Source organism: Streptomyces himalayensis subsp. himalayensis (assembly GCF_013778455.1).
Lineage (GTDB): Bacteria > Actinomycetota > Actinomycetes > Streptomycetales > Streptomycetaceae > Streptomyces > Streptomyces himalayensis.
Map to the genome: position 1 here is coordinate 343,477 of NZ_JACEHE010000004.1, position 56,193 is coordinate 399,669.

At 70.3% G+C, this 56,193-nt stretch carries 52 protein-coding genes (2 of these 52 cut by a window edge); 29 read left to right on the forward strand and 23 right to left on the reverse strand.

Annotated elements, in window-relative coordinates:
• On the forward strand, positions 1 to 114 hold the 3' portion of the coding sequence (locus H1D24_RS09795) for an immune inhibitor A (protein ID WP_181657024.1). It extends 1,362 nt beyond the left edge of the window; the window shows 114 of its 1,476 coding nt (coding positions 1,363–1,476); its start codon lies off the left edge, out of view; the stop codon is at positions 112 to 114.
• Between the two features lie 53 nt (positions 115 to 167).
• Here the strand turns inward: H1D24_RS09795 and pgm are convergent, their stop codons facing one another.
• On the reverse strand, positions 168 to 1,808 hold the full coding sequence (gene pgm, locus H1D24_RS09800; RefSeq protein WP_181657025.1) for a phosphoglucomutase (alpha-D-glucose-1,6-bisphosphate-dependent): 1,641 nt from the start codon (positions 1,806 to 1,808) through the stop codon (positions 168 to 170).
• Positions 1,809 to 2,023: 215 nt separating this feature from the next.
• Between pgm and H1D24_RS09805 the strand changes: the two genes are divergently transcribed.
• From H1D24_RS09805 to H1D24_RS09835, 7 genes are all read left to right on the forward strand, one after another.
• On the forward strand, positions 2,024 to 2,758 hold the full coding sequence (locus H1D24_RS09805) for a FadR/GntR family transcriptional regulator (protein WP_181657026.1): 735 nt from the start codon (positions 2,024 to 2,026) through the stop codon (positions 2,756 to 2,758).
• A complete protein-coding gene (locus H1D24_RS09810) occupies positions 2,755 to 4,248 on the forward strand; it encodes an amino acid permease (RefSeq protein ID WP_374064196.1) in 1,494 nt (497 codons plus the stop codon). Before H1D24_RS09805 ends, H1D24_RS09810 begins: the two co-directional genes overlap by 4 nt.
• Positions 4,249 to 4,259: 11 nt before the next feature.
• Complete coding sequence (locus H1D24_RS09815) at positions 4,260 to 5,294, forward strand: asparaginase (RefSeq protein ID WP_181657103.1); 1,035 nt, start codon at positions 4,260 to 4,262, stop codon at positions 5,292 to 5,294.
• An 85-nt stretch (positions 5,295 to 5,379) separates the two neighbouring features.
• Positions 5,380 to 6,807 (forward strand): aspartate ammonia-lyase, encoded by a 1,428-nt coding sequence (aspA, locus tag H1D24_RS09820; protein WP_181657027.1) that lies wholly within the window; start codon positions 5,380 to 5,382, stop codon positions 6,805 to 6,807.
• Positions 6,808 to 6,976: 169 nt separating this feature from the next.
• Positions 6,977 to 7,912 (forward strand): glutaminase, encoded by a 936-nt coding sequence (locus tag H1D24_RS09825; RefSeq protein WP_258563978.1) that lies wholly within the window; start codon positions 6,977 to 6,979, stop codon positions 7,910 to 7,912.
• Between the two features lie 329 nt (positions 7,913 to 8,241).
• Entirely contained in the window at positions 8,242 to 8,940 is a 699-nt protein-coding gene (locus H1D24_RS09830; RefSeq protein ID WP_181657029.1) for an NADPH-dependent F420 reductase, read from the forward strand.
• Between the two features lie 287 nt (positions 8,941 to 9,227).
• Positions 9,228 to 9,863: a class I SAM-dependent methyltransferase gene (locus tag H1D24_RS09835; RefSeq protein ID WP_181657030.1), complete on the forward strand. Its 636-nt coding sequence runs from the start codon at positions 9,228 to 9,230 to the stop codon at positions 9,861 to 9,863.
• 122 nt (positions 9,864 to 9,985) lie between these two features.
• Here the strand turns inward: H1D24_RS09835 and H1D24_RS09840 are convergent, their stop codons facing one another.
• Positions 9,986 to 10,795 (reverse strand): HAD-IIA family hydrolase, encoded by an 810-nt coding sequence (locus H1D24_RS09840; RefSeq protein WP_181657031.1) that lies wholly within the window; start codon positions 10,793 to 10,795, stop codon positions 9,986 to 9,988.
• A gap of 274 nt (positions 10,796 to 11,069) precedes the next feature.
• Here H1D24_RS09840 and H1D24_RS09845 point away from each other — a divergent pair, with 274 nt between their 5' ends.
• Complete coding sequence (locus tag H1D24_RS09845; protein WP_181657032.1) at positions 11,070 to 12,524, forward strand: basic amino acid/polyamine antiporter; 1,455 nt, start codon at positions 11,070 to 11,072, stop codon at positions 12,522 to 12,524.
• Positions 12,525 to 12,627: 103 nt separating this feature from the next.
• Positions 12,628 to 13,896: an arginine deiminase gene (locus H1D24_RS09850; protein WP_181657033.1), complete on the forward strand. Its 1,269-nt coding sequence runs from the start codon at positions 12,628 to 12,630 to the stop codon at positions 13,894 to 13,896.
• Positions 13,897 to 13,941: 45 nt separating this feature from the next.
• On the opposite strand, the gene H1D24_RS09855 is transcribed toward H1D24_RS09850, so the two are convergent.
• The 3 genes from H1D24_RS09855 to H1D24_RS09865 all read right to left on the reverse strand — a co-directional run bounded on the left by H1D24_RS09855 (position 13,942) and on the right by H1D24_RS09865 (position 20,048).
• The gene (locus H1D24_RS09855) at positions 13,942 to 15,216 is read right to left on the reverse strand and encodes a YncE family protein (protein ID WP_181657034.1); all 1,275 of its coding nucleotides are present in this window, start codon (positions 15,214 to 15,216) and stop codon (positions 13,942 to 13,944) included.
• Between the two features lie 210 nt (positions 15,217 to 15,426).
• A complete protein-coding gene (locus H1D24_RS09860) occupies positions 15,427 to 17,061 on the reverse strand; it encodes a serine hydrolase (RefSeq protein ID WP_181657035.1) in 1,635 nt (544 codons plus the stop codon).
• A 371-nt stretch (positions 17,062 to 17,432) separates the two neighbouring features.
• Entirely contained in the window at positions 17,433 to 20,048 is a 2,616-nt protein-coding gene (locus H1D24_RS09865; RefSeq protein ID WP_181657036.1) for an AMP-binding protein, read from the reverse strand.
• Between the two features lie 261 nt (positions 20,049 to 20,309).
• Between H1D24_RS09865 and H1D24_RS09870 the strand changes: the two genes are divergently transcribed.
• The 3 genes from H1D24_RS09870 to H1D24_RS09880 are packed head-to-tail and all read left to right on the forward strand — an operon-like array spanning position 20,310 to position 23,945.
• Positions 20,310 to 21,329: an iron ABC transporter substrate-binding protein gene (locus H1D24_RS09870; protein WP_181657037.1), complete on the forward strand. Its 1,020-nt coding sequence runs from the start codon at positions 20,310 to 20,312 to the stop codon at positions 21,327 to 21,329.
• A gap of 13 nt (positions 21,330 to 21,342) precedes the next feature.
• Positions 21,343 to 22,911 (forward strand): ABC transporter permease, encoded by a 1,569-nt coding sequence (locus H1D24_RS09875; RefSeq protein WP_181657038.1) that lies wholly within the window; start codon positions 21,343 to 21,345, stop codon positions 22,909 to 22,911.
• Positions 22,908 to 23,945 (forward strand): ABC transporter ATP-binding protein, encoded by a 1,038-nt coding sequence (locus tag H1D24_RS09880; RefSeq protein WP_181657039.1) that lies wholly within the window; start codon positions 22,908 to 22,910, stop codon positions 23,943 to 23,945. The genes H1D24_RS09875 and H1D24_RS09880 overlap by 4 nt, the downstream gene beginning before the upstream one ends.
• 258 nt (positions 23,946 to 24,203) lie before the next feature.
• On the opposite strand, the gene H1D24_RS09885 is transcribed toward H1D24_RS09880, so the two are convergent.
• Complete coding sequence (locus H1D24_RS09885; RefSeq protein ID WP_181657040.1) at positions 24,204 to 24,758, reverse strand: DUF6886 family protein; 555 nt, start codon at positions 24,756 to 24,758, stop codon at positions 24,204 to 24,206.
• A gap of 181 nt (positions 24,759 to 24,939) precedes the next feature.
• Between H1D24_RS09885 and H1D24_RS09890 the strand changes: the two genes are divergently transcribed.
• Together H1D24_RS09890 and H1D24_RS09895 are read left to right on the forward strand one after the other, a co-directional pair.
• Positions 24,940 to 26,124, forward strand: a complete 1,185-nt coding sequence (locus H1D24_RS09890; RefSeq protein WP_181657041.1) for a MalY/PatB family protein — start codon at positions 24,940 to 24,942, stop codon at positions 26,122 to 26,124.
• A gap of 282 nt (positions 26,125 to 26,406) precedes the next feature.
• Positions 26,407 to 27,078 (forward strand): LAVTG motif-containing sortase-dependent surface protein, encoded by a 672-nt coding sequence (locus tag H1D24_RS09895; protein ID WP_181657042.1) that lies wholly within the window; start codon positions 26,407 to 26,409, stop codon positions 27,076 to 27,078.
• Between the two features lie 128 nt (positions 27,079 to 27,206).
• Here H1D24_RS09895 and H1D24_RS09900 read toward each other — a convergent pair whose 3' ends face one another.
• Positions 27,207 to 28,040, reverse strand: coding sequence for a phytanoyl-CoA dioxygenase family protein (locus H1D24_RS09900; RefSeq protein ID WP_181657043.1), 834 nt, complete (start codon positions 28,038 to 28,040; stop codon positions 27,207 to 27,209).
• Between the two features lie 211 nt (positions 28,041 to 28,251).
• Here H1D24_RS09900 and H1D24_RS09905 point away from each other — a divergent pair, with 211 nt between their 5' ends.
• Positions 28,252 to 29,124, forward strand: a complete 873-nt coding sequence (locus H1D24_RS09905; protein WP_181657044.1) for a helix-turn-helix domain-containing protein — start codon at positions 28,252 to 28,254, stop codon at positions 29,122 to 29,124.
• 170 nt (positions 29,125 to 29,294) lie between these two features.
• Complete coding sequence (locus tag H1D24_RS09910) at positions 29,295 to 30,272, forward strand: phosphotransferase family protein (protein ID WP_181657045.1); 978 nt, start codon at positions 29,295 to 29,297, stop codon at positions 30,270 to 30,272.
• Between the two features lie 71 nt (positions 30,273 to 30,343).
• On the opposite strand, the gene H1D24_RS09915 is transcribed toward H1D24_RS09910, so the two are convergent.
• Complete coding sequence (locus tag H1D24_RS09915) at positions 30,344 to 31,006, reverse strand: nucleoside/nucleotide kinase family protein (protein ID WP_181657046.1); 663 nt, start codon at positions 31,004 to 31,006, stop codon at positions 30,344 to 30,346.
• A gap of 279 nt (positions 31,007 to 31,285) precedes the next feature.
• Here H1D24_RS09915 and H1D24_RS09920 point away from each other — a divergent pair, with 279 nt between their 5' ends.
• The gene (locus tag H1D24_RS09920) at positions 31,286 to 31,849 is read left to right on the forward strand and encodes a hypothetical protein (protein WP_181657047.1); all 564 of its coding nucleotides are present in this window, start codon (positions 31,286 to 31,288) and stop codon (positions 31,847 to 31,849) included.
• 147 nt (positions 31,850 to 31,996) lie between these two features.
• On the opposite strand, the gene H1D24_RS09925 is transcribed toward H1D24_RS09920, so the two are convergent.
• Entirely contained in the window at positions 31,997 to 32,956 is a 960-nt protein-coding gene (locus H1D24_RS09925) for a D-2-hydroxyacid dehydrogenase family protein (protein ID WP_181657048.1), read from the reverse strand.
• Between the two features lie 194 nt (positions 32,957 to 33,150).
• Positions 33,151 to 34,065, reverse strand: a complete 915-nt coding sequence (locus H1D24_RS09930; RefSeq protein ID WP_181657049.1) for an oxidoreductase — start codon at positions 34,063 to 34,065, stop codon at positions 33,151 to 33,153.
• Between the two features lie 96 nt (positions 34,066 to 34,161).
• On the opposite strand from H1D24_RS09930, the gene H1D24_RS09935 reads away from it, so the two are divergent.
• Positions 34,162 to 34,974: a DUF72 domain-containing protein gene (locus H1D24_RS09935; protein ID WP_181657050.1), complete on the forward strand. Its 813-nt coding sequence runs from the start codon at positions 34,162 to 34,164 to the stop codon at positions 34,972 to 34,974.
• On the opposite strand, the gene H1D24_RS09940 is transcribed toward H1D24_RS09935, so the two are convergent.
• The gene (locus tag H1D24_RS09940; protein WP_374064197.1) at positions 34,975 to 37,593 is read right to left on the reverse strand and encodes a SpoIIE family protein phosphatase; all 2,619 of its coding nucleotides are present in this window, start codon (positions 37,591 to 37,593) and stop codon (positions 34,975 to 34,977) included.
• A gap of 423 nt (positions 37,594 to 38,016) precedes the next feature.
• Positions 38,017 to 38,436, reverse strand: coding sequence for an arsenate reductase ArsC (locus H1D24_RS09945; protein ID WP_181657052.1), 420 nt, complete (start codon positions 38,434 to 38,436; stop codon positions 38,017 to 38,019).
• A 95-nt stretch (positions 38,437 to 38,531) separates the two neighbouring features.
• Here H1D24_RS09945 and H1D24_RS09950 point away from each other — a divergent pair, with 95 nt between their 5' ends.
• Together H1D24_RS09950 and H1D24_RS09955 are read left to right on the forward strand one after the other, a co-directional pair.
• Positions 38,532 to 38,846, forward strand: a complete 315-nt coding sequence (locus H1D24_RS09950) for an ArsR/SmtB family transcription factor (RefSeq protein ID WP_181657053.1) — start codon at positions 38,532 to 38,534, stop codon at positions 38,844 to 38,846.
• Between the two features lie 93 nt (positions 38,847 to 38,939).
• Positions 38,940 to 39,737 (forward strand): aquaporin, encoded by a 798-nt coding sequence (locus tag H1D24_RS09955; RefSeq protein ID WP_181657054.1) that lies wholly within the window; start codon positions 38,940 to 38,942, stop codon positions 39,735 to 39,737.
• Positions 39,738 to 39,939: 202 nt separating this feature from the next.
• On the opposite strand, the gene H1D24_RS09960 is transcribed toward H1D24_RS09955, so the two are convergent.
• The 3 genes from H1D24_RS09960 to H1D24_RS09970 all read right to left on the reverse strand — a co-directional run bounded on the left by H1D24_RS09960 (position 39,940) and on the right by H1D24_RS09970 (position 42,032).
• Positions 39,940 to 40,317, reverse strand: a complete 378-nt coding sequence (locus tag H1D24_RS09960) for an ArsR/SmtB family transcription factor (RefSeq protein WP_181657055.1) — start codon at positions 40,315 to 40,317, stop codon at positions 39,940 to 39,942.
• 76 nt (positions 40,318 to 40,393) lie between these two features.
• Complete coding sequence (locus H1D24_RS09965; RefSeq protein ID WP_181657056.1) at positions 40,394 to 40,882, reverse strand: MarR family winged helix-turn-helix transcriptional regulator; 489 nt, start codon at positions 40,880 to 40,882, stop codon at positions 40,394 to 40,396.
• 118 nt (positions 40,883 to 41,000) lie between these two features.
• Complete coding sequence (locus H1D24_RS09970; RefSeq protein WP_258563960.1) at positions 41,001 to 42,032, reverse strand: ATP-dependent DNA ligase; 1,032 nt, start codon at positions 42,030 to 42,032, stop codon at positions 41,001 to 41,003.
• A gap of 97 nt (positions 42,033 to 42,129) precedes the next feature.
• Between H1D24_RS09970 and H1D24_RS09975 the strand changes: the two genes are divergently transcribed.
• Positions 42,130 to 43,065, forward strand: a complete 936-nt coding sequence (locus tag H1D24_RS09975; RefSeq protein ID WP_181657057.1) for a hypothetical protein — start codon at positions 42,130 to 42,132, stop codon at positions 43,063 to 43,065.
• Positions 43,066 to 43,106: 41 nt separating this feature from the next.
• On the opposite strand, the gene H1D24_RS09980 is transcribed toward H1D24_RS09975, so the two are convergent.
• The 4 genes from H1D24_RS09980 to H1D24_RS09995 all read right to left on the reverse strand — a co-directional run bounded on the left by H1D24_RS09980 (position 43,107) and on the right by H1D24_RS09995 (position 46,805).
• Positions 43,107 to 43,592, reverse strand: a complete 486-nt coding sequence (locus H1D24_RS09980; RefSeq protein ID WP_181657058.1) for a GNAT family N-acetyltransferase — start codon at positions 43,590 to 43,592, stop codon at positions 43,107 to 43,109.
• A 63-nt stretch (positions 43,593 to 43,655) separates the two neighbouring features.
• Entirely contained in the window at positions 43,656 to 44,660 is a 1,005-nt protein-coding gene (locus H1D24_RS09985; protein WP_181657059.1) for a Gfo/Idh/MocA family protein, read from the reverse strand.
• 173 nt (positions 44,661 to 44,833) lie between these two features.
• On the reverse strand, positions 44,834 to 45,610 hold the full coding sequence (locus H1D24_RS09990; RefSeq protein ID WP_181657060.1) for an SDR family oxidoreductase: 777 nt from the start codon (positions 45,608 to 45,610) through the stop codon (positions 44,834 to 44,836).
• A gap of 16 nt (positions 45,611 to 45,626) precedes the next feature.
• The gene (locus H1D24_RS09995) at positions 45,627 to 46,805 is read right to left on the reverse strand and encodes a phytanoyl-CoA dioxygenase family protein (RefSeq protein WP_181657061.1); all 1,179 of its coding nucleotides are present in this window, start codon (positions 46,803 to 46,805) and stop codon (positions 45,627 to 45,629) included.
• A 124-nt stretch (positions 46,806 to 46,929) separates the two neighbouring features.
• Here H1D24_RS09995 and H1D24_RS10000 point away from each other — a divergent pair, with 124 nt between their 5' ends.
• On the forward strand, positions 46,930 to 47,976 hold the full coding sequence (locus H1D24_RS10000) for a LacI family DNA-binding transcriptional regulator (protein ID WP_181657062.1): 1,047 nt from the start codon (positions 46,930 to 46,932) through the stop codon (positions 47,974 to 47,976).
• 180 nt (positions 47,977 to 48,156) lie between these two features.
• Here the strand turns inward: H1D24_RS10000 and H1D24_RS10005 are convergent, their stop codons facing one another.
• Positions 48,157 to 48,429: a DUF1876 domain-containing protein gene (locus tag H1D24_RS10005; protein WP_181657063.1), complete on the reverse strand. Its 273-nt coding sequence runs from the start codon at positions 48,427 to 48,429 to the stop codon at positions 48,157 to 48,159.
• A 305-nt stretch (positions 48,430 to 48,734) separates the two neighbouring features.
• Here H1D24_RS10005 and H1D24_RS10010 point away from each other — a divergent pair, with 305 nt between their 5' ends.
• Positions 48,735 to 49,961 (forward strand): cysteine desulfurase-like protein, encoded by a 1,227-nt coding sequence (locus tag H1D24_RS10010; RefSeq protein ID WP_181657064.1) that lies wholly within the window; start codon positions 48,735 to 48,737, stop codon positions 49,959 to 49,961.
• A gap of 9 nt (positions 49,962 to 49,970) precedes the next feature.
• Here the strand turns inward: H1D24_RS10010 and H1D24_RS10015 are convergent, their stop codons facing one another.
• From H1D24_RS10015 to H1D24_RS10025, 3 genes are all read right to left on the reverse strand, one after another.
• Positions 49,971 to 50,285, reverse strand: a complete 315-nt coding sequence (locus tag H1D24_RS10015) for a hypothetical protein (RefSeq protein ID WP_181657065.1) — start codon at positions 50,283 to 50,285, stop codon at positions 49,971 to 49,973.
• A gap of 10 nt (positions 50,286 to 50,295) precedes the next feature.
• A complete protein-coding gene (locus H1D24_RS10020; RefSeq protein ID WP_181657066.1) occupies positions 50,296 to 51,297 on the reverse strand; it encodes a hypothetical protein in 1,002 nt (333 codons plus the stop codon).
• 257 nt (positions 51,298 to 51,554) lie between these two features.
• On the reverse strand, positions 51,555 to 51,782 hold the full coding sequence (locus H1D24_RS10025; RefSeq protein WP_181657067.1) for a DUF5133 domain-containing protein: 228 nt from the start codon (positions 51,780 to 51,782) through the stop codon (positions 51,555 to 51,557).
• A gap of 238 nt (positions 51,783 to 52,020) precedes the next feature.
• Here H1D24_RS10025 and H1D24_RS10030 point away from each other — a divergent pair, with 238 nt between their 5' ends.
• The 5 genes from H1D24_RS10030 to H1D24_RS10050 all read left to right on the forward strand — a co-directional run.
• Complete coding sequence (locus H1D24_RS10030; protein WP_181657068.1) at positions 52,021 to 52,737, forward strand: SDR family oxidoreductase; 717 nt, start codon at positions 52,021 to 52,023, stop codon at positions 52,735 to 52,737.
• Positions 52,738 to 52,762: 25 nt separating this feature from the next.
• On the forward strand, positions 52,763 to 53,032 hold the full coding sequence (locus H1D24_RS10035; protein ID WP_258563961.1) for a YrdB family protein: 270 nt from the start codon (positions 52,763 to 52,765) through the stop codon (positions 53,030 to 53,032).
• A 17-nt stretch (positions 53,033 to 53,049) separates the two neighbouring features.
• Positions 53,050 to 54,369, forward strand: coding sequence for a PQQ-like beta-propeller repeat protein (locus tag H1D24_RS10040; RefSeq protein ID WP_374064199.1), 1,320 nt, complete (start codon positions 53,050 to 53,052; stop codon positions 54,367 to 54,369).
• Positions 54,370 to 54,510: 141 nt separating this feature from the next.
• Positions 54,511 to 55,599 carry a sugar ABC transporter substrate-binding protein gene (locus tag H1D24_RS10045; protein ID WP_181657069.1) on the forward strand — a complete coding sequence of 363 codons (1,089 nt, stop codon included), beginning with the start codon at positions 54,511 to 54,513 and terminating at the stop codon, positions 55,597 to 55,599.
• 369 nt (positions 55,600 to 55,968) lie between these two features.
• On the forward strand, positions 55,969 to 56,193 hold the beginning of the coding sequence (locus H1D24_RS10050; RefSeq protein WP_258563962.1) for an alkaline phosphatase family protein. It continues 1,563 nt past the right edge of the window; only the first 225 of its 1,788 coding nucleotides appear in the window; it begins with the start codon at positions 55,969 to 55,971; the stop codon falls past the right edge of the window.

The following is a 56,193-nucleotide window of genomic DNA, read 5'->3' on the forward strand; positions in this document are numbered from 1 at the left end:
TTCGACCTCAGCGCCTACGCCGGCCAGACGGTCACGCTGAAGTTCACCGGCACCGAAGGCTCCGTCCTGCAGACGTCCTTCGTCATCGACGACACGGCCCTCGACGTGAGCTGACAAGTCGTCACGCAGGTGGGGGCCGGGATTGCAGGACCCGGCCCCCTTTCGCGTCAGCTGCCCAGCGCCGCCGAGACCACGCCCTTCGCCTCCTCCTGCACCTGCGCGAGGTGCTCGGATCCCAGGAACGACTCGGCATAGATCTTGTAGACGTCCTCGGTGCCCGACGGGCGGGCCGCAAACCAGGCGTTGGGGGTGGTCACCTTGATGCCGCCGATGGACGCTCCGTTGCCGGGCGCCTCGGTGAGCACGGCGGTGACCGGCTCCCCGGCGAGCGTGTCCGCGGTGACCTGCTCCGGCGAGAGCTTGGCGAGGACGGCCTTCTCCTCGCGGGACGCGGGCGCGTCGATACGGGCGTACGCGGGCTCGCCGAAGCTCTCGGCCAGCATGGCATAGTGCTCCGATGGCGTCTTCTCGGTGACCGCCAGGATCTCGGAGGCGAGCAGGGCCAGGATGATGCCGTCCTTGTCGGTGGTCCACACGGAGCCGTCGCGGCGCAGGAACGACGCACCGGCCGACTCCTCGCCGCCGAAGCCGATGGAGCCTCCGACCAGCCCGTCCACGAACCACTTGAAGCCGACGGGAACCTCGACCAGGTCACGGCCCAGGTCGGAGGCCACCCGGTCGATCATGCTCGACGACACCAGCGTCTTGCCGATGCCGGCGTCGGCGGGCCACTGGTCGCGGTGGGTGTAGAGGTAGGCGATGGCCGCGGCGAGATAGTGATTGGGGTTCATCAGACCGCCGTCCGGCGTGACGATGCCGTGCCGGTCGGCATCGGCGTCGTTGCCGGTGGAGATCTGGAAGCGGTCGCGCTGCTGGATGAGCGAGGCCATCGCGTAAGGCGACGAGCAGTCCATACGGATCTTGCCGTCCCAGTCCAGCGTCATGAACCGCCAGGCGGGGTCCGTCAGCGGGTTGACCACTGTCAGATCCAGCCGGTGCTGCTCGGCGATCCGGCCCCAGTACGCGACCGACGCCCCGCCCAGCGGGTCGGCGCCGATGCGCACGCCCGCCGCGCGCACCGCATCCAGGTCCAGCACGCTCGGCAGGTCCTCGACATAGGCGCCGAGGAAGTCGTACCGCCTGGTGGTGGGCGCCGCCAGGGCCTGAGTGTAGGGAAGCCGCCGGACCTCCTTCAGGCCGCCGGCGATGATCTCGTTGGCGCGGTCCTGGATCCAGGACGTGGCCTCGGAACCGGCCGGGCCGCCGTTCGGCGGGTTGTACTTGAAGCCGCCGTCGGAGGGCGGGTTGTGCGAGGGGGTGACCACGACGCCGTCCGCGAGGCCCGCTCTGCGGGCGCGGTTGTGGGTGAGGATGGCGTGCGACACGGCCGGGGTGGGCGTGTAGCCGTCGGCGGTGTCGATGAGCACCGTCACGCCGTTCGCGGCGAACACCTCGATGGCCGTGACCTTGGCCGGTTCGGACAGCGCATGGGTGTCGGCGCCGAGGAACAGCGGCCCGTCGGTGCCCTGACGGGCCCGGTACTCGCAGATGGCCTGGCTCGTCGCCGCGATGTGGTCCTCGTTGAAGGCCGTGGAGAGCGACGATCCGCGGTGGCCGGACGTGCCGAAGGCCACGCGTTGACCCGGCTCGGCCGGGTCGGGGTGCAGCGCGTAGTACGCGGTCACCAGCCGGGCGACATCGATGAGGTCCTCTGGCTGGGCCGGCTGCCCCGCCCGCTCGTGCTGCATGAGCCCGCTCCTCCGCGTCGGTTGTGCGTTCGGTTGTGGGCCCATTTTCCCGGTTCCCTGGCGTGCTCCGCGAGTGCGCCCCGGCCGGTCCGCGAGTGGGCGGGGGGCGTGTTCCAGGAAACCGAGGCCCACGGCCCCATGGAAATGAATGGAAATGAACGGCAACGCATACGAACCCTTGACAGCTTCGTCCGGGCACCAGGAGTATCACTCCCGTGAACCTGTCAGACAGCCAGACAGGTGGCTCGGTGCCTCGTCGCGTCAGCGCGATGGAAGCGGTCCTGAACCACCTGCGCAGCGCCATCGAGCGCGGTGACTACGCCGTGGGGGACAAGCTCCCCTCGGAAGCCGAGCTGTGCCGCCGGCTGGAGGTCAGCCGGCCCGTGCTCCGCGAGGCCCTCCGCGCCCTGCAGACCATGGGCCTGACCGCCTCGCGCACCGGCAAGGGCACCTTCGTCATCTCCAACGGTCCGGTCGATGACCCCACCTTCGGTGACTACGCGGCGAGCGACCTCCTCGAGGTCCGCCGCCACGTCGAGATCCCGGTGGCGGGCTACGCGGCGGTGCGCCGTACGTCCGAGGACCTCGACCACCTCGCCCACCTGCTGGAGCGGATGGAGCGCGAGACCGACACCACCGCATGGGTGGCGATGGACACGCTCTTCCATCTCGCCGTCGCCCAGGCGGCGCAGAACCCCGTCTTCCGCAAGGTGATCGAGGAGATCCGGGACGCTCTGGCCCGGCAGTCGACGTTCCTCAACGAACTCGGCGGACGGCGCGAGCAGTCCAACCGCGAGCACCGCGCGATCGTCGAGGCGCTGATCGACGGTTCCGAGCACGACGCGGTGGAGGCCATGTCCCACCACCTCGACCGGGTCGAGACGACCCTCACCGACATCGTGCGCCCCCCGCGCACGGCCACACCCACGGAAGGCGGACCCGAGGCGTGAGCGAGCAGTCCCTTCAGGAAGACGCCATACGGACCGGGCCATCGGCCGGCCACGACGACGCCGGAACCGGGCATGTCGGCGCCCGAACCGGGATTGTCGACGCCGGAGACGCGGGCTACAGCAAGTCGTTGAAGTCCCGGCACGTCAACATGATCGCCATCGGCGGCGCCATCGGCACCGGGCTCTTCCTCGGCGCGGGCGGCCGCCTCGCCGACGCAGGCCCGTCCCTCTTCGTCGCCTACGCCGTCTGCGGCGTCTTCGCCTTCCTCGTCGTGCGGGCGCTGGGCGAACTCGTCCTGTACCGGCCGTCGTCCGGCGCCTTCGTGTCGTACGCCCGCGAGTTCCTCGGCGAGAAGGGCGCATACACGGCCGGCTGGATGTACTTCCTCAACTGGGCGACCACCGGCATCGCCGACATCACCGCGGTGGCCACCTACACGCACTACTGGGGCATGTTCTCGGACATCCCGCAGTGGGTGATCGCGCTCATCGCGCTCGCCGTCGTGCTGACCGTGAACCTCATCTCGGTGAAGATCTTCGGCGAACTGGAGTTCTGGTTCGCCATCGTCAAGGTCGGCGCGCTCGTGATCTTCATGTGTATCGGCATCTTCCTGCTGGTCACCCAGCACCCCGTCGACGGCACCACCCCCGGCCCGTCCCTGATCACCGACAACGGCGGCGTCTTCCCCAACGGCCTGCTGCCGATGCTGCTCATCGTCCAGGGCGTCGTCTTCGCGTACGCCTCCGTCGAGCTGGTCGGCGTCGCGGCGGGCGAGACCGAGAACCCCGAGAAGATCATGCCGAAGGCGATCAACTCCATCATGTGGCGCGTCGGTCTGTTCTACGTCGGCTCCGTGGTGCTGCTGTCGATGCTGTTGCCCTGGTCGTCGTACACCGCGGGTGAGAGCCCCTTCGTCACCGTGCTGTCCAACATCGGGATCCCGGCGGCGGGCGGCGTGATGAACCTCGTCGTGCTCACCGCGGCCATGTCGTCGCTCAACTCCGGTCTGTACTCCACCGGCCGCATCCTGCGCTCCATGGCGATGTCGGGCTCCGCACCGAAGTTCACCGGCGTCATGAGCCGCAGCCACGTCCCGTACGGCGGCATCCTGCTCACCAGCGGCGTCTGCGTCCTCGGCGTCGGACTCAACTTCGTGGTGCCTGCCGACGCCTTCGAGATCGTGCTGAACTTCGCGGCGATCGGCATCCTCGCCACCTGGGGCATGATCATGATCTGCCACCTGATGTTCTGGCGGAAGACGCAGAACGGCGAGCTGTCCCGCCCCGGTTACCGGCTGCCCGGCTCGCCGTGGACCGAGATCGTCACGCTGGTGTTCCTCGCCTCCGTGCTGGTCCTGATGTACGCCGACGGCGGCGCCGGCCGTACGACCGTGCTGTGCCTGCCGCTGATCGTGGCGGCCCTGGTGGCCGGCTGGTACGGCGTACGCGGACGGGTCGCCCGTAGCAAGTCCTCCAAGGTGAATGTGTGAACCACGCAGTGTTGTACGGAAGTCCGGTGGCCGAGGCTCCTGTGATCCGGGAGCCCCTCCATGCCCCAGTCGCCCACCTCATCCGCGGTGGGGTCGTCGAAGGCGTCCACTACGGCTCGGTCGTCGTCCTGGGCGCCGACGGAGCCGTGCGGTTCCAACTCGGTGACACCGAGGCCGCCTTCTATCCCCGCTCGGCGCTCAAGCCCGTGCAGGCCGTGGCGATGCTGCGGGCCGGACTGCCGCTCGACGGCGAGCTGCTCTCGCTGACCGCGGCCAGCCACTCCGGCGAGGAGCGCCATCTCGCCGGGACCCGGCGGATCCTGGAGCTGGCCGGCCTCGGCGAAGACGACCTGCGCAACGTGCCGGACCTGCCGTTCGACCCCGTTGTGCGGGAGGCCTGGGTGCGCGAGGGGCGGCTGCCGTCCCGGCTCGCCCAGAACTGCTCGGGCAAGCACGCGGCGATGCTGTACACGGCGAAGCTCAACGGCTGGTCGCTCGACGACTACCTCGACCCGGCCCACCCGCTCCAGCAGGCGATCGCGGAGATCGTCGAGGACCTCACGGGACAGCGCATCGCCCAGGTGACCGTCGACGGCTGCGGCGCGCCACTGTTCGCCGTCTCCCTGCAGGGGCTTGCGCGCGCCGCGGCCCGTATCGTCACCGCCCCGCCGGGCACCCCCGAGGCGCGGGTGGCCGACGCGATGCGCGAGCACGCCGAGATGGCCTCGGGCTCCGGGCGCGACGTGGCCGCGCTGATGCGGGCGGTGCCGGGGCTGCTCACCAAGGACGGCTTCGAGGGCGTGCAGGTCGCGGCGCTGCCGGACGGCCGCGCCGTCGCCGTGAAGATCTCCGACGGCGCGGACCGGGCGCGCATACCGGTGGCCGCGGCCGCCCTCGCCCGCTGCGGCGTCGACCCGGCGGCACTCGCGGAGTTCGCCACAGGGCCGCTGCTCGGCGGCGGCGCGGTGGTCGGTGGCGTCCGGCCGGCGCCCGCTCTCACCGACGACGTCCTCGCGGCCACGACGGCGGGCGCCGCGTACGCCTGAACCGTCGCGGCGCGCGCGTGCGTCGGCTTCACCCAGTGCCCGATCACCCCACTCCCGTAACTCCTACAGGAAGACCCTCACCGAGATGACCGCCGCATCCCACCGCAGCGAACACGATCTGCTCGGGGACCGCGACGTCCCCGCCGAGGCGTACTGGGGCATCCACACCCTGCGCGCCAAGGAGAACTTTCCCATCACGGGCACGCCGATCTCCGCCTACCCGCATCTGATAGACGCGCTCGCCGCCGTCAAGGAGGCCGCCGCCCGCGCCAACGAGGAGCTCGGCCTGCTGGCTCCGGACAAGGCGGCCGCCATCGTCGAGGCCTGCCGGGAGATCCGGGACGGAAAGCTGCACGACCAGTTCGTCGTCGACGTCATCCAGGGCGGCGCCGGCACCTCGACGAACATGAACGCCAACGAGGTCGTCGCCAACCGGGCGCTGGAACTCCTCGGGCATGCCAAGGGCGAGTACGAGTACCTGCACCCCAACGAGGACGTCAACCTCGGCCAGTCGACGAACGACGTCTACCCGACCGCAGTCAAGATCGCCACGGTCTTCGCGGTGCGCGGCCTGCTGAAGGCCATGGCCGTGCTGCAGGATGCGTTCGCCCGCAAGGCCGTCGAGTTCCGCGATGTGCTGAAGATGGGCCGTACGCAGCTGCAGGACGCGGTGCCCATGACGCTCGGGCAGGAGTTCTCCGCGTACGCGGTGATGCTGGACGAGGACCGCAGCCGCCTCGCCGAGGCCGTCGAACTCGTCCACGAGATCAACCTCGGTGCCACCGCGATCGGCACCGGCCTCAACGCCCCCGCCGGATACGCCGAGTCGGCGCGCCGCCACCTCGCAGAGATCACCGGTCTCCCGCTGGTGACCGCCGCGAACCTGGTCGAGGCCACGCAGGACTGCGGCGCCTTCGTCCAGATGTCGGGTGTGCTCAAGCGGATCGCCGTCAAGCTCTCCAAGAGCTGCAACGACCTGCGGCTGCTCTCGTCCGGTCCGCGTGCGGGCCTGGGCGAGATCAACCTGCCGCCGGTGCAGGCCGGTTCGAGCATCATGCCCGGCAAGGTCAACCCGGTCATCCCCGAGGTCGTGAACCAGGTCGCCTTCGAGGTGATCGGCAACGACGTCGCCATCACGATGGCCGCCGAGGCCGGGCAGCTCCAGCTCAACGCCTTCGAGCCGATCATCCTGCACTCCCTGTCCGAGAGCATCACCCACCTCCGCGCCGCCTGCCTGACGCTCGCCGAACGCTGCGTCGAGGGCATCACCGCCAACACCGAGGTGCTGCGCGCCACCGTCGAGAACTCCATCGGCCTGGTCACCGCGCTCAACCCGCACATCGGCTACACCGCGGCCACGGCCATCGCGAAGGAAGCCCTCACCACCGGACGCGGCGTCGCCGAACTCGTCCTGGAGAAGGGCCTGTTGCCTGCCGACCGCCTCGCCGCGCTGCTGAGCCCGGAGCGGGTCGCGGGCACCGGTGCGGGCGCCGACGTGCCCCTGCCGGGCTGAACCGGTCCGGCAGCCGAGTCGGCTCGCATGCCGCTGCCCCTGGGTGGCGGCAGAATGAGTCTGTGATTCGAACATGCGCGCAGTGCATGCGCCCCGTGGGCGTCGTCCCGCGGGGCGCATCCGCCGTGCCGCACCGCCGTACGAAGCCGGAGTGACCGTGTCGCCGTCCTTGTCCTCCTCAACGACCTCCTCCTCGGCCTTTCAGCCGGTCCTGGAACAGATCGCGGCCGACATCGCGGGAACGCCCGGCCGCGGCCGTCCGGCCGACTACATACCGGCACTCGCCTCGGTGGATCCGCGCCGCTTCGGCATGGCCGTCGCGGAACTGGACGGCACGGTGTACGGCGTCGGCGACTGGCGGCACCCCTTCTCCGCCCAGTCCATCACCAAGGCCTTCACCCTCGCCCTGGTGCTGTCCCGCGAGGGCGAGGAGCTGTGGGAACACGTCGGCCGGGAGCCCTCCGGCAACCCCTTCAACTCCCTGGTCCAGCTGGAGTACGAGAACGGGATCCCGCGGAATCCGTTCATCAACGCGGGCGCCCTCGTCGTCACCGACCGCCTCCACTCACTGACCGGCGACGCGGTCGGCACCCTGCGGGAGTTCCTGCGCGCAGAGAGCGGCAACCCTGATCTGACCTTCGACGAGGCCGTCGCCGCATCGGAGTCCGCGCACGGCGACCGCAATGCCGCCCTGGCCCACTTCATGGCGTCCTACGGCAACATCACCAACCCGGTCCCGGTGCTCCTGGACCAGTACTTCCGGCAGTGCTCGATCGAGGCCTCCTGCGCCGATCTCGCCCTCGCCGCCGGGTTCCTGGCCCGCCACGGCGTCCGCGCCGACGGCTCCGAACTGCTCACACGCAGCCAGGCCAAACAGGTCAACGCCGTCATGCTCACCTGCGGCACCTACGACGCGGCCGGCGACTTCGCCTACCGCGTGGGCCTGCCCGGCAAGAGCGGTGTGGGCGGCGGCATCATCGCGATCGTCCCCGGCCACTGCACCCTGTGCGTGTGGAGCCCCGGCCTCGACGAACGCGGCAACTCCGTGGCGGGCGTCGCGGCCCTGGACCGGTTCACGACCCTGACGGGGTTGTCGGTCTTCTGACGGTACGAGCAGTGTCAGCAGTCGGCGGACGACGTCGGAGTGCGGCGGCTGTGGGCCGGCAGCTAGGGCCTGTGTCGGAAGTGGCGCCTGCCTCGCGACGCCTGGCACGCACGCTCGCCGCGTTGCCGAAATGCCCTAGTAGCTCCTCCCCCATTGCCTTAAGGGCATGGGAGGTGCCCCCATCGAGGACATTCCGGCGCCTTGCGATCGCACGCGCCAGACGCCGCGAGGCCCGCCCTTCGGGCGAACGACGCCACTTCCGACACAGGCCCTAGGCGGCGGCCGGGCCGGGCAGGAATACGACCGCCGCGGCGCCGGTTGGCGCCCGTATGGCAACTCTCGGACTGATCGGCAGCGGAAACATCGGCTCCACCCTGGCCAGGCTCGCGGTCGACGCCGGCCTTGACGTGGTGCTCAGCAACTCACGCGGACCGGAGACCCTGGCGGACCTGGTGGCGGAGCTCGGACCGCGGGCGCGCGCCGCGACGCCCGCCGAGGCGGCGGCCGCGGGGGACTGGGTGGTGGTCAGCATCCCGCTGAAGAACTACCGCCAGGTCCCGGTGGAACCCACGACCGGCAAGATCGTGCTGGACACGAACAACTACTATCCGGAGCGCGACGGGCGCATCCCCGAACTCGACGCGGAGGAGACCACCACCAGCGAGCTGCTCCAGCGACATCTGCCGGACGCAAAGGTGGTCAAGGCCTTCAACAACATCTTCTTCAGGCATCTGGCCTCGCTCGCCCGGCCATCCGGCGCTCCCGACCGCTCGGCCCTGCCGATCGCTGGCGACGACCCCGAGGCAAGGGCGTCCGCGGTGGAGCTGCTCGACCTCCTCGGCTACGACGCCGTCGACGCGGGGACGTTGGCCGACAGCTGGCGCTTCCAGCGCGACACGCCCGCTTACGTCGTTCCGTACGCGAAGAATCCGCAGGGCCTCGGGATCTCGGCGGACGACCCGGGGGCGAGCGCCGATGCCGCGACGCTGCGAGCGGCTCTGGCCGCGGCCGAGCGCCCCGGCAGCTGACCCGCTCACCTCACCTCACCTCACCTCCCCCCGGACGCCGGACCGGGGCCCGTGAGGCGTATGCGTGTCGAACCCGGCGGCCTCTGCGGCGGTGAGGCCGCCGGTGAGGCCGCCCGCGGCGGAGCGCGGCGGACCGTTTGCCGGACCGGCAACATTTCTTGTGCCAGGTGCGACGGCGGGCGCATGGTCGAGGCAGCGCAGACCCGCTACGCCAGGTCGGCGCATACGCCACGCAGGGCGCGACGTGCGCCACGCACGCCACGCACGACACGAAGGACGACACGCGGATGACCGACGACAGCTTTTCGGCCGAGGAGTACTGGGACGGCCGGTACGCCGAGAGCGATCGCATGTGGAGCGGGAAGCCCAACCCCGTCCTGGTCCGGGAAGCGGCCGGCCTCCAGCCGGGCAGGGCCCTCGATCTGGGCTGCGGTGAGGGCGCCGACGCGATCTGGCTGGCCGGGCAGGGCTGGCAGGTCACCGCCGTCGACATCTCCCGCCTCGCTCTCGAACGCGCCGCCGCGCACGCCGCAGCGGAAGGCGTCGCCGACCGTATCGACTGGCAGCAGCACGACCTGGCCGCGTCCTTCCCGGACGGCGCCTTCGACCTCGTCTCCGCGCAGTTCCTGCATTCTCCCGTCGAGATGCCGCGGGAGAAGATCCTGCGGAACGCAGCCACGGCCGTCGCGCCCGGCGGAGTCCTGCTCATCGAAGGGCACGGCGGTTTCCCCGCCTGGGAGCACAATCACCATCCCGACCTGCACTTTCCGACGCCGGACGAGGTCATCGACGATCTCGGCCTGCAGGACGGGCAGTGGGAGGTTCTGCTCAGCGAGGAGCACGAGCGCATCCAGAACGACCCCGACGGACGCCCGACCACCAGAATCGACAACACCGTCAAGGCCCGCCGCCTGCCCGCCTGACCCGAGAGGACCTGCGATCGCAGTCACCAGGGCGCGCCTGCCCGCCTGACCCAGGACGGCCTGCGATCGCAGTGACCAGGGCGCCCGGCCCGAGGCCCCGGTTCGCGCTGGTGACAGCGCGATCACCGCGCACCCGCCGAGGAGAGCCGGTCGAGCAGGGCGGGCAGGTCCGCGAAGGAGTCCAGGACGTGGTCGGGGCTTCCGCTCGCGGCCCGATGGGTCTCGGGCAGGTACTTGCCCGTTCTGACGAGGACGCCGGTGATTCCGGTGCGCTGCGCTGCGAGCACGTCGGACTCGATGTCGTCGCCGACCATCAGCGCCTCGCCGGGGCGCGCGCCGAGGCGCCCCAGCGCCGTCTCGAAGAACGCGCGTGCGGGTTTGCCGGTGATCTTGGCCTCCGTACGCGCGGCCCGCTCCAGGCCGAGCAGATACGCGCCCGTGTCCAACTGGAGCCCCTGGTCGGTACGCCAGTACAGATTGCGGTGCATGGCCACGAGCCGGGCTCCCTGCTGGAGATGCCCGAACACCCGGTTGAGCGAGGCATGGTCGAACTCGGGTCCGGCGCCGCCCACGACGACGACATCAGGCACGGTGTCCCTGTCGTCATCGTCGATGAGCGACACGCCCGCGAGGTCCTCGCGGATCTCACCGCTGTTGAGCAGGGAGCACCGCGCGCCGGGGAAGTGCTCGCCGAGAAATGCCGCGGTGACCGCGGGCGCGGTGAGGATGTTCTCGGCGTCGACGGGGAAGCCCTCCGCGGTGAGGGCATCCGCGATCGAGGCGCGGGTACGGGACGTCGTGTTGGTGATCAGGCTGACGGCCGGTCCGGATGCCCGTATGTGCCGCAGCGCTTCGACCGCGCCCGGTAGCGCCTTCCACGAGACGGTGAGCACACCGTCGATGTCGATCAGGACCGCGCGTACTGGCTCCATGCAAGGACGATACGACCCCGGGTCGCGGCACCCGAATGGCCGCCAGCGCCTGCGAGGAACACGTCGTCGCCGTCGCGGCCGCCCGTATGCGGGTTCTCGGCGCGGCAGCCGCCCGGATACGCCGCGTCCCGGGTGTGTCCGCCGCGCGTGCAAACGGACTATCGCGACATTTCACCATGTTGCTGGCTAATATCTCTGGGGCGGGGAGGTGCCGACAGGCCCGTCAACACACCGAGAATCGACCCGGGAATCCGGCCGCACCAGTAGGACGGACATGACCCACACCGAATCGGACACCGACACCGAGGCCCCATCGCATCCCGCCAAACTGTCGCTGCCGACACTCGCCATGATGGTCGTCGGCTCGATGGTCGGGGCGGGCGTCTTCTCGCTTCCGGCCCGGTTCGCCGAGGAGACCGGGGTGGCCGGTGCGCTGATCGCGTGGGCGATCGCCGGCACCGGCATGCTGATGCTCGCCTTCGTCTTCCAGCTGCTGGCCATCCGCAGACCCGACCTCGACGCGGGGGTCTACGCCTACGCCAAGGCCGGCTTCGGCGAGTACCTGGGCTTCTTCTCGGCGTTCGGCTACTGGGCCAGCGCCTGCGTGGGCAATGTGACCTACTGGGTGCTCATCATGTCGACCATCGGCGCGGTGGCGCCCGCCCTCGGCGACGGCGACACCCTGCTCGCGGTGGTGCTCTCATCCCTGGGCCTGTGGTCGTTCTTCTTCCTCATCCGACGGGGCGTCAAGGAAGCCGCGGCCATCAACCGGATCGTCACCGTGGCCAAGATCGTCCCGATCCTGGTCTTCGTCGTCATCGCGCTGTTCTTTTTCGACCCCGGCGTCTTCGCCGAGAACTTCCGTGGCGACGACTACGCCGGCTCACTGTTCCAGCAGGTCAAAGGCACGATGCTGGCCACGGTCTTCGTGTTCCTCGGAGTGGAGGGCGCCAGCGTCTACTCGCGCCACGCCAAGCGGCGCGAGGACGTCGGGGTCGCCACGGTGCTGGGATTCCTGAGCGTGTTCGCCATCTTCGCGTCGGTCACCATGGTGTCGTACGGCCTGCTGCCGATGAGCGAGATCGCCGAGCTGCGCCAGCCGTCCATGGCCGGTGTGCTGGAGAGCGCGGTCGGCACCTGGGGCACGGTGTTCGTCAGCGTGGGGCTGATCGTCTCCGTGCTCGGCGCGTATCTCGCCTGGACCCTGATGGCGGCCGAGGTGCTGTTCGTGGCCGCCCAGGACGATGACATGCCCCGGTTCCTGCGGCGCGCCACCGCCGCGGACGTCCCTGTACCGGCCCTGCTGATGACCACGGTCCTCGTCCAGATCGTCCTGGTCATCACCCTGTTCTCCGAAGACGCGTTCAACTTCGCCCTCAATCTGACCAGCGCCCTGACCCTGATCCCGTTCCTGCTCGCGGCGGCCTTCGCCGTCAAGGTCGTCCAGGGGCGACGGACCGACACCGGACGACGCGAGGGCTCGGCAGTCAACCTCACCGTCGCCGTGCTCGCCACGCTCTACACACTCTTCCTGCTCTACGCCGCAGGTCTGAAGTACCTCCTGGTGTCGTTCATCATCTACGCGCCCGCAACGGTGCTGTTCGTGATGGCCCGCCGCGAGCAGGGCAGACGGCTGTTCTCGCCGGGCGAACTGGTCATCCTCGCCGTCTCCGTGGCCGGGGCGGTGATGGGCGTCATCGCGCTGGCGGCGGGCTGGATCAGCCTCTGACCGGCCGCCGGCCCAGCCCCTGACCGGCAGCCCGGCCCAGCCTCCGACCCACCGCCGGTCGCGTCCCCGGGACCCCACCTCGTACGTCCAGAAAGGGCACCCCGTGACAAGCCACGACACCACCCCGACGACCCAGCCGGCCCCCGGCGTCCACTCCGAGGTCGGCAAGCTGCGCAAGGTCCTGGTGTGCGCGCCCGGACTCGCGCACCGCAGACTCACCCCCACCAACGCCGGCGACCTGCTGTTCGACGACGTGATGTGGGTCGAGAACGCCCAGCGGGACCACGCCGACTTCGTCAACAAGCTGCGCCAACGGGGCGTCGACGTCGTCGAACTGCATGAGCTGCTCGCCCACACGATGGCGATCCCCGAGGCCAGGACCTGGCTGCTCGACCGCAAGATCACCGCCAACGAGGTCGGTCTCGGGCTCGTCGACGACACACGGGCCTTCCTCGAGACGCTCGACCCCGGCCGGTTGACGGAGTATCTGATCGGGGGGCTCGCCACGGCCGATCTGCCGGACGAGTTCCGCTCCGACTACCTCGCCCTGGCGCGCGAGTCCATCGGCGGACGCGAGTACCTCATGCCGCCCCTGCCCAACACCCTCTACACCCGCGACACGACCTGCTGGCTGTACGGGGGCCTCACTCTCAACCCGCTGTACTGGCCCGCCCGGCATGACGAGACCCTTCTGATGAAGGCGATCTACACCTTCCACCCGGACTTCTCCGGCTCCACCGTGTGGTGGGGAGACCCCGAAAAGGACTGGGGCCAGGCGACCTTCGAGGGTGGCGACATCATGCCGGTGGGCAAGGGCGTCGTCCTGATGGGCATGAGCGAACGCACCTCACGTCAGGCCATCACGCAGGTCGCCGCAGCGCTGTTCGAGCAGGGCGCCGCCCAGCACGTCATCGTCGCCGGCATGCCGAAGCTACGGTCCGCCATGCATCTGGACACCGTCTTCACCTTCGCCGACCGCGACCTGGTGACGCTCTATCCGACGATCATGGACGGGGTCCACACCTTCTCCCTGCGGCCGAGCGACAAGGCTCCCGGCATGGAGATCACCGACGAGGGCTCGCGCCCGTTCGTCGACGTGGTCGCCAAGGCCCTCGGGCTCCCTGAGCTGCGGGTCGTGGAGACGGGGGGCGATGTCTACGCCTCGGAACGGCAGCAATGGGACAGCGGCAACAACGCCGTGGCCCTGGAGCCGGGCGTCGTCTTCACCTACGACCGCAACACCCAGACGAATACGCTGCTGCGCAAGGCCGGCATCGAGGTCGTCACCATTGTCGGGGCCGAACTCGGCCGGGGCCGCGGCGGCGGGCACTGCATGACCTGCCCGATCGTCCGCGACCCCGTCGACTTCTGAGCCGGCCGGCCATGGCGCGGCGGGCTTGCTCAGGGGCTGTCAGGGTCAGCCCCCGGACGGGCTCGTCCAGTCCGCCGCCACATGACCGAGGCGAACGCGCTGAGGATGGTCGCCGACCGGCACGGACGCGACCTTGCGGCCGGTCGCGAAGTCGATGGCGGTGACCTGGTCGGAGCCGCTCTCGGAGATGACGCAGGACTTGCCGTCGCCGCTCACCGTCGCCCAGTACGGCTTCGACGCGGTCACCAGCGGTCCCTCCTGGAGCGTCGCGCGGTCGACCACCGTCGCGTAGTCGTCCATGGTTCCGGCGATGCACAGTTTGTCGCCCTGTGGGTTCATCGACATTCCGTGGTGGCGGGAGTCATTGACCCAGGTGGTGCGGTCCTCGCTGGTCGCGGGGTTCTTCGGGAGCGTCTTGACGCGGGTGATCCTGTCGGAGGCGACGTCGTACTCGAGGAAGCCGTTGAAGAACGAGACCTGGAAGTAGAGCTTCGACTCGTCGGGCGTGAAGGCGACCGGCCGGACCGCGTCGGAGAGATCCTTGCGGCCGAAGGCGTCGAGCCGCTCCCGCATGTCAATGACCTTGACCTGCGCGAAGGTGTCGGCATCGACGACGGTGATGCGGCGGTCGCCCTTCGTCCAGTCCAGCCACGGTTCGTCGAGGGCCGTGGTGACCTCGCCGATCGACATGTTCCAGAGGTACTTCCCGCCGTCCGTGAACACGTTCTCGTGGGGCTTGTCGCCGGTGGCGAACGACCCGAGCTGCTTGCCGGTGTCGATGTCGAGCACGTGCACGGTGTTCGACGTGGAGGCGGAGACGGCGACACGAGTGCCGTCGGGGGACACCGCCATGTGGTCCGAGCGGTAACCCGACACGGGGAAGCGCCAGTTGATCCGGCCGGTTGCGAGGTCGATCGACACGACATCGGCGAAGCTCGGGCGGGACACGACGACGGCCGATCCGTCGGGGGTCGAGTACATGTCGTCGACGAACTGGTCGTGCCCCTCACCGGGCCCTTGCCGGACCCCGAGGAAGTAGATCAGCTTGATCGGGTCGAGGTGGATCTCCTTGAGGCGCTCGTCCTTGTCCGGGATGACGTCGAGGCGCCCGATCCTGGCGAAGTCGCCCCGGGATTCGATGACGTCGGCGGTGCCGTCCCAGTTGTTGCCGACGAACATGACCTCCCGGGGACCCTCGGTGCTCTGCTGCGCGGACGCGGCGGGTGCGGTGGGTGCGGCGGTCGCCGTCGAGGGCCCGGCAAGAGCCAGAGCGAGTGCGGCGGCCATGGTGCAGACGTGCCGGGTTCTGTGGGCGGGCATCGTCGGTCCTTTCCTCGTTGCTGAGGGCATGACAAGCATGCGGTGGGGGGTGCCGTCCGCTGAGGAACGCAGGGTGGCGGGACGTGAACAACGCTCGCGTTCGGCTGGCTTACTGGAAAGTAAGGAAGGAGCGTCCCTCTCCACAAGACTCCGTACACGACAAATCCGCCCCGGGAAGTCCTTCGGCGTTTCAGGCCTGACGAGGGCCGCTCAACTCCGGGTGAAGGTACCGAGCCCGGTCTCGTCGAGCGCCTCCACGCGGACCTTGGTGATCTCGCCGTCGGAGTTCGCGGAGAACGTGACGCCCGACAGACCGGACGCGTTCTCTCCGACGGTCTCGTAGCTGAACGTGTCGCCGTCGTAGTGCCGGAGCCGGAACCGCATCTTCTTCGGGCCCAGTTGCATGACCAGGGCGTCGTCCTCGGTGCTCACCGTCAGCGGACCGTAGAAGTCGTTGGTGTAGGTGCCCGTGTAGGCGCTGTTCGCCCGGGCCGGCCTGGGCTCGGCCGGCGGCTTGGAGTAGTCGGTGCGTGAGCGTTCGGCCTGCTCCTGCTGCTGGAAGATCCGGCCGACGAACCCCAGCCAGTCGACCGTGGGGTGGCCGGTCTGTGCGATATCGAAGAAGTCGGCGGCGATCGCCTCCGGGACTCCCACGGGCTGCCCGTTGGTGAGGACGACGATGCCGAGCTGGTCCGAGGGCAGCATCGTGACGCTGGTGGCCGCGCCGAGGTCGAAGGCGCCGGAGTGGCTGAGGCGCAGGCGTGCGTGGCTGTCGTAGCCCACATCCCAGCCGAGGCCGTAGAACCCGGATCTGCCGGCCGGGGCCGGCGGCGGCTGGGAGAGGACGTGCGGCACATGAGTCTCGTCCAGGGCCGCGGCATCGATGATCTGCCGCCCGCCGAACTTCCCGTCGGCGAGCTGCAGACGCAGCCACTTGGCCATGTCCCGGACCGTGGAGCTGGCGCCGCCGGCCGGGCTCTGCGCGTCGGCGTTCCGTACATGCCGGGCCTGCCAGGAGCCGTCGACCTTCACATGGGTGGCGGCCTTGTTCGAGGCCCGCTCGTAGTCGGCGAATACAGAGCTGGTGGAGGTCATGCCCAGCGGCTTGTACAGCTCCCGCTCGGACAGGTCCTCCCAGCTCGTTCCTTCCGCCTCGGCCACCGCCTCCGCGGCCGCGGTGACGCCGAAGTTGGTGTACGCGTACGAGGCACGGAACGGTGCGAGGGGCTCGTAGCGCAGATGACCGAGGATGTACGAGCGGTCATAGCCGAGGCCCTCGAGGAGATCGCCCGCATGGTCGGGCAGACCACTGCGGTGGGAGAACAAGTCGGCGAGGGTGGCATGGCGAGTGACCCACGGATCCTTGAGCGTGAAGTCGGGGCTGTACTTCACCACCGGATCGTCCCAGCCGACGGTCTTCCGGCCGACCGCTCCGGCGACGACGGTTGAGGCCAGCGGTTTGGACACCGAGGCGAGCTGGAAGACGGTGTCGGCGTCGACCGTGCCCCGCTCTCCGACCTTGCGCGTGCCGAAGCCCTTCAGATAGAGGACGCGGTCGCGGTGGACGACCCCGACGGCCACACCGGGCACGCCTGTCTTCTGCATGGCGCTCCGCACCACGTCGTCGAGCCGGTCGACCGCCGCGTCCACCCTGGCCGGCGTGAGCTGCGGCGGTGGCTGGAGTGGGGGAGCACTGGCCAGGGCCGAGGGCGAGGCGGTGCCGTCCGGCAGCTCCACGGTGAGCGCCTGGGGACCGGTACAGCCGGCCGTGACGGCGATCGCCACCAGGCCCAGTGCCGCGACGGCACGAGGACACGCCCTGTGCACCCGGTCGAGGCGGATCATGTCCACCAGTCAAGCCCAGGTCCGTACGCGTGTCGCATCTTCGGCGGCGAACAGGGTGACCGCGGTGCCCGGACGGTGTTGGCGGGAACCGTCTCTCCAGGCCCGTCGTGGTGAGCATCCGGCACAGGACCAGAACCGTCCGACCGCCCGGCACTGGAGCCCGCTGCGCAAGTAGTCAGCGGGGTGGCTCGCCCACTGCAACGCCGCCTGCTTCCTCGCCCCCGCCATGGACCTGCAGCCCGCGTTCCGGCCCTGCGGCGTCATCAGCGACAGCCACTGGCGTGAGGACCTGTCCGCACAAGCTGTCGAGTGGCGGACCGGGGCGCAGGCCCGGCCGGCCGCTGGGGCGCCCGCGCCCCAGCAGGCGCCGCCTAGTCGGAGACTTCCAGGGCTGCTGTCTCTCGCCGGCCGCGCAGCAGACCCGACAGCCTCCGCATCGCCCGCGTCGCCACCGCGGAGTACCCGATGCCGAAGAGGAGCGAGGCGAGCAGCGCCAGCCACCCGGAGAAGTCGTCGATCAGCGGGTAGACCTGCCAGTGGGTCAGATAGATGTACAGGGAGCTGCCCGCCAGTACACCCGCCACGCTGTTGACCGGCCCCAGGCTCGGCAGGCTGCGCACCCACACCAGGAGCACGAAGCCGGCGGTGACGACCGCGTCCCGGAACGGTTCGCCGGGGAAGAAGCCGGGAATCGTGGCCACGGCCGCCACAGCCACCAGCACCCGCCGGGGCGTGTCGCTCGCCTTCGCCGCGGCCCAGCCCAGCGCGAACAGCCAGAAGACGACGGCCGCCGACGGCACATGGAAGCGGTCGCGCAACCCGAGAAGGTCGTAGCGGGTGAGCAGCCCGAGTGCCGCGATCGTCATGGGAAGTGCGAAGGGGAACCGTCTCTCGGCGCGGTCCACGACCCGCAGTCCCAGCAGGGCGACGGCGGCCACCAGGATGTAGGTGAGCGCTTCGATGAACCAGAAGTGCATCGCCGTGTCGCTGTCGTGCGGTCCGAGGACGCTGTGCAGCAGGGCGAGATTGGTGAGGCCGTAGTCGTCGGTGAAGAGCAGGGCCAGGGCGATCCAGGCAAGGCTCGGCAGCGCGATCCGGGCGATGCTCCGTAGCCCGTGCCGGACGCGTTCACGGCGCTCGGCGGTCGGGGTCAGGTGGAAGCGGGCGAGGTTGAAGCCGGCGACCGCCAGCAGGAGATGGGCGCCGCCCTTCACGTGGAAGACAGGGATGTGCGAGCCCACGATGAAGACGATCGCGGCGGCGCGCAACGCGATGCCGGTCTCCAGGGTGCGCCTTCGCGGCGTTTTCCCTGGGTCCGACTCGACGCTGCGAGGCCGGCGCAGGTCGCGGATGGGCACGAGGTGCCAGTCAGGCGGCAGATGGCCGAGCGCCTCTTCGAGGTGGAGCGACATCTCGACGTACGACAGTGAGTCGCCGCCCAACGACACGAAGCTGCTGTCTTCCGTGACGTCGGTCCGGTCGAGGATCTCGGCGTACAGCCTGCACAGATCCACCGGATAGGGCACACGGGCACCAGGCGTCGGGGCGGCGCAAGCGCGCGTGGACTCCGGCGCGTGGCCGAGCTTCCGTACTGCCTCGTAGTCCGGCTTGCCCGTGGCCAGACGGGGCAGTTCGGGCACGACATGGACGCGGACGGCCCGCGGTGGGAGCCCGCAGTCGTCGGTCACGATGCGCCGCAGCCGCCCTGCGTCAGTGCTGTCCGTGTCCGCGACAGCGATCACAAGTTCGTCGTCGGCGCCGGCGACGAAGGCGGTGACGTCGTGGCGGCGCAGCAGCGCCTCGATCCGCTGCGGATCGATCCGCAGACCCAGGATCTTCGCGAAGCGGCTGCTGCGGCCCACGATTTCGTACAGCCCGTCCGGGGCGAGCTGCGCGATGTCGCCGGTGTGCAGTTCGCCGACGGTGCGGCCCAGAGCGAGGTCCGACGGGCGCTCGGCGTAACCGAGCATCACGTTGGCGCCCGAATAGACGAGTTCGCCGGTGTCCTGACCGGGCCAGTCTGGGTGGGGTTCCAGACGGAAGGCCCCACCCGGTATGGGGACGCCGATCGCCTCGGGCCGGGAGGCGGCGAGGTCCGGCGGCAGGTAGGCCATGCGGGCGGTGGCCTCGGTCTGCCCGTACATGACGTACAGGTCCCAGCCGTCGCGTCGTCCCAGTGCGGCGTAGTGGCCGACCCGGTCGGGCGCCAGCCTGCCGCCTGCCTGGGTGATGTAACGCAGGTCGGGCAGGGGGATGTCGGGGAAGCCGATCCGGTCCAGCAGGTCGAAGGTGTACGGGACGCCGGCGAAGGTGGTTCCGCGTCCGGCGCGGAAGAGGTCCCAGAACCCTTCGTCGGCGACGGAGAGATCGGTGAGGATCAGCCCCGCGCCGCGCAGCAGATGACTGTTGATGACCGAGAGCCCGTAGCAGTAGTGCATGGGCAGCGTGGTGGCGGCGCGGTCGTTGTCGCGGATGCCCAGGTACGTGGCGATGGACTCGGCGTTGGCCTGCAGATTCTCGTACGACAGCCGCACCAGTTTGGGCGACCCGGTGGAGCCTGAGGTGCTCAGCAACAGGGCGAGGTCCGGATGCAGATCGTGTACGGAGACGGCTCGCCGCTCGTCGAGACGCCACCGCCCCTTGGGACCGGGACGGACCACCACATCCGGATCGTAGTCCGCCGTCAGGGAGTTCAGGGCGCCGTCGTTGTCGCCGGGGACCAGCAGGACCGGGTGGCCGGCCGCCAGGGCGGCGAGGTAGACGACGAGGGCATCGGATGAGTTGGCGCCGGCGAGCAGCACCAGTCGCCGCTGATCGTGGCCCAGACGTGCGGCCATCTCGGCGACGCGGTCGGCGAGTTCGCGGTAGGACAGCTCGCCGTCGCGGGTCAGCAGTGCCGTGCGCTCGCCGTGTGCGGCGAGACGCCTGGCGAACAGCGACGACTTCGCGCCGGGCGTGCCTGGCAGCAGGTCAGAAGGGATGAGCACAGGCGCATATTAGGTTTGCCTAACCTCATTGAAAAGACACAGATGCATCACAGAGGACGCACAGGGGTCTCACAGGGGGGTGCGGCGAAACGTGAGCAACGCCCGTTATCAAGCCGTTCTTGACGGTCAGGTTAGCTTTACCTTATTCATAGGTCGTTCACAGGTTTCCTTCGCGGCACCGCTCCGCCGCCCGCTCTCCTTCGACGTCTCGGCGGCGCGTTGCCCGGCGCCGGAGGTGAGCCATGTCAGGAAGGCTTCACCATGCGACGCCCCTCGGTCCGCCGTCTCGCCGTACCGCTCCTCGCCATCGGCATGCTCGCCCCGGCACTCGCGGCCTGCAGCGATGAGCCGGCCGACCTGGTCATCTACTCCGGCCGCAACGAGGACCTGGTCGAACCGCTCCTGGAGAAGCTGGAGAAGGAGCTCGACGCGAACGTCGAGGTCCGCTACGGCGACAGCGCCGAACTGGCCGCGCAGATCCTGGAGGAGGGCGACAAGACCGAGGCCGGCCTGTTCTTCTCGCAGGACGCGGGCGCCCTCGGTGCCCTGTCGAAGGAGGGACGGCTGAAGCCGCTCCCGCAGTCGACGCTCGACAAGGTCGACGAGGCCTACCGAGGCAGCGGAGGCGACTGGACGGGAGTCTCGGGCCGCGTCCGCGTGCTCGCGTACCACCCGGGCAAGGTCGCCACGCCCCCGGACAGCGTCCACGACCTGACCGGGCCCGAGTGGAAGGGCAGAATCGGAATCGCCCCGAACAACGCATCCTTCCAGGCCTTCGTCACCGGAATGCGCGTCCTCGAAGGCGACGACGCCACCCGCGACTGGCTGAAGGGCCTCAAGACCAACTCCCCGAAGACGTACGAGAGCAACATCGACGTCCTCGAAGGCGTGGACTCCGGGGAGGTCTCCGTCGGCCTGATCAACCACTACTACTGGTACGAGAAGGCCGCGGAGGAAGGCGAGGACAAGCTCACCGCCAAGCTTCACTTCCTGCCCGGCGGCGACCCGGGTGCGCTGGTCAACGTCGCCGGCGTGGGCCTCCTGAAGGGCGCCGGCAAGAAGGAGGGCGAGTACGCCCAGCAGGCCGCCGACTTCCTGCTCGGCAAGGAGGCCCAGACCTACTTCGCCGAGGAGACCAAGGAGTACCCGCTCGCCGCAGGCGTCGCTCCCGAGGAGGGCCTGCCCTCGCTCGACTCCCTCGAGGCGCCCCAGATCGACCTCGGCAAGCTCGACTCCCTCAAGGAAACCCTGGCCATGCTCCAGGAAGTCGGACTGGTCTGAGGCCCGGTCAGCCATGGCGACAGGTACGTCCGCCGACAAGGCACGCCGCGCCCACCCGGTCCGCCAGGCCGCGAAGGCCGGGAGGATCCCGTGGGCGCTGGGCCTTCCCGCGACGGTGGCCGCCGTCCTCGCGGTGCTCCCGCTCGGCTACCTCGCGGTGCGCGCGCTCGAGCACGGGCCCCGCTACGCCTGGGACATCGTCGCCACAGAGCGCACCGCCGTGCTGCTCGGCCGCAGCATCGGCCTGGCCGCCGTCGTCGTGGCGGTCTGCCTCGTCCTCGGCGTCTCGCTGGCGTGGCTGACCACCCGTACGGCACTGCCGTGGGCGGACGGCTGGGCGGTGCTGGTCACGCTGCCCCTGGCCGTGCCCAGCTACGTCGCCGCCTTCGCCTGGCTGTCCGCCGCGCCGCAACTGGCCGGGTTCTCCGGGGCCGCGCTCTCCCTGACCCTGGTGAGCTTCCCGTACGTCCATCTGCCGGTCGCCGCAGCGCTCCGCGGCACCGACCCCGCACAGGAGGAGGCCGCCCGCTCCCTCGGTCTCGGGCCGGTGCGCACCTTCTGGCGCGTCACCCTGCCGCAACTGCGCCCGGCCGCGGCCGGTGGCTCGGTACTGGTGGCGCTGTATGTGTTCTCCGACTTCGGCGCGGTCTCGTTGATGCGGTACGACACCTTCACCCGCGGCATCTACACCTCGTACCGGGCGTCCTTCGACCGCACCCCGGCCGCCGCGCTCAGCGTCGTCCTGGTCGCCCTTACCGTGGCCCTGGTCGCCGCCGAGGCGCGGACCCGCGGGCGGGCCGCCTACACACGGACCGGCACCGGCACCGCACGCCCGGCGGACCGGGCCCCGTTGGGTAAGTGGGCCCTGCCTTCGCTGAGTTGGTGCGGCGCCGTCACGGCCGCTGCCGTCGTCTTCCCGCTCGGCACGCTCGGGTACTGGCTGGCCGCCGGCGACTCCGCCACCTGGGACCCGGCGCGGCTCGCCGAGACCGCCTGGGCCACCCTCGGCGTCGCCGCCGCGGGCGCCGCGCTGACCACCGTCCTCGCCCTGCCCATCGGCGTGATCGCCGCCCGCCACCGGGGCCGTGTCGCCCACCTCCTGGAACAGGCCGCCTACGCGGGCCACGCCCTTCCGGGCATCACCATCGCCCTCTCGCTCGTGTTCTTCGCGGTGCGCTACGCCCACCCGCTGTACCAGGAACTCCCTCTGCTGGTCGGTGCGTACGCGGTGCTGTTCCTGCCCGTCGCGGTCGCCGCCACGCGCGCCGCGGTCCTCCAGGCCCCGCCCGTACTGGAGGACGTGGCGCGCTCACTGGGCCGGGGACCCTGGCGCGTCCTGCGCGAGGTCACCGTGCCGCTCGCGGCTCCCGGTGTGGCGGCCGGAGCCGCGCTGACCTTCGTGGTGTGCATGAAGGAACTGCCCGCCACCCTGTTGCTGCGCCCCACCGGCATGGACACGCTGGCCACCCGTCTGTGGACGGAGACCGGCGTCGGGTCCTTCGCCGCCGCGGCTCCGTACGCCGCCGCGCTGATCCTGCTGGCGGCGATCCCCTCCTACCTCCTCGGGAGGCACCGCACATGACCGAACTGCGTATCGAGGGCCTGTCAAAGGCCTACGGCCCTGACGCGCCGAACGTCCTCGACGGGCTCGACCTCACCGTCCCGGGCGGCGCCCTGGCCGCGGTGCTCGGCCCTTCGGGCTGCGGCAAGACCACCCTGCTGCGCATCATCGCGGGCTTCCTGCGCGCCGACGCGGGCAGCGTAACCGTCGGTGGACGTGTCCTGACCGGGCCCGGAGTGCATCTGCCTCCCGAGCGGCGCCGCATCGGAATCGTGCCCCAAGAGGGTGCGCTCTTCCCGCACTTGAGCGTCGGACGGAACGTGGCGTTCGGCCTGACAGGCCTCGACCGGACCGCGCGCCGCCGCCGTACGGAGACGATGCTGGACCTGGTGGGATTGGCGGGCTACGGCGAGCGGATGCCCCACGAGCTCTCCGGCGGCCAGCAGCAGCGGATCGCCCTGGCCCGCGCCCTGGCACCGCAGCCCGCACTGGTACTGCTCGACGAGCCGTTCAACGCCCTCGACAGCGCCCTGCGGGCGGGGGTCCGCGCCGACGTCCGCTCGGCCCTGCGGCTCAGCGGGGCCACCGCCGTTCTGGTCACCCACGACCAGCAGGAGGCCCTGTCCACCGCCGACCTCGTCGCGGTCGTACGGGACGGCCGCGTGGTCCAGTGCGACACCCCGCAGCAGGTCTATCAGCACCCGGCGGACCCCTGGGTCGCCGGATTCGTCGGCGACGCCGTCCTCCTCCCGGCGACCGCGGACAACGGCAAAGCCGTCACCGCCCTGGGCACCATCCCGCTCGTCAAGGGGGAGGCACCGGCCACCGGCACCGCACTTCTCCGTCCGGAGCAGCTCCAGCTCACCGACGCCGCGTCCGCGGCAGCGGGCGGTACGGTCACCGACGTGCGGTACTTCGGCCACGACGCCATGGTCACCGTGGCGGTCGACGGCCTCGACGAGCCCGTGGACGTCCGTGCCGTGGGACCCCTCGCCGTACAGCCCGGCCAGCGCACCCGCATCCGGGTCAGGGGCGAAGCACTGCTGCACGCGTGAGGCAGTAAGAGGTGCTCACAAAATGGGAGTCCGATCAGCTCGAGGCGCCTGGTGCGTGCGATCGCAAGGCGCCGGAAGACCCTCGATGGGGGCACCTCCCTTGCCCTTAAGGCAATGGGGGAGGAGCTACTAGGGTGTTTCGGCAACGCGGCGTGGGGGCACCTCCCAGCGTTAGCTGGGGGAGTGCGTGCCAGGCGCCTCGAGCCGGGCGCCCATTTTGTGAGCACCTCTAAGGCGGTTGCGCAGGCGGACGCCCGGTCAGCTCCGCGCGGGCAACTGTGGCCTCGGCGCCGCGTTCCCGAGCCGGATACCGCTGAACCCCAGCGTGCTGTCGATCACCGCGTCCCAGAACGCCCAGAGGTTGTCGAGCACGCGCAGCTGGATGCCCGCCTCCCTGTGGAGCTCGAGAAGATCGCCGACGGGCTCGGCGGGGCCGAGCGGCTCGACGGGCTCGACGGCCACGTGGGCGTGCGGCACCGGCTCGCCGAACGGCCGGAACGGGGCGGTCGGCAACCTGTACGCGAACAGTTCGACGCTGAGGAACCGCTGCACCCAGCCGTACTCGATCGCATGCACGCGCTCACCGCCGCCCGGGCCGAGAACGCGCTCACGGTCGGTTTCGGAGGTGCCCGGCACGGTCCAGGCCATGGCACGCGGACACTGGCGGGGGAACCAGTAGTCCGGGGCCCGGACATCGTCGACGGCCCACACGTACGCCTCCGATTGCCGGGCCGTGGCGGCGACGTGCGGACGGAACACGGTGATGGCGGGGTCTTCCGAGAAGTGCAGGACTTCACCAGGTCGTGGACGCATGGTCACTGGTCTACCGCAGAGCCGCCACCGGGCGTCGCGTCATCCGCCGGGAACACCGGCTCCTCGACGGCGTCGAGGTGCCGGGCACAGGCGCCGAGGCGTCGGCCTCGCTCTTTGCCGTTGGCGCCGTTCTTGATGGATACGCAGGGCACTTCCTGCGCCGCATGCCTATGTTGATCTCATGAGTGCAGAACTCGGCCAGGAAACCGGTGCCGTGGAGGCCAACCCACTGTGTCGCCTCTCCCTTGACCAGCTGCGACGGCGTACGAGCATGAAATGGCGCACGTACCCGGAAGACGTATTGCCGCTGTGGGTGGCCGAGATGGACGTGCCCCTGGCCGAACCGGTCGCGCGGGCCATCACGGACGCGGTCGCGCTCGGCGACACCGGCTATCCCGCGGGCACGGCCTACGCCGAGGCGCTCGCCGAGTTCGCGCGGAAGCGGTGGAGCTGGAAGGGGCCGGCGGTGGAGCGTACGGCGATCGTGCCCGATGTGATGCTGGGCGTGGTCGAGATGCTCAGGCTGGTCACCGGGCCCGGCGACGCCGTGGTGGTCAACTGCCCTGTCTATCCGCCGTTCTACCAGTTCGTACGGCACATGGACCGGCGGATCGTCGAAGCGCCCCTCGGCCCGGACCAGCGGATCGACCTCGCCGCGCTGCGGGACGCCTTCGCGCGGGCTGCCGGCAGCGGGCGGCGTGCCGCGTTTCTGCTGTGCAGCCCGCACAATCCGACCGGCACGGTGCACACCCTCGAAGAACTGACCGCAGTCGCCGCGCTGGCCGACCGGCACGGCGTACGGGTCGTCGCGGACGAGATCCATGCCCCGGTCGTCGCCCCGGGAGCGGCGTTCGTTCCCTATCTGAGTGTTCCGGACGCGGCGAGCGGGCTGTCCCTGATGTCCGCGTCCAAGGCGTGGAACCTGGCCGGGCTCAAGGCCGCGCTGGCCGTCGCGGGCCCGGCGGCGGCCGGGGACCTCGCCAAGCTCCCCGAGGAGGTAAGCCATGGACCCAGCCACGTCGGCGTACTCGCCCACACCGCCGCCCTCCGCGACGGCGGCGCCTGGCTCGACGCGCTGCTCGCCGGACTCGACGACAACCGCCGCCTGCTCGCGGATCTGCTGGCCGAACAGCTCCCGGACATACGGTACGAGCCCGCACCGGGCACCTGTCTGGCCTGGCTCGACTGCCGCGCCCTCGGCCTCGGCGACGATCCGGCCGCCGTCTTCCTGGAGCGGGGACGTGTCGCCCTGAGCTCCGGTACGGCTTTCGGCACGGGCGGGCGGGGCCACGCCCGGCTCAACCTGGCCACCTCTCCGGAACTGATCACGGAGGCGGTACGCCGCATGGCGGCCGCTGTGGCCTGACCGCGAGTCAGGAGCGCCAGGCGGGCTCCCAGGTCCTTGACGCCGCACCTGGCACCCGATTCCGGCCGCGCCTGCCACCCGACCCCGCCCTCGCGCCTGCCACCTGACTTCTGCGCCGGGGACGCGCATTGACCGCATTGACCTGATCGTTACGTGGACCAATGGGGCAAGTGACATCTTCTGGTACCTATGTGGAATCACACGTCTTGACGGGTTGATCAATAACGCAGGAAGCTGAGCCGCCCCCCACGGCGTCCCCTCACTTCCCACGTTGGATTGCCCATGCGCACGCTCGCTCACGCCAGCGCGACCGCGGCCGCCGTCGCGGTCTCGCTCGTCCTCGCTCCTTCCGCAGTCGCCACCGCTCCAGGCGACAACGGCACCGTGAAGATTCACGACGCCACCACCGGTGAGGAACTCCGCAAGAACGAACCGCACGTCTGCACCTTCTACCTCGACGCCTTCGGCTTCGACGCCGGCCAGCAGGTCGACTGGCACATCGAGGCGTGGGCCCCGACGGCCGACGTCAAGGGCGAGACCGTCAAGACCGGTTCGCTGACCCTCGACGCCGAAGGTCACGGCCGCACGGACGACCTGTCCCTCCCGGACGGCCACTACAAGCTGTTCTGGAACTTCGACGGCGAGAACGGCAGCGCCAAGCACAAGGTCTTCTGGACCGACTGCGAGGACGACACCGAGCCGGGAGCCACCACGCCCTCCGGATCCGCGTCCGCCACGCCGTCCGACGCCGTCGAGCCCACGTCGTCCGCGTCGCCGGGCGAGGCGGCCCCGGCGGCCTCGTCCTCCCCCTCTGCACAGGGCGCCGCCGGCGACCTGGCCGAGACCGGCAGCGGCGCCCCGGTCGGCATCCTGTCGACGGCGGCGGCAGCCCTGCTCGCGACGGGCGGCTATCTGGTGTTCCGTCGCCGGAAGTCCGCGTCCGGCCAGAGCTGACCGCTACCGGCCGACTGACACGCGACGGTGCCCCCGTGCTCGTACGAGTACGGGGGCACCGCGCTGTCCGGGAGGATGAGCATGCACACGACCCGGTGCCGGAAGTCGCCCGACGAAGGCGACGAAGGTCAGTGCGGACCGTCGGGAGCGAACTCCGTGCCGCAGGGGCCGGCGCCCTCGCTCTCCGGGAGCGCGATGCGGTGGCCGTCCATCGTCAAGGTGTCGTACCAGCTGCCGATCCGCTCCGCCGAGCGGCCCGCGTAGTGGCAGATGAACGAGCGGCGGAAGCGGTCGGTGGTTCGGTTCGGGTAGGAACCGTGGACCAGGCTGCCGTTGAAGAAGAGGACATCGCCGGGGGCCATGTCGACGGGCACGGCGGTCAGGCCGGGCGGCGGAGGCACGTACTCACGCGCGAACGACATGTCCGCGTCCGCCTCCTCCGGGCAGAACAGGTCCATCCGGTGCGTGCCCGGCACCACTTCCAGGCCGCCGTTGGCCCGGTCGATCACATCGCAGGCGATCCACGCGGCCACACAGGTGCCCGGCTCCACGCGTAGATAGAAGTTGTCCTGGTGCAGCGCCTGTCCGCGTGCGCCCGGCGGCTTGAAGTAGAACATGCTCTGCGCGGCCAGGACTTCCTCGCCCAGCAGGGTCTCGAGGACGTCGCGCAGCCGCGGTTCGAGGAGGAAGCGCAGGGCCAGGTCGTTGATCCGATGCGGGTGCATCACCCGGGGGTAGCGGTGCAGCGGATCGGCGCCGCCGGTCTCGGTCGCGCGTGGCTCGAAGTGCCCGGGGAGGGGACCGGCGGCGTGCAGGGCCGTGAACTCCGCGTTGAGTTCGGCGATTTCGGCTGTGTCGAACAGGGAGCGAAGCACCGTGAAGCCCTCTTCGTCGAACTGCCGGCGGGCGGCTTCGGGCAGCGCGGCCCCGTCGCTGTCGACGCCCATGTCTGTGACTGTCATGCGTTCGACCCTTCCGGTCGGCGGACTATGCAGGTCACGCTAGGACGTGACCGGAGCGGGGAGGATGCCTGTGCGTGCTGATGAATTGCCCGAGGCTGCCGACCCGTCTCCCGGGGCGTCCGTGGCTGCGCCTGTGCCGGAGCACGGGCCTGGGGGAGAGGCTGCGCTGCCGCGCGCGTCTTCGCGTACCGACCCGTCCCCGCCTCCGGGCATGGTGACCATCGGCTGCTTCGACCAGCCGACCGGATATGCCGTGAACCGGCCGCGTGGCGCGGACAGTTGGCTTTTCACCTGGACCACGGGCGGATGCGGACGGCTGGTCCAGGGCGCGGTGCCCGTGGAGGCCGCCGCGGGGAACCTGGTCGTGCTGGGCCCCGGTATGCCGCACCGGTACGCGGTCGGTCCTGCAGCGCGGCACTGGGCGTTCTGGTGGGTGCACTGCCAGGCCAGAGCGTCGTGGTCCACATGGCTGCGCCCGTACGCGAGAGGCGACAGGACGTACGCCGTCACGCCTGTACCCGGCATACAGGGACGCATCGACGCGGCGTTCCACCGGATGCTTGCCGACGCCCGATGGACGGGGCACGGCGCCCCACGGCCGGACACCGGGCCGACAACCGGGCAGGTCGCCGTCGCCCACGGCACCGCGGCGCGGGAACTGGCGCTCTGCTCCCTGGAGGAGATCGTGCTGATCGCCACCGCTACCGCAGGCGCCCGTGCGGACCGGCGCGAGTCAGGCATCGACCCGCGCGTGCGGCAGGCCCAGGAACTGATGGATGCCGATCCGGGAGCGCCGCATACGGTGCAGTCGCTGGCCGCCGAAGTCGCGCTGTCGCCGTCCCGGTTCGCCCACCTGTTCACGCAGCATGTCGGACAGTCACCGATGCGGGCGCTGCAACAAGCCCGGTTGCGCCATGCCGCCCGGCTGCTGGAGGCCACCGAACTTCCGGCCGAACGGGTGGCCGCACTGTCCGGCTTCACCAGCCCGTTCCACTTCAGCAGGGCCTTCCGGCAACGGTACGGATCCCCGCCGGGCGCATACCGGTCCGGGGCGCGGCAGCGGGCTTCGGGGGAGCGTCGGTAGGTGCCGCCGACGGGACTACCGGACTGCGGAGCTACGGACCTACGGGGCTACGGGGTCCGGGCCCGGGGGAAGCGACACGTCGACCTCCAGCGGCAGCACTGGTTGTTCGCAACGTCAGTTCGTGCGCCAATAGGCGCAGCCGCCGCCACACCGACGAAAGTGTTCCCGCGATGCAGAGCCAGACCAAGCGCCGTCTCACCGCCCAGCAACTGGACGCCCTTCTCCGGGAATCCGCCGGGACCGGATGCCGTCTCGAGGCCGAACTGACCGATGGGTGGTTCAACACCGCCTATCGGGTCCTGCTCGACGACGGCCGTCCCGCCATCGTCAAACTCGCCCCGCCCGCCGAGGTCCCCGTACTGCGCTACGAGCGCGGCATCATGAACACCGAGGCCATGGTCTACCGGCGGGTCGGCGCGGATCCGGCCGGCATACCCATGCCCGAACTCCTCTTCGCAGGCGACGACTTCCTGGCCATATCCGTGCTGGAGGGCACCCCTTGGGACACGGTGTCCGATGTTCTGCCGGCCACTGCACAGTCGGCCCTGCGCCACGAGCTCGGCCGGATCACCGCGCGCCTGCACTCACTCAAGACGGAGGACGGCTCCTTCGGCTATCCGGCCCCGGAGTCCGGGCTGTCCGCGCCCGACTGGCGCGGCGCGTTCACCGCCATGGTCGAGGCCATACTCGACGACGCCGCCCGCTGGGAGTCGCCGCTGGGAATCAGCCCGGCGGACGTACGAACCCTCGTCGCTGAGGGCGGGTACGCGCTGGACGAGGTCACCGAGCCCCGCCTGGTCCACTTCGACCTGTGGCCCGGCAACGTCTTCGTCGACGGCTCCGGGGCTCGTGTCACCGGCCTCATCGACCACGAACGGGCCTTCTGGGGCGACCCCGCCGCCGAACTGATCTCCCTCGCCTTCGGAGGTGACACCGGCCCCGGCAGCGAACTCGTCACGGGCTACACCGAGGCCGGCGGCCAACTCGGCTCCGGACCGGCCCTCCAGCACCGCCTTGCCCTGTACCGGCTGTACTTGGGCCTGATTCTGGTCGTCGAGTGCGGACCGCGCGGCTACGACACCGAGCGTCTCGCCCACTGCCGAGGGACCTTGGACGGATGGGTGAGCGACTTGCGCGAGCTGGGATGAAGGCCGCCCGGGCCCACTGAGCACGTGGCGCTCGTACGAGCCGTGGACGGAGCGTCGGCGCGCGGAGGTGATCAGCCCAGGGGACGGCCGCCACACGGAGCCGGCAGGGCGGCCGTGGGGACGATCAGGTCGGCGCGGTGCCGGCCCCCGGCGACCAGGTCGGCGTTGCGCTGGTCGGTGCCCAGCACCCATGCCACCGCCGTGTCGTGGTCCTTGCCGAACTGCTCGTGCCGCTCCACGAGGCGGCGTACGCGTTCGTCCTCGTCGAGTTCGCAGTACCAGACCTCGTCCAACTCGGACCGGACACGTGCCCATGAGCCGTCGTCCAACAGAAGGTAGTTGCCCTCTGTGACGATCAGCCGGGCGGTGCGCGGCACGGGGATGGTGCCCGCGATCGGCTGTTCCAGAGTTCGCTCGAAGCCCGGCGCGTAGACGATGTCTTCCTCCTCGTCGCGCAGGCGGCGCAGCAGCGCGGCGTAGCCCGCGGAGTCGAAGGTGTCGGGGGCGCCCTTGCGGTCGCGGCGGCCCAGGCGGTCGAGTTCGACGTCGGCGAGGTGGAAGCCGTCCATCGGCACATGGACGGCCCAGGGCGGTCCGTCGCCGTTGAGCTCCCGGACCAGCTGTTCGGCGAGCGTGGTCTTTCCGGCGCCCGGGCTGCCGGTGATGCCGAGGATCGCGCGGTGACCCGGCCGTACGAGAGACGCGGCCCGGGTGACGAGGTCGTCGAGCGTCATCGCCTGGGGCCGCTCGCCGCGAGTGGGCGCAGCTGTTCGGGACTGTGCTCCTCGATGTTCATGGGGTCAGTGTCCCGCGGGCACGTCGGCTGAGAACACCTGGGCCGGCCGAGGGCGCCGCGGTGCTCCATCCGGGTCAAAGTGCCCCATCCGCTCCGGGACCCCTCCTCGGTTCGCCCGTTACACAAGTGCGGGCCGGGCTGGACCGATGCCCCCGGCGGCGCAGGGAATGTACGGAATCGTGTACGGGATGGCGGTTGATCGTTGAGAACGGAAACCATGAAGGCAGAGGAAGCCGGAGCGTGGGCCGGGTACGGACCGGAGCGCAGGACGGCCGGCCGTCGGCGCACCGTAGCGGCGGCGATGGCGGTGGCTGCGTTGAGCCTCGCAGGGGTGGTCGGCTGTGGATGGGAGGCCTCTGGTTCGGACGGCCGGAACGGCGACTGGCTGACGGCGGGGGTGTCGAACTCGGCCTCCGCTGAATCGTCTTCGCCGTCGTCGTCGAACTCCATCGACTCGCGGAACTCGCCGAACTCGCCGAACTCGCCGGTCTCCGTCCCTGTGCGCGCCGGCGCCTCCGACGTGAAGGCGTGCTTCGACGGGACCTGTGAGATCGCGGTGTCGGAGCCCACGGACATCCCCGTCGACAGCCGCTTCGGCATCGACCGGGTCTCCGTCACCCTGGTCACCTCCGACACCGTGTCCATGCGGGCGACCGGAAACGGCAACTCCTTGCAGGCCACGAGCGGCGCCGGCGGCATCTGCATCCTCAACGGGCTCACCATCAGGGTGAAGTCCGTCGATGACGGAACGGCCGTTCTCGCCTTCTCGTCCACGACCTGACCGCAGGGGTGAGGGGGCCAAGGACCCGCCCGCTTCTCGCGGACCCTGATTGCGCGGTGCGCGGTGTCGCTCCGCTTCCCCGCGTCTGGATGTGGGGTCCTTGGCTCCACCTTCATTGGACCACCGGTGGGCCGTACGCACCAGGCGTCAGCCGAGAACACGTACCGGCGATCCGGCGAGGAACGCCTGGATGTCCTCCACGGCCTGGCTGTAGTAGGTCTCGTAGTTCGCGCGGCTGACGTAGCCGAGGTGCGGGGTGGCGAGCAGGCGGGGTGCCGAGCGCATCGGGTGATCGGCGGGCAGCGGCTCGATGTCGAACACATCGACCGCCGCCCCGGCGATGCGGCCGTCCCGCAGGGCGCTGAGCAGCGCGTCCTGGTCGACGATGGCCGCACGGGAGGTGTTGACGAGAAAGGCCGTCGGCTTGAGGAGTGCCAGCTCGCGGGCGCCGACCAGATTGCGGGTGCGGTCGCTGAGCGCGAGGTGGACGGAGACGAAGTCGCTGTCCGCGAGCAGCTCTTCTTTGGAGGCGGCCAGCTCCACGCCTACCTCCTCCGCGCGCTTCTCGGTGAGGTTCTGGCTCCAGGCCACCACGTCCATGCCGAAGGCGAGGCCGACCTGGGCCACTCTGCTGCCGATCTTGCCGAGCCCGAGCAGACCGAGCCGGCGGCCGTGCAGATCGGCGCCCACGGTGCTCTGCCAGGGGCCGCCGTCCCGCAGCGCGTTGTTCTCGGTGACGATCCCGCGGGCCAGGCCGAGGAGCAGCGCCCAGGTCAACTCGACGGGAGGCGTCGAGGAACTCGCGGTGCCGCACACGGTGACCCCGCCCGCCTCGGCGGCGGCGTAGTCGATCACCGAATTGCGCATCCCGGAGGCGATCAGCAGCTTCAGGCGGGTCAGCCGCGAGAGCAGCGAGGCGGGGAAGGGCACGCGCTCGCGGAGGGTGACGACGATATCGAAGTCGGCGATGGCCGCGGCGAGTTCGTCCTCGGTGGCGAAGTGCTCGGTGAACGCGACGACCTCCACGTCATCCGCGAGGGGCGACCAGTCCGCGACGGTGGTCGCGGCGCTCTGGAAGTCGTCGAGCACGGCGCAGCGAAGGTGCATGTCGGTTCTCTCCAAGGCTGGTGTCGCTGGTGTCGCGGTGGTCACCGCAGAGGCTCCCCGGCCGGGACGGCCGGCCCCCTCGGCTCTTCGTCCCGGCCCCGTGATTCTCTCTGTTCCGCTTCAACGTGGGCGCACGGGGTCGAGCGCGCTGGTTCCCGCCTCAGCCCTCACCGTGGTGGAGACCGCCGTGGACCTCACCCGTGGTGCACGGATCCCAGGCGGGCGAGCTCGTCCGCCGAGAGCCGCAGCGCGCCGGCGGCCACGTTCTCGACCAGATGGTCCGGGTTGCCCGTACCCGGGATGGCCAGCACATGCGGCCCCTGGTGCAGGGTCCACGCCAGCCGTACCTGCGCCTCAGTCGCGCCGTGTGCGCGGGCGACGGCGAGTACTTCGCTGCCCTGGCCGTCGTCGCCGTCGGTGCTGCTCGCGCCGAATGCACCTGCTTCACCGGCGATCGCGAAGAACGGCACGAACGCGATGCCCTGCTCCCCGCAGGCGCGGAGCACCTCGTCGGAGTCGGCGCGCCCGGTTTCCAGGCCGTACCGGTTCTGCACGCAGACCACCGGCGCGATGGCCTGGGCTTCGGCGAGGTGCGCGGGATCGACATTGGAGATGCCCAGGTGGCGTACGAGTCCTGCGTCGCGCAGCTCGGCCAGCGCGCCGAAGTGCTCGGCCAGCGTGCCGGGTCCGTTGAGGCGGAGGTTCACCACGTCGAGGTGGTCGCGGCCGAGCTGGCGCAGATTCTCCTCGACCTGGCCGCGCAGCTGTTCGGGAGTGGCCCAGGGCAGCCACTTGCCCGACGGGTCGCGGCAGGGCCCGACCTTGGTGACGATGACCAGGTCGTCCGGGTAGGGGGCCAGCGCCCGGTTGATCAGCTCGTTGGCGGAGCGCAGCGACGAGAAGTAGAACGCGGCGGTGTCGATGTGGTTGACGCCGAGCTCGAGCGCCCGCCGCAGCACGCCGATCGACCGTTCGCGGTCGCTCGGTGTGCCGAGGTCGAAGGCGGCGCTGCCGGTCAGGCGCATCGCGCCGAAGCCCAGGCGGTTGACGGTCAGGTCACCGAGCTTCCAGGTGCCCGAGGCCGCCGCGGTGATCGTCTCTGAGGTCATCGAGGGAGTCTGGCACACGGTCCCACGGGTGCACAGAGCGCCGGTCGGCGGGCGGTCGGGCGCCCGGCAGCGTGACGGACGTGCTCTGATGGATGTATGCCCGTGTTCGTCGGTACCTCCGGGTGGCAGTACCGGGACTGGCGCGGAGTCCTGTATCCGGCCGACATGCCGCAGCGGCTGTGGCTGGAGGAGTACGCGGCACAGTTCGCCACGGTCGAGATCAACAACGCCTTCTACCGGCTGCCCACGCCGGAGACGTTCGCCGCATGGCGTGCCCGTACGCCGGAGGGCTTCGTCATCGCCGTGAAGGCCAGCCGCTTCCTGACCCATATCAAGCGGTTGCGCGACCCCGAGGAACCGGTACACCGGCTGATGAGCCATGCCGCCGGTCTCGGTGACCGGCTCGGCCCGGTGCTGCTGCAGCTCCCGCCCACCCTGCGGGCGGATCCGGCACTGCTGGACGACTGCCTGGCCCGCTTCCCGGCCGGTACGCGGGTGGCGGTCGAGCCCCGCCACGACTCCTGGTGGACCCCCGAGGTCCGCGCCGTGCTCGAGAACCGCGGTGCCGCCCTGTGCTGGGCCGATGTGGAGGCCCGGCCCACCACGCCGCTCTGGCGGACCACGGACTGGGGCTATCTGCGCCTTCACGTCGGACGGGCCAAGCCGTGGCCCCGCTACGGCCGGCAGTCGCTCCACACATGGGTGCGGCGACTCGCCGACACCTGGCCGGACACGTGCGACCTCCATGTGTACTTCAACAACGATCCCGGCGGAGCCGCGGTCCACGACGCCATCGTCTTCGCGCGCGCTGCGACGGCCGAGGGAATGACCGTCAGCCGTACCCCGCGGCGCCTGCCGTCCCGGACCGGCACCGCTGCCGGTACCAGCAGCGCAGCCGGCGCGGCGTGACTACCCGTGGGGGAGCGACTGCTCGGCCCAGATGATCTTGCCTTCGGGGGTGTAACGGGTGCCCCAGCGATCGGCGAGCTGGGCGACGAGGAACAGGCCCCGCCCGCCCTCGTCCATGGTGGCCGCGTACCGCAGGTGCGGTGAGGTGCTGCTGGCGTCGAAGACCTCGCAGATCAGGCTGCGGTCGCGCAGCAGGCGGACGCGGATCGGGGCGCTTCCGTAGCGGATGGCGTTGGTGACCAGCTCGCTCAGTACCAGCTCCGTGGTGAACACCATGTCGTCCAGTCCCCACTCCGCGAGCTGCCCGACGACCGAGGCACGCACCTCCGCGACGGCCGCGGGATCGGAGGGCACGTCCCACTCCGCGACGCCGTCGGCACCCAGGGCGCGGGTGCGGGCGACGATCAGGGCGATGTCGTCGCTCTGGCGGGCCGGCAGCAGGGCGTCGAGAACCGCACGGCAGGTGTCGTCCGGTGACCGGTCGGCCCCGGCGAGAGACATGCGCAGGAGCTCGAGTCCGATGTCGATGTCCCGGTAGCGGTCCTCGATGAGGCCGTCGGTGTAGAGGACCAGTTTGCTGCCTTCGTCCAGGATCAGGTCGGCCGTCTCGAACGGGAGTCCTCCGAGGCCGAGCGGCGGGCCCGCGGGCACCTCGGGGAAGTCGACCGTGCCGTCGGGGCGGACCAGCGCCGGCAGGGGGTGGCCGGCCCGGGCGACGGTGCAGCGCCGGGAGACGGGGTCGTAGATCGCGTACAGACAGGTGGCGCCGGTGATCGTGGCGCTGCCGCCCGCCGCGGCCTCGTCCTGGTCGATGCGGCTGACCATGTCGTCGAGGAGACCGAGGATCTCGTCGGGCGGCAGGTCCAGAGTCGAGAAGTTGTGCACCGCGGTACGCAGCCGGCCCATGGTGGCCGCGGCGTGCAGGCCGTGGCCGACGACGTCGCCCACGACGAGCGCGACTCGGGCTCCGGGCAGCGGCATGACGTCGAACCAGTCGCCGCCCACCCCCGCCTGCGCGGGCAGATAGCGGTAGGCGACGTCCAGCGCGCTCTGCTCGGGCAGATTGCGCGGGAGCAGGCTGCGCTGCAGCGTCACGGCCATGGTGTGCTCGCGGGTGTAGCGGCGAGCGTTGTCGATGGAGACCGCGGCACGGGTGACAAGCTCTTCGGCGAGCGCCAGGTCGTCCTCGTCGAAGGGCTCGGGTTTCTCCGAGCGCCAGAAGTTGGCCACTCCCATCACCACGCCGCCCACGCGCAGCGGGACGGTGACCATGGAATGGATGCCGAATTCCAGGACCTCTGCGGTGCGTTCGGGACTCTGTGCCAGCCACCCGGGTGCGGATTTCAGGTCGGGCTCGAGGACCGCCTGTCCGGTGGTGAGGCCCTGGGCCTGGGGGGTCGAGGCGACGAAGGTGATCTGCGCGCCGACCGGGTAGAGGGGAGCGTCGTTCCGGATGCCGTTGAACGCGGTACGGCGCAGCTCTGTGACCGTGCGGTCCGGCTCGTCCCCGTTCAGGACGGCGTTCCCCAGGTCCACGCTGACGTAGTCCGCGAAGCGCGGCACGGCCACCTCGGCCAGCTCCTCGGCGGTGTGGGTCACATCGAGGGTCGTACCGATCCCCACCCCGGCGTCGTACAGCAGTTTGAGGCGTTCCCGTGCCACCTCGGCCCTGCCGGACAGGGCACGCAGCTCGGTCGAGTCGCGGAGCGTCGCGACGCTGCCGCGCGGGCCTCCGTCGCGGTCCGTGGGCCGGTTGTTGACCGCCAGCAGCCGGTCCCCGACCAGGTGCACCTCGTCCGTGGCGACTCGCCCGGAGGCCAGCAGCCCGGCCGTGCCGGAGTCCAGGCCGAGTTCCGAGACGTGCCGGCCCTCGGCGTCCTTGGGCAGGTCGAGCAGCCTCTGCGCCTCGTCGTTGGCGAGTACCAGCCGGCCCTCACCGCTGAGGATGATCACCCCTTCCCGGACCGAGTGCAGCACCGCGTCATGGTGCTCGTACATCCGGGTCATCTCGTACGGGCCGAGGCCCCGGGTCTGGCGCAGCAGCCGTCTGCTCACCAGCGCCGTCCCGGCCGTGGCGAGGGCGAGGGCGGTGGCCGCGGCGGCGAAGAGGATTGGCATGTGCTCCTCGACGTAGCCGCCCACATGCTCGGTCGTGATGCCGGCGGAGACCAGCCCCACGACCGTCCCGTCGGGATCCTTGACGGGGACCACAGCCTGCACCAGATGGCCTATGGTCCCGTCGATCTCCTCGGTGATGGGGCGGCCGGCCAGTGCGGGGGCGAGGGTCCCGACGAACTTCTTCCCGATCCTGTCCGGTTTGGGGTGCGTGTAGCGGATCCCCTCGGTGTTCATGACGACGATGAAGTCCACGTGCGACTGCGTACGAGCCGCCTCGGCGCGAGGCTGCAGCACCGCGGTGGGGTCCGGGCTGTTCAGGGCCTCGACGATTCCGGGTGCGTTCGCGAACGTCTCCGCGACGGCGAGCGATCGGTTGCGCGCCTCTTGGCCGCTGTCGTGCCGTACCTGCAGCACCAGGGCCACCGCCGCGGCCACCACCAGCAGCAGCACGATCACCACATGCAGCACGAACACCTGGCCGGCGACGCTGCGCCTGCTCAACGCCGACCGCAGCCTCGCGGTCCACGTGCGTGGGGGGTCGTCGCGGGGGCCGCCGTCCTGGCGTCCCCGCTGGTCGAAAGAGGGGCGGTGGAGGGTCTGCCGGTCCTGCATCGTCTGCCGGTCTCGCAGGGTCTGTCGGTCTCGCAGCGTCTGTCGGTCTCGCTGCGCATGCCCTCCGGGTGCCTGCTCAAGCCCCTCGGGTGGGTCCGACAGTCGGCATGCGTACTCCAGTCGGCGCCCGAAGCACAGACCGGTGAGTGTGAGGCCCGACTGGGCCCAGGATCGACCCAAGAGTCGGACCATAGCCCATGTCTACACTGCCCCGGTCCAAGGTGGCGAGCGGCATCACGTTCTGTGACAGAAACGCGTTCGCGCCGACGGGCTGAGGCCGGCGCGGAACGGGGGCGGCGCCGCGGCAGCCGCTCACTGCTCCGACGTGGCGTCGATCTCGGCGATCAGGGCCTCTATACGGGTCCTGATCTCGTCGCGGATCGGGCGCACCGACTCGACGCCCTTGCCGGCCGGGTCCTCCAGGGCCCAGTCGAGGTACTTCTTGCCGGGGAAGATCGGGCAGGCGTCCCCGCAGCCCATGGTGATGACGTAGTCGGACGCCTGCACAGCCTCGGTCGTCAGCACCTTGGGCTGCTGGCCGGAGATGTCGACGCCGACCTCCTTCATCGCCTCGACGGCGGCAGGGTTGACCTGGTCGGCGGGGAGGGATCCCGCGGAGCGGACCTCGACGCGGTCCCCTGCGAGGTGGTCGAGGAATCCGGCGGCCATCTGCGAGCGTCCGGCGTTGTGGACGCAGACGAACAGTACGGAGGCGAGCGGGGTGGAGGGCATCGGCGCTTCCTGGTCTGGATGTCAGCTCACGCTGTTCGGGGCGTCAGCTCAGGCTGGTCTGGTGTCAGCTCCTGCTGATGTGACAGTATCAGTCCATGCTGACGTCAGTCGATACTGAGTTGATGCGGGTACTGGCCGACCCGCTGAGGCTGAAGATCGTGTCCCTGCTCGCCCGCGAGACACTGTGCACCACGCACCTGGTCGAGGAGACGGGCGCGCGGCAGACCAACCTGTCCAACCATCTGCGGGTGCTGCGCGAGGCCGGAGTGGTGGAGACGGAGCCCTGCGGCCGGTTCACGTACTACCGGCTCAAGCCGGAGGTCATCGCCTCGGTCGCCGACTCGTTCGCGGAACTCGCCGCGAGTGCCCGCGCCACTGCCGAGAGCGCAGCCAAGCGCGCCTGCCCCTGATCTCCTGTTTGCCCCTGATCTCCTGTTTCGCCTTGCCTCATTGCTCCACCCACATTGCTCGACCCCCCTTGTTCGTCTTCCGAGGAGCCCGCATTGACCGCCACCGACTCGCTGTCCGAGGCCGCGCCGGGGCCCGCATCGGCCGCCGTACCGCAGCCCGAGCCGGGCGCGACGCCGCTGCCTGCGCAGCCGCGTACGACGTCTGCCCGTCGGGCCGCCGCCGAGCTGGTCGGGACGGCCGCGCTGGTCGCCGTCGTGGTGGGTTCGGGCATCCAGGCCACACAGCTGAGCCAGGACGTCGGGGTGCAGCTGCTTGCCAACTCGGTCGCCACGGTCTTCGGTCTCGGCGTGCTGATTGCACTGCTGGGACCGGTGTCCGGAGCCCATTTCAACCCTGTGGTCACGCTCGCCGAGTGGCTCACGGCCAGGCGAGGCGGCTCGGGAGTCACGGCCCGCGAGCTGTTGTTCTACATACCGGCCCAGATTGTGGGAGCGATCGGCGGGGCCGTCCTGGCGAACGCCATGTTCGCCGAGCCGGTGGTGCAGTGGTCGACCCACGAGCGTTCTGCCGGGCACCTGCTGCTCGGCGAGGTCGTCGCCACCGCCGGGCTGGTCCTGCTGATCTTCGGGCTCGCCCGCACCGGCCGGCTGCACTTCGCGCCGGTCGCTGTCGCCTCGTACATCGGCGCCGCCTACTGGTTCACCTCGTCCACGTCGTTCGCCAACCCGGCCGTGACGATCGGCCGGGCCTTCTCCGACACCTTCGCCGGCATAGCCCCCGGCTCGGTGGCCGGGTTCATCGCCATGCAGGTGATCGGGGCGGTCGTGGGGCTGGGCTTGGTGGTACTGGTGTTCGGCCGCCCGGGTCGCGGGCCGGAAACCGACGGTTGATCGGCGGCGCCGACGGTCGATCGGCCGACGTCGACGGCAACCGGCCGCTGATGGTTGATCGACGGCGCCAACGGTCGATCAGTCGACGTCGAGGACAACCGCGGCTGATCGTTGATCAACCGGCGCCGACGGACGATTAACCAGCAGGAGCGTGCGGGGCGGCGCGATGACGGCAAGCGCCGCCTGGGGGCCGGCCGCGGTGTCAGGCCCCGGTCGCGGACGTGAGCAATCGGCCCATGGCGGCCAGTACCGACGGCTCAACGCGGTAGTAGACCCAGGTGCCGCGCCGCTCGGAGGTGAGCAGCCCGGCCTCCTTGAGCTTCTTCAGGTGGTGGGACACGGTCGGCTGGGAGACGCCGACGTCAGAGATGTCGCAGACGCATGCCTCGCCGCCCTCGTGCGAGGCGACCAGCGAGAACAGCCGCAGCCGGACCGGGTCGCCGAGCGCCTTGAACATCTTCGCGGTCCCCGCTGCCTCCTCCGCGGTCAGGGGCCGCTCGGTCAGCGGCGGGCAGCACGGCGCCACGGCCGCGGGGGCCTCGGGTTCCAGTATCGGCAGCAGCGCCTCGGCATTCGACATACGTCTATGTTGACACATGTCGAATCGACGAAGGCAGCTCCCATTTTCGGCGAGCGCCCCGGCCGGGGCCGGCCGGTCAGTCCCCTTCGGGGGCGCTCAGCTCTCCACCGGCGAGGAGATGGTCGACGACGCGCTCGCAGATCTCGGTGAGGATGGCGAGCTCCTCCTGCGACAGAAAGTCGATGAAGTGCTCCCGCACGTTGGCCACATGGCTTGGCGCGGCCTGCTCGATGGCCCGGAGACCCTCCGCGGTCAGGGAGACGATGGCGCTTCGGGCATCGTCAGGATTGGGCGCGCGGCTGATCAGGCAGCGCAGCTCCATGCGGCGCAACTGGTGTGACAGCCGGCTCTTCTCCCACAGGAGCCGACAGCGCAGCTCCAGCGAGGTCATCCTTCTGTCGGGATGCTCCGACAGAACCACCAGGATTTCGTACTCCGGTTCGGACAACCCCCAGTCGCGCAGCAGTTGCTGGTTGAGCCGGGCCCCCAGCAGGCGGCGTGTGCGCAGAAACGCGCGCCAGGCGCGGTTCTCCTCGGCGTTCAGCCACCGGGCGTTCTCTGCCATGTCCTTGATCGTAAGAGGCACGTTGATATGTACCTGGTCCGTCCTCCCAGCGTGGCGGCCCGATGACGTCAGATGGGCGCACACCTTTTCGGGCGTCATCAGGCCGGACAGCCTGCCGTCAGCCGGCCGTCAGCCGACCCTCGGGAGGCCGGTGTTCAGGGGGATCCGCCTTTCCTGACGGGTCGGTGACCGCCTGCTCGGAATGGAGGGGAACGTCGTCGGGCGTGACATCGATGCGCAGCCGGTGGACACGGACGGGATGGCGCCAGCGGCCGTGATCGATGGCGGAGTCGGCGTGGAACTCCGCGACGATCTGGGGCGCCACGGGGGTGATGTCGAGCACTTCACGGCTGCCCCAGTGCGTACTGAACTGCACGTCTCGCCAGGGGTGATCGGCACCTGCCGGTGAGAGCAGACCGCTGAGTTCAGCTCGCGTCCGGGCCGAGAGGGGTGTGCTGCGGGCGACCATCAGGAAATGCCCGTCACTTGTGTAGCGGCCGAGCAGGGCGCTCTGGGGGCGAGCGAGGCTTCCGGTGACGGCGCCGACGATCGCTTCGGCCGTGTGGCGTGCGCGGTACTTCAGCCAGCCGCGCCGACCAGGCTGGTACGGCTGGGTCAGGCTCTTGACGACCACGCCCTCCACCCCCACGGCCGACCACTCGGCAAGCCACTTCTCCGCCTGGGCGCGGTCGGTCGTGGACGGCGTGAGGGCCCATGGCGCGGCAAGGCCGTGGCCCTGGAACAGCGACTGGAGGGCGGCGCGGCGTTCCCGGTACGGCCAGGTGAGCATCTCGGTGCCGGCGTGCTGCAGCAGGTCGAACGCCACCAGGTGTGCCGGATGCGCACGCACCAGCCGCGAGAGGGCCGGCGGCCGGGTGTTCAGGCGCTGCTGAAGCGCGCCGAAATCGAGCCTGCTGCCGGTGTGGATGACGGCCTCTCCGTCGATCACGACGTCCTCGCCGAGCGCCGCAGCCGCGTCAGCAATCTCCGGGAACGAGCCGGTGAGGTCACGGCCGCTGCGGGACTGCAGGAACACCTCGCCGCCCGGCTGGGCGAACACCAGCATCCGGAAACCGTCGTACTTCGGCTCGAACACCATCTGGGGCAGGGCACCGGGCCCTGGCAGCTGCGGCACGGCACGCGCCAGCATGGGCTCCACCGGAGGGACGAGAGTCACATAAAAGACATACCCGAAGGAAAAGGGCAGACTCGTGGACCTGGGGCGAACCGTGGATCGGGAAGGCGTCGTGGATCTGGAAAGCATCGAGGCCGAGCTGTACGGGCTGGCGCCCGAGGACTTCATCCCTGCGCGCGACCGGTATGCGGCCGCCGCCCGAAAGGAGAACAACCGCACGCTCGCCGCGAAGATCAGCGCCCTGCGGCGTCCGACGCTGGCGGCATGGGCGGGCAATCTCCTCGTGCGCGCGGAGCCCGAGCAGGTGGCCGGGCTGCTTCGGCTGGGCGAAGGACTGCGCCAGGCCCACGAACAGCTCGACGGTCCGCAGTTGCGCGACCTCAACCGGCAGCAGCACAGTGTGGTCGGTGCGCTCGCCCGGCAGGCCCGGCTGCTGGCGGCCGAGGCCGGGCATCCGGTGGGCGACGACATGCAGCGAGAGATCGAGGACACCCTGCACGCGGTCCTCGCCGACCCGGAGGCCGCACAGCAATGGGCTTCCGGCCGCCTGACCAAAGCCCTCCATCCACCGGTCGGGACGCAGTTCTTCGCAGGCTCCGAGAGCGCCGCTGCCGCCACGGCCCCGCCCGCACGCGGAAAGCGCCCTGATCCCGAAGCCACCACGGCCCGCCGCGCTCCTGCCCGGGACAGTGCGGTCCCGACGGCGAAGGAGGCCAAGGAACGACGCCGACAGGAGGAACTGCGCCAGAAGCGCGCCCATGCCCGTCAAGAGGCCGAGAGCACCGAGCAGCAAGCACTCCGACGCGAGGACGAGCTCAGGCATGCCGAGGCACGGCGTGAGCAGGCCGAGCGGCTGCTGCAGGAGGCGGATGCGCGGGTTGCCGCGCTGGCCGAGGAACTGAAGGCGGCGCAGGAGCGGCAGCGCACGGCCCGCAGTGACCTGGACGCGGCACGACACCAGGTCACCGAGGCAGGCCGCACCGCCCAGAAGGCACGCCGCGCCGCCCAGAACGCCCGCACCCGGGCCGAGCGTCTGGAGGCGGGGTGACCGAGCGACGCGAGGAGACGCGATGAGCGGGCGCGCCGTGGTCAGCCGGCCTCCTCCAGCACGAGCAGGACGTGCTCGTTCTCGCCGTGCCACACCGACTCGGAGCGCCGGAAGCCGCACTTCTCCAACAGGCGCACCGACCCGGTGTTCCCCGCGAAGGGATCGGCGTAGAGAGGGCGATTCCTCTCCCGCTGCAAAAAGAGCGCGAGCGCCACACTGCCTATGCCCCGCCCCCAGTACGGCCGGCCCAGCCAGTAGCCGATGAAGCGCCGGTCCTGCTCCCACCAGGCCACGACGCTGCCCGCCGTCTCTCCGTCGACGGTGATCGTCTGCACGAAGACGGTGGGCTCACCGAGGAGCTTCGTGGCCCAGTGCTTCATGAAGGCCTCCCGGGGCCGGGGGGTGAACCTCGACCGCCGGACTGCCTCCGCATCGTGCTCGTACTCGTAGAACAGCTGCAGATCGGCTTCCCCGACATCCCGCAGCCGCACATCCACGACCTCTTCGGACCGCACATCGTCACTCATGCGGAGAGTCTGGCATCGAGCACTGACATCCCGGCCCGGTCAGCCGTACCGCCGTCGGCCCGGCTACCGCGGGCGCACCTCCTCCATGCGTACGGGACGGTGCTCGTGCAGGGACAGGGTGCATGCCTCGGCGATCAGGCTCGCCTCGATGGCGTCGGCCACGGTGCACGGGGACGGCCTGCGGCCCGCGACCACCTCGGTGAAGGCGGTGAGTTCGGCGCGGTAGGCGTCGGCGAAGCGGTCCATGAAGAAGTGGTGCGGCTTCGCGGCCGGGAAGGTGGCCCCAGGCTCGACGGAGCGCAGGGGCAGCTTGTCCTCGAGACCAGCGGCGATGCTGTCCTTCATGCCGTGGATCTCCAGGCGGGCGTCGTAACCGCGCGGGTTGTGCCGGGTGTTGGAGACCAGGGCCAGCGTGCCGTCGTCCAGCGTGAGGACGGCCGAGGCGGTGTCGACGTCCCCGGCATTGGCGATGTAGTCGGCGCCGCGGTTGGAGCCGGTGGCGTACACCTCGACGACCTCGCGTCCCGTCACCCAGCGGACGATGTCGAAGTCGTGGACGCTGCAGTCGCGGAAGATGCCGCCCGAGACGGCCACGTACGCGGCGGGAGGCGGCGCCGGGTCCAGGGTGGTGGACCTGACGGTGTGCAGCAGGCCGAGCTCGCCGCTGAGCACGGCCTGCCGGGCCGCCACATATCCGGGGTCGAAGCGCCGGTTGTAGCCGATGTGGACCTCGACGCCGCTGCCCTCGACCGCGCGCAGCACGTCGAGGCTCTCCTCCACGGTGCGCGCCACCGGCTTCTCGCAGAAGACCGGGATGCCGGCCTTGACGGTGGCGAGGATCAGCTCCGGGTGCGCGTCGGTGGCGGCGGCGATGACGACGCCGTCGACTCCGGCGTTCAGTACGGCCTCGGGTGAGTCCGCCGCCGTGGCTCCGAAGCGCTCGGCGGCGGAGGCGGCGGCCGCGGCAACCGGGTCGGTGACCACGAGAGAGTCCACCGCGTCGAGCTTGGACAGGGTTTCGGCGTGGAAGGCGCCGATCCGGCCGAGGCCCATGATGCCTATACGCATGAGATGTTGCTCCTTCAGCCCGGTCGGGCGGTGCAAAGGTGATTCGGTGGTGATTCGCTGCTGACGGTGGTTCGGTACGGCGCTGACCGGGGATTCGGTACGGCGCTGACGGTGGTTCGGTACGGCGCTGACGGTGGATTCGGCACGGCGCCGGGGATTCGGTACGGCGGATGTCAGTCCTGTGCGCCGACGACGTTCTGGTCCCAGTCGATGACGGACCCGGTCACGACGCCGCTGCGGTCGGAGAGCAGGAAGACGACGAAGTCCGCGATCTCGTCGGGCTGTCCGAGCTTGCCCATCGGCAGACGGCCGGCGGCCTCCTCGCGCCAGTCGTCGCCCGCCCCGTGGAACTCGCGCTGCACGGCGTCCTCGCCCTCGGTCTCCGTCCAGCCGATGTTGAGGCCGTTGATCCGGATACGGTCCCAGCGGTGGGCGTGCGCGGCATTGCGGGTCAGGCCGGCCAGCCCGGCCTTCGCGGCGGAGTACGGCGCGAGGAAGGGAGGGCCGCCGTGCGCGCAGTTGGAGCCGATGTTGACGATGGTGCCCGGCGCCTTACGGGCCACCATGTCGGTCACGGCCGCCTGCATCGCGAAGAACGGCGCCCGCAGGTTGATCGCCATGTGCGTGTCGAACAGCTCCGGAGTGGTCTCAAGGAGTGACCCGCGGGACGTGAGACCCGCCGCGTTGACCAGGCAGTCGATCCGTCCGTGTGCCGCGACGACCTGTTCGACGCTGCCGCGCGCCTGCTCGGGGTCGGCCAGGTCGGCCCGTACGAAGGAGACCTTGGCCCCCGCGTCGGCCAGCTCCGCCACGAGAGCCTCACCGATCTCGGGGCGGCGGCCGGTGAGGACGACATCGGCGCCCTCGCGGGCGGCCGCCCGCACGATCGCGGCGCCGACGCCCTGGCTGCCGCCGTTGACGAGGACGACCTTGTCCTCAAGCAGTCCCATGAATGCGGGTTTCCCTTCAGCTCTGCCGGCGCTTGGTGCCGGCCTGCAGTTCCTGGCGCAGCCGGTCCGGGCTCCAGCCCTCGGTGAGCGCCTGCCATATCGTGTCCGCCTGGGATGGCGGGGCCAGACCGTCGACCGGCGGGTCGAGGTCCAGGTTGGTGGGGAAGGGGTAGCCCTCGGCGGAGGCGGCGACCACGCGGTGCAGCCACTCGTCGGAGGCGCCTTCGGCCTTGCGGCGCGCCAGCACCGGGAAGAGCGCGTTCGCCATGGCCTCGCGGTCGACGGTCTCCATCGCGCGGCCGAAGGCGGAGTTGACCTGCAGCAGATTCGCCATGCGCCGGATGTCCGCGGACCGGTTGTGTCCCGCCGCGTGGAAGAGCGCGGGGTTGAAGAAGACGGCGTCGCCCTTTTCCAGGGGCAGCTGAATGTGATGCCGCTCGAAGTGGTCGACGAACTCCGGTCGCCGCCATGCCAGATACCCCGGCTCGTACTTCTGCGAGTGCGGCAGATACAGCGTCGGACCCGACTCCACCGGCATGTCGCAGTGGGCCACCGCGCCCTGCAGGGTCAGCACGGGGGAGAGGCGGTGGACGTGCGCCGGATAGGCGGCCGCCAGGTCCTGGGACAGGAAGCCCAGGTGGTAGTCGCGGTGCACGCTCTGCGCCGCACCGCCCGGGTTGACCACATTGATCTGCGAGGTCACCTGGTAGCCGGGACCGAGCCAGGCCGCGGCCACGAGCGCCAGCATGTCGTTCGCGTAGTAGTCGGCGAACACCTCGGGCGCCCGGACGGCCATCTTCTCCAGCGCGTTCCACACCCGGTCGTTGGCACCCGGCTTGGCGAAGTGATCGCCGCGCGCCGTGCCCGCCGCGCGCTCCTCATCGATCAGCGCATGGATGGCGGCGGTCGCCCGGTCCACGACGTCGCCGTCCGCGAAGGCGCCCTTGAGGACGACGATGCCGGGGCCGTCCAGCAGGGCGCGGACCAGCTCCGCCTGGACCGACCGGCGACCGTCCGGAGCGGCGGCGAGGTCGCGCAGTCGTGCCGAGTCGTATCGCAGGACGTTCTGCTCGACCCCCTCGGCGGACGGATAGTCGAGCGGCTCGGTGCTCTGCCCGACCAGGGAGCGCAGGTCGTCGAGGCTGCAGTCGTCCTCACTGAGCCACGCCCGCGGGCCCCTAGCGGTGGGAAGCATCGACAGGTCCTTCCGGAGCGGTTCCGTTTCCGCCAGTCTTGGGAACCGGTGCCCATCACGCAATGAGCAGACATCCATCAAAAAGCCATCATTCGAAGCCATCATTCGAGACCAGGGAACAGCCATGGCACACCCCTATCCGATCAGGGAGATCGCCCGGCAGGCCGGCCTGAGCCAGGCCACCGTCGACCGCGTCCTCAACAACCGCGGCGGCGTACGGGAGAGCACCATGCGGGAGGTGCGCCAGGCCATAGCCGACCTGGACCGGCAGCGGACGCAGGTACGCATCGGCGGCCGCACCTTCATGATCGACATCGTGATGCAGACCCCGGAGCGGTTCTCCTCGGCGGTACGCGATGCCCTGGAAGCCGAACTCCCGGCCCTGCACCCCGCCGTCATGCGCTCACGCTTTCACTTCCGTGAGACCGGCCCGGTGTCGGAGCTCATCACGACGCTGGACCGGATCGCCCAGCGCGGTTCCCAGGGCGTGATCCTCAAGGCTCCGGACGTGCCCGAGGTCACCCTCGCCGTCGGACGGCTGGTCGCGGCGGGCATACCCGTGGTCACCCTGGTGACCGACCTGCCCAGCAGCGCACGCAGCGCATACGTCGGCATCGACAACCGGGCCGCCGGAGCCACCGCCGCCTATCTCCTCGGGCAGTGGCTCGGCGACCGCCCCGGCAGCGTCCTCGTCACGATCAGCCGCGGCTCGTTCCGCAACGAGGAGGAGCGCGAAATGGGCTTCCGCAGCGTGATGCGCAGCGCCCACCCCGAACGGTCACTGGTGGAGGTCACCGACACCGACGGTCTTGACGCGACCCAGCGGGACCTCGTCCTGGACGCACTCAAGCGCGACGAGACCGTCAACGCTGTCTACTCCATCGGCGGCGGCAACGCCGCCACCCTCGATGCGTTCCGCGCCCTCGACCGCGAGCTCGCCGTTTTCGTGGCCCACGATCTCGACCACGACAACACCCGGCTCCTGCGCGAACGACGCCTCTCCGCCGTACTCCATCACGACCTGCGCCAGGACATGCGCCGCGCCTGCCAGACGATCATGCGTGCGCACCATGCGCTGCCTGACGAAGGCCCGTTCCTGCCGTCGGCGATCCAGGTGGTGACGCCGTACAACATGCCGCCGGGGATCACGGGCATGCCGTTGGCCGGGTGAGGAGCCCGCGAATTCCGCACGCGGAACGCGTGAGGGCGCCGAGCGCATGAGCGCGCTCACGCGGTGCGGCAGGCGGACGGGCCCCCTGCCGCACCACACGGCGACGCGGGTCACGCTTTGTGCCGCCTCGGTGGCATGGGGGAACACCACCAGGACGTGACCTGCGGACGGGCCGACAGGTCAGGTCAGCGGGTGCGACGTCCGGCCCGACGCCTCGTCGATCTCGTCGTGTGCCTTGGTCAGCAGCTTTGTCGCCATGTCGTTGAGCGCTCTGGCTCCCGCGACCTCCTCGCCGACCTTCGGCTGGTTCGAGTCGGAGGGGTGGCGGCTGGCGTATCCGCGGGACCGCACCTCGCTCCCGTCGGGGAGACGTACGAGAGCGGCGGCGCGGGTGTGGTGATTGTCCTCCTCGAATTCCAGCTCGACATGCCACCCGACGGGGTGCTGCGTCATCACGATCACCTCCGGAACCGCTGATTCCAGAGTGCGCCTGTCGGCCCGCGCTTGCACGATGTGCGCCTGTTTGCCCGTGCGTGCACGAGTGTGCCGGTCGGCAGCGGATCCGGGATCCGACTCGGCCGGCGTGGCAAGAGGCAGGCTCAGGCCAGGCAGGCTCAGGCCAGGCTGCCGGGCCCGCGGCGGCACGGTGAGTGCCGCAGTGGCATGCGCTGACGAATGCCGTGACCGGTGTCGATACCGTCGTCACAAGCCGACCGCACTCCCTGAGCACCCTGGCCCAGGCCCGACAGGAGTTCCTCGTGACGGACGAGATCACCACGTACGACATCGCCGCCATCCGCGCACAGTTCCCGGCCCTCGCGGCCGGAACGGCGCACTTCGACGGACCGGGCGGCACGCAGACTCCCCTGCCCGTGATCGAAGCCATCACGAACGCCCTCGCGCAGCCGCTGTCGAACCGAGGCGACGGGACGCCGGGGGAGCGCAACGCCGACACGATCGTCACCGAGGCACGGCAGGCGATGGCGGACCTGCTGGGGGCGGACCCGTCCGGAATCGTCTTCGGCCGCAGCGCCACACAGCTCGCCTACGACTTCTCCCGGACTCTCGCCAAGACGTGGTCACCGGGCGACGAGGTGGTCGTCACGCGCCTAGACCACGACTCCAACATCCGCCCGTGGATCCAGGCCGCCGCGCAGGTCGGCGCCACGGTCCGGTGGGCCGACTTCGACCCCGCCACCGGCGAACTCACCCCCGACGACATCAGTGCCGTGCTCTCCGACCGCACCCGCCTGGTCGCGGTCACCGCCGCATCGAACCTGATCGGCACGCGCCCCGCGATCGCCGAGATCTCCCGCCTGGTCCACCGGGCCGGGGCCCTGCTCTACGTCGACGGCGTCCACTACACCGCCCACACCCTCGTCGACATCGACCAGCTCGGCGCGGATTTCTTCGCCTGCTCCCCGTACAAGTTCCTCGGTCCCCACCTCGGCGTCCTCGCGGGCCGGCCCGAGCTGCTGGAGACCCTCCAGCCCGACAAGCTGCTGCCGTCGACGAACGCGGTCCCGGAACGCTTCGAGCTCGGCACCCTGCCGTACGAGCTCCTTGCGGGCACCCGCGCAGCCGTCGACTTCCTCGCCGGACTCGGCCCGAACACGGACACGGCGGCGGGCCGACGCGAGCGCCTCGTGTCCGCCCTCGCAGCGATCGAGGAGCACGAGGACACGCTGCGGGCGCAGATCGAAAAGGGACTGTCCGCTTTCGAGCAGATCACGATCCGCTCCCAGGCAGCCGAGCGCACCCCCACCCTGCTCCTGACCATCGACGGCCACAGCACGACGGACGCCTACCGCCACCTGGCAGAGCGCGGCATCCATGCGCCGTCCGGCTCCTTCTACGCGCTCGAGGCCTCCCGCCGGCTCGGGCTGGGAGACACCGGCGGCCTCCGTGTCGGCCTCGCCCCGTACAACGACGCGGAGGACGTCGAGAGGCTGCTGGCGGGTCTGTCGGACTTCCTGCGTCCCTGAAGCGGCCTGTCAGGAAAGCGCAGAAAGTACGACGAGGACCATGCCGCCGCGGGGCAGGCCCGTGAGGAGGGCCGGCGTGGCGTCGTCGTGAAGAGGGCCGTAGAGGACACCAGCGAAGTACTCGTCGTCATCGTCACCGTCTTCGTCCACGTCTTCGTTTTCGTCCCAGTCCTCGTCCCCGAATTCGTCTTCGTCGTCGACCTGGTGCACTTCCCCTATCCGGTCGGTGAGGTCGTCCTCCGGTTCGGCCTCCCGGATCACCACTGTCTGGTCGTGCGTCCGCAGGGCCCGGGCCCGTACGTCCCCGGACTCCACTGCGTTCACCGGATACAGCTCAACGACCGGTCCCCCCCGTCCAGGGCCACACCGCCACGTGGAGTACCGGCTGGGGGCCCGAACGCAGTGCGCGCGCCCGGGAGTTGACGACGAACCCGCGGCCGATCAGAGCGGCGCCCGGCGCCAGAAGGAGGGCGGACATCAGCTGCTGCGGCACTGCGTCGTACGGCTCCGCCCGCAGCCGCAGCCATGTCCCGTCCATCAGGACGGTCACGGTGCGGGCCACCGGGTAATCGTCCGCGTTTCCCGAGCCGACGGTGCGGGCCTCACCGGCGTACGGACCCTCCAGGAACTCGACGCGTACATCGGGATCGCCGTCTCCGCCTTCCGCGTATCCGAGGACCACGGCCGAGACGGGCTCGGCTCGCGCGCCACGGGCGTCCGAAGCGGACTGGGCGCCGACACCCCACAGCACCAGCGAGCCGCCGCTGAGGAACAACAGGGATCCGGTGATGATCCGTACCAACCCGCCTCGGAAGCGCGGCAGTCGGCGCGGGAGCGGCGCCCGGTGGCCGACGGTGGCTTCCTCGTGCAGTGCACGTTGGCGGCCGCGAGCACGCAGTCGCACGTGCACCGCACACCAGGCCACCGCGAGCCCGAGCGCCATGACCGCGGCGCCGCCCACGACGGCAGCCGAGAGCCGTACGGGGGCGACCATCGCGGCCACCGGCAGGACGAGCCCGAAGGGCAGCAGCACACGCGCCAAGCTCGGCAGCCACAACACCGCGTACGGGAGGAACAACAGGGCGGTCGCGAACGGCAGCACCTCCCAGTCGGTCCCGCAGGGATCACGCTCCGAACACACCGGATCCGGTTCCGAGACACCCATGATGACCAGGCCCCCGATCAGCACGACGGCCAGAACCAGCGCGTGCGCGCCGAGCCGTGTCCACGGGGGTGGGGCCGCAGCGCACCAGCGGGCAGCGTCCTTGCTGGACCAGACGGGGGCGGCCGGGGCTTCACCCGGCGGCAGCGGCACGGCGTCCGTGGACATGGTCATCAGCACAGTATCAGCCGGAATGCCCTGGTCCGACAGGCAGTCGGGGACGTCCCGGCAAAGGGCATGGCCCCTCTGCGGACGTGGAGGCGAGTAGGCCCCGCCCGTTGTCGGGCGGGGCCGTCGGCGTACTGCGTACGACCACGTACGCAGTACGGCGCCCCCGGTACCGTCCCCGTGCGGCTGCACGATCTGCTCGCCATGCCGGGTCGGCCCCGTCGAACCCGTCGGCCCGCAGGAAGTCCTCCACTCAGCGGTCGTCAGGCGCTGATCAGGGAGTCGTCCTCGACTCGGGCCCCCGGCAGGCGGTGGCGGGCAGCGATCAGTGCGGCGTCGACGTCGCGCGTCCCGGTGGCCACGCACAGCGTGTACGCGATGTCGTTCATGCGCTGCTGTGCCTCAGGGCTGCCCTGTTCGGCGTGCAGCAGGCGAAGTGCCTCGTACTGCTTGACGAAGTTGCGCAGCACCACGGGGTGGGCCATCAGCACGGTTGTTCTCCTTCCACGACGTGTGCATCGCTTGGGCACGGGGTCGGTTACCCGGCAGGGTCGCCTTCATGCGGCGGGGGACGACGCCGCGGAAGGGAGCGTGCCGCAGGGGCCATACCGCCGCACGTGCCCGCGGTACGGCTGCAGCGTCCCGCGTGTTGTGGCGCGGCGCCGAGGTCCGTGGCGCGGGCGTGTGACACTCCCCAAGTCACGGGGCTGCACGCTGCTCGGAGGCCTGATGTCGAAACCGCTCGTCGTGGTGACCGGTGCCGGCCACGGCATCGGCCGGGCCGTGGCGGCGGCCTTCGCGGCGGAGCAGCATCCCCTGCTGCTGGTGTCGCGGCACCCCACGCCACTCGGCGGACTGCCCGCCGACCAGGTCCTGCCGGCAGCGGTCGACGTCGCCGACTACGCCGCGCTCGAGGCGGCGGTCCAGGGCGCGGAAGCCCGATACGGGCCGACCGAATGCATCGTCAACTGTGCGGGTTTCCTCAGGATCGGCCCACTGGAGACCCGGGCCCCGGCGGACGTGTCCTACGAGGTCGACGTGCTCCTCAAGGGCGTACTCAACGGCATCCGCGTCGTTCTGGGCACCATGAAGGCGCGCAGGAGCGGCACGATCATCAACGTCAGCTCGATCGGTGACCGCGTGCCGGGTCCGGACGGCGAGGTCTACCACGCCTGCAAGGCGGCGCTCCGCTCGTTGGCCGGCTCGCTGCAGAAGAGCCAGGCCGCGAACAACATCCGTGTCATCAATGTGGCACCGGGGTTCGTCAGGACCGACATCCATGCGGAGATGGGGATCAGCTTCGAGGAGTACTGCGAGCGGCTGGGCCATCCCGACTTCATCAGCGCCGACCAGCTCGCCGACATCATCCTGTTCTGCTGGAAGCAGCCGCAGCGTCTTTGCGTGCGCGACATCGTGGTGTTGCCGACGAGCTCGGATTTCGGTTGAGCCTGGCGTCAACAACGGACCCTGCATGCGGCTGCCCGCCGCCTTCTTGGCCGCGCTGGGCCTGCTGAGCTGGTGGGGATTCTCCACCGGCAGCGACGTGGTCAGTCGCATCGTGCTCGGCCTCGGCGTCCCGCTTCTCGCCATCATCCTGTGGGCCCTGTTCGCCGCTCCGAAGGCGCGACTGCGGCCCCCGCTCGCGGTGGTGCTGCTGGTCAAGGCCGTGGTGCTGGGCGGCGGCGCGGCCTTCCTGTACGGGGTGGGGCATCCTGTCGCGGCCCTGGTCCTGGCTGGGTGATCGTCGCGAACACGGCGGTGGCCGAGATCTCGCGCCGCAGGCCGCCCCGGGTCAGTCAGGAGTTCGACTACAGGGCTCGGCTTAAGCTCCGTGGGCCGATCACCTCGCCCGAAGGAAACGAAGTGGCTGAAGACAGACCGCCGTTGACGATCAAGTCAGACGCCAAGAACGGCTTGTGGACGCTGAGCGCGCCCATCGGAACGCTGGGCCGGCCGGTCCTCGTCGGCGGCACGGTGTACGTACCGGTGTCGGACGACCGGATCGCGGCCGTGGACGCCCAGGAGGGCCGGATCCGCTGGTGCAGCGAGGCGCTCACGAAACCGGCCGCGGAGCGGCTGGTGTGCGCGGACGGCGCCGTCGTGGTGCCCGTACTGCGGGAGCACGGCCGCAGCGGGTTCACCGCCCTCGACGTGTCGACCGGCAAAGTGCTGTGGACGCGCCGCAAGAGCAGGCTGTACCGGGCAGCCGCCGCCGGTTCGACGGTGGTGCTGTGGAACGACACCCGCGAGGACAGCGCACAGATTGCCGCCGTCGACGCGCTGACCGGGGAGACCCTGTGGGAGGACGAGTTCGAGCGGATATGGGGCCTGCTCGTGCGCGGGGACCGGGTCATTCTGGACGCCGGGGGCTTCCGCGCCCTGGACGCCCGCACCGGTGAAGACGTCTGGGACGAGGGGTACGGCAGCCTTCTGGGCCAGGACGGGACGGGCGATGCGGCGGTCTTCCACAGCTGGAGCGGCGGCGCCTTCGCCAGACTTTTCGTGCGCGCCGCCGACACCGGCAAGGAACTGGCCACGACCCGTTTCCGCGAGCGGGCGCTGAAGCACTTCTCCAGGGCGCCCGCCCTGGTCGACGGAGGACGCCTGCTCTTCTCCGAATCGTTTGGGCGCCGCGTCCGGATTTTCGCCTGTGCGGGTGTGGACCGGGCCGAATCGCTGGGAAGCCACCGGCTGGGATGGTGGCGATTCACCTCGTTCCAGGACGTGGTGTGCGTCGGCGACTGGGTGTACGGCCTTACCTGGCGTCATCGACTGCACGCAGCCGAGGTCGGTGGGCGGCGATGGCTGCGGCGGCTGCGGGTGACCGACGCGAACGGCCGGGCTGTGCAGCGGCCGACCGAGATCGCGGCCGGGCCTGAACATGTGTTCGTCGGCGAGAAGGAATCGGTGGCTGCTGTCCGCGACGGCCGGGTGCTGTGGGTGGCGGCCACGGACGTGTGGGACAACCCGCCGATCCCGCTCGGCGCCGACCGCGTGCTGTTCCGGTCCACAAACCGGAAACCGAGCCAGGACCGGCTGCACTGCGCGGACGCGGAAACCGGCCGCCGGCTCTCCTGAAAGCAGCAGAGCTGGAGGAGCGACGACCCTGCTGATTTAGATATGGGTCTATTGTCTGGTTAGCGTTGAATGGCGTGGTCGGCCGGTCGAGGATACGAGCCCAGGGGGCCAGGCGGGAGACGACTCAGGGAGGTACCTCGGATGAACGTGCGCCCGAGTCGTGCTGTGCTCGTCCTGACCGTGCTGACGATGGCCCTCGGTGCCGCAGCCTGCGCCGAGAATGACCGCTCGGGCTCCGACGAGGGAGGCCTCACCATCGGCCTGTTGCTCCCGGGGGACCGCGAATCCCGCTACTGGCAGTTCGACAAGCCCCTGATCGAGAAGAAGATCAAGGAGTTGTGCGGCGACTGCAGGCTCGTGCACAACAACACCATCAGTGATGCGGCGATCCAGCGGCAGCAGATGGAGTCCATGATCAACAAAGGGGTCGAGGTCCTGATCCTGGGGGTCGTCGACCCTCCGGCGCTCCGCTCCACCGTCGAGGACCTGCAGGAAGCCGGCATCCCAGTCGTCGCCTACGACCGCCTCGCCGAGGGCCCGATCTCCGGTCACGTCACCTTCGACGGTGCACAGGTCGGCCGGATCCAGGCCGAGGCGCTCCTGAAGGCCATGGGGCACAAGGCAGACGGTGGCCGGATCGTCATGATGAACGGTGCCATCACCGATCCCAACGCGGGCTGGTTCAAGAGGGGCGCGATGTCCGTCCTCAAGGGCAAGGTGAAGATCGCCAAGACGTACGACACCGTGGAGTGGCGGGAGGAGAACGCCCACACCAACATGTCCGGTGCCATCGCCGCCCTGGGTGTCGACGGCGTCGACGGCGTCTACGCCGCCAACGACCGTCTCGCCTCCGGCGCCATCGCCGCGCTCAAGGCCGCCGGAGTCACGCCGCTCCCGCCCGTCACAGGCCAGGACGCCGACCTCGCGGCCGTGCAGCGCATCGTGACCGGTGACCAGTACATGACCGTGTACAAGCCCTTCAAGCCCGAAGCCGACGCCGCCGCGACCATGGCCGTCGCACTGGGCCGCGGAGAGAGCCTCGAGGGCATCGCCAAGACCCGGCTCGACAGCGCCACGACCAAGGACATCCCGACTGTCCTGCTCACTCCGCTGCCCGTGACCGTCGACAACATCGAAGAGACCGTCGTCAAGGATGGCATGTACACGATCGGCGAAATCTGCACCCCGGAGTTCCGCTCAGCCTGCGACAAGGCCGGACTCACCAGGTGACAGACGGGCCGCCACGCAGGGCAGTGACGGCACTCGCAACAGAAGGCCCCAGGGCGTGAAAACCCTGGGGCCTGATCCGTTGATCTGCAGAGCGTTGGGCAGGTCTTGCACCTGCATCTCCCCGCCGGGGGCGGAGCGTCTTTCTTTGGACCACCAACGCGAGGCGGCACCGTTGTCCGGCGGCGCCTGAGATCAACATACGTGGAGGGCCCGCTCCTCAGCGGAAGGCGCGCCCGGCGAGCGATCCCCTCGGCGGACACGGCGGTGATTGAACGGAAGGCATGCGCGGGCCGTACGGATAACGGCGGCCCGATCTCCGAGCCTGGTCCGCCGCGCCACCGCCGCGCTTCGCACGGAAGGACCTTCGGGTTGTCCCTCTTCATACGCTCCGGTCAGCTGCCGGACACGGGTAGGCCAAGCACGAGCCCGGAGGACGCCCCGGCCCCGGAGGACGCCCCTGCCCCGGAAGGCTCTCCGAAGCGCGGCGGCGCCGGCTGGCGGGACAAGTACCCGGCCGTGGCGCGGGTCGTGGCCACGCTGACCACAGCCCTGGCCGCCGTCCTGGTGCTGTCGGCCCTGCTCCTGCCGAACGCG

What these genes read in the sequence shown, in the direction of transcription:
- H1D24_RS09925 (WP_181657048.1), bottom strand. Translation starts at nt 32,956, where the DNA reads ATGCACCTTCGCTGCGCCGTGCTCGACGACTTCCAGAGCGCCGCGACC.
- H1D24_RS09965 (WP_181657056.1), bottom strand. Translation starts at nt 40,882, where the DNA reads ATGGCAGAGAACGCCCGGTGGCTGAACGCCGAGGAGAACCGCGCCTGG.
- H1D24_RS09855 (WP_181657034.1), bottom strand. Translation starts at nt 15,216, where the DNA reads ATGCCCGCCCACAGAACCCGGCACGTCTGCACCATGGCCGCCGCACTC.
- aspA (WP_181657027.1), top strand. Translation starts at nt 5,380, where the DNA reads ATGACCGCCGCATCCCACCGCAGCGAACACGATCTGCTCGGGGACCGC.
- H1D24_RS10035 (WP_258563961.1), top strand. Translation starts at nt 52,763, where the DNA reads ATGCGGCTGCCCGCCGCCTTCTTGGCCGCGCTGGGCCTGCTGAGCTGG.
- H1D24_RS09995 (WP_181657061.1), bottom strand. Translation starts at nt 46,805, where the DNA reads ATGCTTCCCACCGCTAGGGGCCCGCGGGCGTGGCTCAGTGAGGACGAC.
- H1D24_RS09835 (WP_181657030.1), top strand. Translation starts at nt 9,228, where the DNA reads ATGACCGACGACAGCTTTTCGGCCGAGGAGTACTGGGACGGCCGGTAC.
- H1D24_RS09860 (WP_181657035.1), bottom strand. Translation starts at nt 17,061, where the DNA reads ATGATCCGCCTCGACCGGGTGCACAGGGCGTGTCCTCGTGCCGTCGCG.
- H1D24_RS10030 (WP_181657068.1), top strand. Translation starts at nt 52,021, where the DNA reads ATGTCGAAACCGCTCGTCGTGGTGACCGGTGCCGGCCACGGCATCGGC.
- H1D24_RS10020 (WP_181657066.1), bottom strand. Translation starts at nt 51,297, where the DNA reads ATGACCATGTCCACGGACGCCGTGCCGCTGCCGCCGGGTGAAGCCCCG.
- H1D24_RS09920 (WP_181657047.1), top strand. Translation starts at nt 31,286, where the DNA reads ATGAAGGCAGAGGAAGCCGGAGCGTGGGCCGGGTACGGACCGGAGCGC.
- H1D24_RS09915 (WP_181657046.1), bottom strand. Translation starts at nt 31,006, where the DNA reads ATGACGCTCGACGACCTCGTCACCCGGGCCGCGTCTCTCGTACGGCCG.
- H1D24_RS09990 (WP_181657060.1), bottom strand. Translation starts at nt 45,610, where the DNA reads ATGGGACTGCTTGAGGACAAGGTCGTCCTCGTCAACGGCGGCAGCCAG.
- H1D24_RS09900 (WP_181657043.1), bottom strand. Translation starts at nt 28,040, where the DNA reads ATGACAGTCACAGACATGGGCGTCGACAGCGACGGGGCCGCGCTGCCC.
- H1D24_RS09840 (WP_181657031.1), bottom strand. Translation starts at nt 10,795, where the DNA reads ATGGAGCCAGTACGCGCGGTCCTGATCGACATCGACGGTGTGCTCACC.
- H1D24_RS09885 (WP_181657040.1), bottom strand. Translation starts at nt 24,758, where the DNA reads ATGCGTCCACGACCTGGTGAAGTCCTGCACTTCTCGGAAGACCCCGCC.
- H1D24_RS09970 (WP_258563960.1), bottom strand. Translation starts at nt 42,032, where the DNA reads ATGCTGGCGCGTGCCGTGCCGCAGCTGCCAGGGCCCGGTGCCCTGCCC.
- H1D24_RS09960 (WP_181657055.1), bottom strand. Translation starts at nt 40,317, where the DNA reads ATGTCGAATGCCGAGGCGCTGCTGCCGATACTGGAACCCGAGGCCCCC.
- H1D24_RS09950 (WP_181657053.1), top strand. Translation starts at nt 38,532, where the DNA reads ATGCTGACGTCAGTCGATACTGAGTTGATGCGGGTACTGGCCGACCCG.
- H1D24_RS09870 (WP_181657037.1), top strand. Translation starts at nt 20,310, where the DNA reads ATGCGACGCCCCTCGGTCCGCCGTCTCGCCGTACCGCTCCTCGCCATC.
- H1D24_RS10000 (WP_181657062.1), top strand. Translation starts at nt 46,930, where the DNA reads ATGGCACACCCCTATCCGATCAGGGAGATCGCCCGGCAGGCCGGCCTG.
- H1D24_RS10005 (WP_181657063.1), bottom strand. Translation starts at nt 48,429, where the DNA reads ATGACGCAGCACCCCGTCGGGTGGCATGTCGAGCTGGAATTCGAGGAG.
- H1D24_RS09905 (WP_181657044.1), top strand. Translation starts at nt 28,252, where the DNA reads ATGGTGACCATCGGCTGCTTCGACCAGCCGACCGGATATGCCGTGAAC.
- H1D24_RS09890 (WP_181657041.1), top strand. Translation starts at nt 24,940, where the DNA reads ATGAGTGCAGAACTCGGCCAGGAAACCGGTGCCGTGGAGGCCAACCCA.
- H1D24_RS09985 (WP_181657059.1), bottom strand. Translation starts at nt 44,660, where the DNA reads ATGCGTATAGGCATCATGGGCCTCGGCCGGATCGGCGCCTTCCACGCC.
- H1D24_RS09980 (WP_181657058.1), bottom strand. Translation starts at nt 43,592, where the DNA reads ATGAGTGACGATGTGCGGTCCGAAGAGGTCGTGGATGTGCGGCTGCGG.
- H1D24_RS09945 (WP_181657052.1), bottom strand. Translation starts at nt 38,436, where the DNA reads ATGCCCTCCACCCCGCTCGCCTCCGTACTGTTCGTCTGCGTCCACAAC.
- H1D24_RS09875 (WP_181657038.1), top strand. Translation starts at nt 21,343, where the DNA reads ATGGCGACAGGTACGTCCGCCGACAAGGCACGCCGCGCCCACCCGGTC.
- H1D24_RS09830 (WP_181657029.1), top strand. Translation starts at nt 8,242, where the DNA reads ATGGCAACTCTCGGACTGATCGGCAGCGGAAACATCGGCTCCACCCTG.
- H1D24_RS09910 (WP_181657045.1), top strand. Translation starts at nt 29,295, where the DNA reads ATGCAGAGCCAGACCAAGCGCCGTCTCACCGCCCAGCAACTGGACGCC.
- H1D24_RS09880 (WP_181657039.1), top strand. Translation starts at nt 22,908, where the DNA reads ATGACCGAACTGCGTATCGAGGGCCTGTCAAAGGCCTACGGCCCTGAC.
- H1D24_RS10045 (WP_181657069.1), top strand. Translation starts at nt 54,511, where the DNA reads ATGAACGTGCGCCCGAGTCGTGCTGTGCTCGTCCTGACCGTGCTGACG.
- H1D24_RS09930 (WP_181657049.1), bottom strand. Translation starts at nt 34,065, where the DNA reads ATGACCTCAGAGACGATCACCGCGGCGGCCTCGGGCACCTGGAAGCTC.
- H1D24_RS09895 (WP_181657042.1), top strand. Translation starts at nt 26,407, where the DNA reads ATGCGCACGCTCGCTCACGCCAGCGCGACCGCGGCCGCCGTCGCGGTC.
- pgm (WP_181657025.1), bottom strand. Translation starts at nt 1,808, where the DNA reads ATGCAGCACGAGCGGGCGGGGCAGCCGGCCCAGCCAGAGGACCTCATC.
- H1D24_RS09935 (WP_181657050.1), top strand. Translation starts at nt 34,162, where the DNA reads ATGCCCGTGTTCGTCGGTACCTCCGGGTGGCAGTACCGGGACTGGCGC.
- H1D24_RS09845 (WP_181657032.1), top strand. Translation starts at nt 11,070, where the DNA reads ATGACCCACACCGAATCGGACACCGACACCGAGGCCCCATCGCATCCC.